Source organism: Acinetobacter sp. YH12041 (assembly GCF_013419975.1).
GTDB lineage: Bacteria > Pseudomonadota > Gammaproteobacteria > Pseudomonadales > Moraxellaceae > Acinetobacter.
In genome coordinates, this window is the sequence record NZ_VOZC01000013.1 from 1 (window position 1) to 57671 (window position 57671).

The following is a 57671-nucleotide window of genomic DNA, read 5'->3' on the forward strand; positions in this document are numbered from 1 at the left end:
GTACCAGCGTACGGCCCACAGAATGATGTCACGCTGAAAATGCCGGCCTTTGAATGGGTTCATGTGCAGCTCCATCAGCAAAAGGGGATGATAAGTTTATCACCACCGACTATTTGCAACAGTGCCGTTCAGGCAGTACTTCATCAACCAGCAAGGCGGCACTTTCGGCCATCCGCCGCGCCCCACAGCTCGGGCAGAAACCGCGACGCTTACAGCTGAAAGCGACCAGGTGCTCGGCGTGGCAAGACTCGCAGCGAACCCGTAGAAAGCCATGCTCCAGCCGCCCGCATTGGAGAAATTCTTCAAATTCCCGTTGCACATAGCCCGGCAATTCCTTTCCCTGCTCTGCCATAAGCGCAGCGAATGCCGGGTAATACTCGTCAACGATCTGATAGAGAAGGGTTTGCTCGGGTCGGTGGCTCTGGTAACGACCAGTATCCCGATCCCGGCTGGCCGTCCTGGCCGCCACATGAGGCATGTTCCGCGTCCTTGCAATACTGTGTTTACATACAGTCTATCGCTTAGCGGAAAGTTCTTTTACCCTCAGCCGAAATGCCTGCCGTTGCTAGACATTGCCAGCCAGTGCCCGTCACTCCCACTCTATTGATGTGTGCTTAAAAAACAGGAGGGTTTAACTTGGTAAACTATACATACTCATTAGGAGTTTACCATGAGCAAGAAACAGAAGACTTACACCGCAGAATTTAAAGCTGAAGCCATAAAAGCCATTGAAGAGAACCAAGGTAATGTATCGGAATCCGCTAGACAACTTGGCATTTCAATGCAAACCCTTTCGAACTGGAATAACAAAGCAAAGGCTGGAACTTTAGCAGGCACAAAACAGTATTCGCCCGATCTAAACGCCTTACTCGAAGAAAATAAGAAGCTTAAACAACAGCTCAAAACAGCTGAAATGGAACGTGAATTTTTAAAAAAGGCAGCAGCGTACTTTGCCAAAGAAAGTCAGTGAGGTACGCCTATATGAAATCGCAAAGCCACTTATTTCCGATTATTTTAATGGCTCGATTACTTCGTGTATCCGTTTCTCGCTTTTATGATTGGCTAAAGCGAGGCATGAGTAAAAGATCAATTCAGCGAAATCAGCAGACAATTTTGGTCAAAATAGCCCATGAAGAAACCAAACAAAGCTATGGCTATGTTCGATTAACCAAGCATTTACAAGCGCAAGGTATCAAAATAAGTACGTATGCTGTGCGCCAAATAAAAAAATCAAATCAGTTGTATTGTAAGCGCCATAAGCGTTTCAAAAGAACCACGAACAGTGATCACAACCGTTCTATTTATGACAATTTACTCAAGCAACAGTTTTCAATGACGAAGCCTAATCTTGCGTGGTCGAGTGACATTACCTACATTTGGACGGCTGAGGGCTGGTTGTACTTGGCAGCTGTCAAAGATCTTTACACGAAACAGGTTGTTGGCTATAGCTTAAATGAGCGCATGACAGCCAAGCTTGTTTGTGATGCATTGAATATGGCTATTCGCAATCAGAAACCTGCTAAAGATCTCATTGTACATTCAGATAGAGGCAGCCAATATTGCAGTAATGAATATCGAAACTTACTTGAGAAATTTGATTTTCAGGGTTCAATGAGCAAAAAAGGCGACTGCTTTGATAATGCACCGATAGAGAGTTTCTGGGGCATACTCAAAAATGAACTAGTCCATCATCGCAACTACAAAACAAGGGAAGAAGCCAAAGCGGATATTACAAAATATATAGAGTTATTTTATAATCAGCGAAGAATTCAAAAAGGCTTGGATTTTAAGACACCAAATCAAATGGCAGAAGACTTTTATCGGTTAGCTGCCTAGAATCTCCCAAGTGAAAGTCTCCTGCTAATTCAGCACACATCACTGTTGATAAATTTTCTAAACAAAAAGGATCAAACTAATCTATAAGCTTTGTGGGTTAGAAAAAAAATAACTCACTTTGCATTGATCATATTTAAATTCTTGTTTTATCCATAGCACTAACCTATTAATTTTAAAAAATAATAGGTACTGGCTAAATAGCAAATCGATACATATCTTTTTCATAGAGGAAATATGATTTTAGTAAGTTCTTGTCTGGCTGGCTTAAAGGTACGTTATAACGGGACGCATAGCTTAAACGAAAAAATCGAAAAATTAGTCAAAGATGGAAAAGCTACTATGGTATGTCCAGAGATTCTTGGCGGTTTATCAACACCACGCGAACCTGCCGAGATTTCGGGAGGTAATGGCGATGATGTCTTAGATGGAAAAGCCTGTGTAATTGAAAAATCAGGAAAGGATGTGACTTCAATCTATATTGAAGGGGCATATAGAACTTTAAAAAAAGTTCAATTATTAAAAGCTACTCTGGTAGTGCTTAAAGAAAATAGCCCTTCATGTGGTAGTTCAATGATTTACGATGGTCAATTTAATGGGAATAAGATCTATGGCAATGGAGTTACCTCCGCTTTGCTTAAACGTCATAATATAAAAGTCATTTCAGAAGAAACTTTTTGGCAACTTTTACCCTAGTTCCTCCGCTTTTATTTAAAATCTTCATGCAACTCCAACCACGCCCCCCTTTGCAATATCAAGTCTCTTCGGTATTTAGAGATATAGTGAGGTAATAATCTAAGAAGCATATCCATTACTTCCACATCAGTTAAAAAGTAGTGGTTCAATTTTATGCTGTAATTCTTTAACAATTTTAGCAAGCTGATCATGTAAAACTAACCAACATTGCTCATGACCTTGCCCAATATATTCATCTATTATGAGTTGCAAAATGTCTTGATCTATCTGACTTAAGAATTCTAAAAACCATGTCGCAGCAACATCCTTGGCAACTATTGTTTTATGATCTAATGTATAAGCTATACGGCATAGCGCTAAAATTTGATTACATTCATCCTGATCGTCTTTCCAATGAGCAATAATTTGTGGATAAGTTTTTTGCATGGCAAATATTAATTGTTCATAGCTAATTGGATTTAACCAATCGCAAATATCAGGTCCAAAGATAGTAATGTTATGTAATTGGGCAGTTTTAAGTAAAATACTAATATCTGGATCAGATTGACTATAAAGTAATTCACCTTTGAGTAATTCTTCTCTCAACCACTCGCCATATTGTAGCTGATATGTATATGGATGATTTTTATTGGTAATACTCCCTTTTTCTAATATCGTAATTTCTAAGGCACGCGCTGTAGCATGACCAATCGGAACAGATATATTTAGAAAATTCTGCGCTAATTGTTTTCTTTCCTGATCGGTAATTTCACGTTCAATAATAACTAAAATATCAAGATCACTTTTATGTTTTAAACCACCATCAACATACGAACCATATAAATAAATAGCATAAAGCTTATCTTTAAAATTTTTTTGTAAAAGCTGTTTTACACTTTCAACTTGGCGACACTCTTCATCATTTAAGCTTTGCATATGATTTTTAATTTAAAAAAATAAGTAATGAATTCATAGAGCATTATACAGAATAAGTGTAAATAATTTAATCAATTAGTAAATAACATACTATTTTTACAATATATTTACTTTCAATATAGAGTTTAATACATAAAACTCTATCAATCAAAAAAAGCTTGAAACAACATCTGAATAGTAAGAGTCATTTCCTCCTCACTTAGAGATGGATCCGGAAATTTGAACAACTCCTATAAGTGATACTCTGCTCCTCAAATGATGTTATAAACATCAATATATGGAGTATTTTATGGCACGTAGACCAAGAAGAAATCATTCAAACGACTTTAAGGCTAAGGTAGCACTTGCTGCGATCAAAGCAGAAAAAACACTTGCTGAATTGAGTTCTGAGTTTGATGTTCATCAAAACCAAATTATTGACTGGAAAAATCAATTGATCTCAGCTTCCTCACAAGCTTTCGATCAATCAAAAGCTCCATCAGAACCTCCCATTGATCTTAAAAAGTTACATGCAAAAATCGGTGAGCAGGCATTAGAAATTGATTTTTTAGAAGGTGTGTTGAAGAAACTGGGCCGCTTCAACCACAAAAGTTAATCGATCACTCACTTCAGATTTCAGTATCTAAACAAGCTAAGTTACTGAAAGTCTCTCGTGGTTGTTATTATTATCGCCCAAAACCTGTTAGCTCATCAGATCTGAAGCTGATGCGATGTATTGATGAATTACATATGCAATATCCTTTTGCAGGCAGTCGTATGATGCGTGATTTGTTGAATCGTCAAGGGCATCATATAGGACGACGTCATACACGTACTTTAATGAAGAAAATGGGTATTCAGGCGTTATATTGCAAACCAAATTTAAGCCAGGCTAATCAAGCTCACCGTAAATATCCATATCTGCTCAAAGGATTGGCTATTCAGCGCAGTAATCAAGTGTGGTCTACTGATATAACGTATATCCCTATGGCAAAAGGCTTTGTTTATTTATGTGCTGTGATTGATTGGCATAGCCGCAAGGTACTTGCGCATAGGGTATCGATTAGTATGGAGGTGGATTTTTGTATTTCGGCTTTAAATGAAGCGATTGAAAAATATGGATCACCTGAAATATTGAATACAGACCAAGGCAGTCAGTTCACCAGTGATGCATTTATTGATGTATTGAAATCAAATGGCATTCAAATCAGTATGGATGGTAAAGGTCGATGGGTAGATAATGTGATGGTTGAACGATTATGGCGGAGCGTTAAATATGAAGAGGTGTATCTCAAAGCTTATAGCAGTGTCACAGATGCGAAAAAGCAATTGAGTGCATATTTTGAGTTTTATAATCTGAAACGACCTCATTCGAGTCTAGACAAAATGACACCAAATGAGTTTTACTATGATCAGCTACCCCAACAAAACAAGGTGGCTTAACTAGAGCGGAATATCACTTATAAATACGCTTTTAGTTGTTCAAACAAGTGGAACCACCTCTGTTTGTAATGATATTTTATAAAATTCAATATTAGATCTGCAGAGAAAAACTTATCAAACTAAGTATTGGCTAGTCTTTTTCTTCGAAAAACTTATCAAACGAAGTATTAAGTTAATCTTTTTCTTCAACTTCTTCCTTAAACTCAAACAAATCATTCATCGTACAGTTAAAGTACTTACACAACTTATCGGCGACTGGTAATTCAATACGTACAGCACGGTCATAATACATACTTGTGAGCGTGTTGCGATTGATACCTGTTGCATGCACCACTTCACTTAATTTTAAAATTTTTCTATCGCCCATGAGGCTAGATAACTTACAAGTAATCATATTTAAATTAATTTACAAAAAATAACTTGCTGTGGGTTATTTGAAGTTGTTGACTGAGTAATACTTTGCTAAAATTAACCTACAGCAGGTTATTACAACTTATAGAAAGTATATTTTATCCATTTCAACTAAATTATAACTTTTTAAATATAAGGATTGAACCTGCATTAGATTATTTTGTGGAGATGACCGCCGTGTTACCAAATGAGTTATTGATCAGCCAGCAAGCTCGTGACTTAGGAAATCAATTAATTAAAGAAATGAACATCAATAGAAGTTATGGAATGGCTAATTTTCTTGGAGTAAATACTTGCTATGATAATCATCAGGCTGTACTTATTTGGACATTTCAACTGCTTGAAAGGGAACCTGCCTTAAATGAATTAGCAGAAATTAAAAAATATTTTCTTTTAATCTTTCCAGATAGTGTTTATCAATTAGCCTAAGTTGTTTTTAAAATTAATTTATTAAATAAAAAGCACTAAATCAAAGAAAGCTTTATTTAAAAATACCTATTAATTCAAAAACATACCATTTACTGAATATATGAAGCATAGGTTCCTGCTCTATCACTCACTCGTACTAAAATTACATCGCTCTTTTTACTGATACTAAACAATTTATGTCCACGCCACGTTCTGCGGCTTCGAGGGCTAGTTTTTGTTGAACCACTGAGAACAAGGACAACAAACTGCCTACTATATTTTCCCGGAGAGTGGTGTAGGAACTTTTTCATTATTGCTAATCATATCAGCGACAACATCAGCAACGAGCTCCTCTATTCCTGAGAATGCTTTAGACTGATCCGCATCAAGCCAAGACAATGATGGAAACTCAGCACATCATTCGTTTAAGACCTATTTTAATGACGGCACTGGTCGCAAGTTTAGGTTTTATTCCAATGGCGTTAAACACTGGAATTGGTGCAGAAGTACAACGACCACTAGCAACAGTTGTTATCGGCGGTATTGTATCTTCTACAATTTTAACTTTGTTTGTATTGCCTATTTTATATCAATGGGCGCATGGCTCTGAGAGTAGCAAACAGCAATCCGACGAAATTTAAAATCAAAAAAAGCAGCTTAATTACTAGGTTATGCCTAATTAAGCTGCTTTTAATATTGTATGCCCAACATTTTATTGATAAAGCTTACTGCGCTTCATCCCGACAATTTTCATTTAAAAACTCAAACTCTATCGTTGTATGCGATAAATGATAGGAAGATAATTTAGCTGCAACTTCTTGTTTAAGCCTAATTAATTCTTTAACGTCAAAGTTGTCACTCAGCTCAAGGTGCGCTGTTAAAACGTGACTTTCACCATCTAGTGACCAAAAGTGCATGTGGTGGATACCATTAACTTCAGGAAATTCCATTAGTGATAGTTTAATACGCTTTTGAGTCTCTTTATCGGGTGCAGCTTGAAGAAATAAAACGAGTGTTGATTTCAGGTTTTTGAAAACATTAAACAAGATGAACAGCGTGAACCCTATTGATAAAAGGGGATCTAATATCGGCAGTTCAGCGAACAACAGTACGATAGAGACTATAAGAACGGCAACCCATCCAAGTACATCTTCAAGAAGGTGCCATGTCAGCACTTTCTCATTTAATGTTTCACCCGCTTTTAATTTTAATACAGCATATCCGTTAACGGCAACGCCGAGTATCGCTAGCCCTAACATCCCCTCGACTACAGGCATTTCAGGATTGGACAGCTTTGGAATTGCTTCAAATAAAATCCAAATTGAGCCAATGATTAAAACAATACTGTTTATCAATGCGCCAAAGAGAGTAAGTCTACGATAACCATAACTAAACTTATCTGATGCTTCTTTATCTGAAAAACGACTTAAAATCCACGCAAAACCTATTGAAAGACTATCACCAAGATCGTGAACTGCATCTGCCATTATCGCCGTACTGTTAGTGAGCCAACCACCTATAAATTCGATAATAGTGAATGTCACATTAAGGAAAAATGCCCAACCAATACGGTCATCTTTACCATGTTGATGACTATGATTATGGTTGTGCATTTTGTACCTCTAGTACTTTTCTATTTCTTAGTTTTGATACATTCATATTAATCAAGTGACGTATCAAGCGTTGATATATCCAGCGTTTGAACCCCGACAAGTTAGTCCCTTTTTCGAGATAGAACTCATCAGGGGAATCATAAAGCCCAAAGTCATCATGAATACCTTCTTTTTGAATATAGGTATTTTCTCCACGCCAATCTGTATCTGGTGATGAAAAGCACTTTGTTGCAACACCATAACCACAAAAATCATCTTTTACTTGGTCAAATTTCTCCTGTAGAGAGCTTAAGTATTGCTCATCCAATATAAAGCCCTCTAAGTTTATCCAACGCCCTTCAAAGTAAACTTCTACCCAACTATGAATGATGTATTTAGGTGCTAACCAAAATACATAGCTTGGGATAGCACCTTTTTGTAGTTGCTGGTCTATGGTAAACCCATGAAATCGGCATTGAATGCCTAGTCCACGCAATAGTGCCATTAACAGATTACCCTTAGTATTACATTGTCCATAACCATCTGCTAGCACATCGCTTGCTGCAATATCATCGCTTTCATTATAACCAAAGAAAATCTCATCTTTTACAAACTGATAAGCGGCACCAATTTTGTTGAAGTTATCCAAGTTTTTCCACCTACGTTGATCGATCAAGGATTGGATATCTTTGTGTTCAAAATTAACGATATTCGTATTGTTTAAATATTTCTCAGTCATTTTTTATATATCCTTTTCGTTGCATACTTATACTATAGACTCTATAGTAACTATAGAGTCAAATGTCTGGGGGAAATTGATGAAAATAGGCGAATTGTCAAAAAAATCGGGCTGTTCAATACAAACGATTAGATATTATGAAAGAGAAGGATTTCTGTTAAATCCAAATCGTTCAGAAGGTAATTTCAGGCTGTATGATAGCAAAGCACTTAAACAATTGGAATTCGTAAAGCATTGTCGCAGCCTAGATATATCACTCAATGATATTAAACGTCTTATCGAATTAAAAAATAAGCCAGAAGAAAGCTGCTCTAGCGTTAATGCATTAATTGATCAGCAACTTGCACTAGTGAATAAACGCATGAAAGAATTAAGGGCGCTTAAAGCTGAATTACAACAAATGGCTAGTGCTTGTGGTTCGAACAACCCAACATACTCATTATATTCTGCTGACCATGTAACACGGCAAGTATATTGTTTACTATCCATTTGAAACCCCATAATGTTTTAAGTCTATGTATAAAAGTACGATTTTCACTTAGCAGTACTTAAATAATCACCCCACCACTGCATCATTTCAGTCCGCTGGGCTAAATAGTCAGCGTGATTATAGCTGGCACGGGTACGGTTCTTATCAATATGTGAAAGTTGTGCCTCAATCCAGTTATCCTGGAACAAACCTGAGTCATTCAAAATGGTACTAAAAGTGGAACGTAGTCCATGAGAGGATAATTGATGTTTTCCATAGCCCATCTTACGTATAGCCATATTTAATGTATTAAAATGAATCGGTTGATTATGTTTCCGTGGGCTAGCAAAAATGTACTTTTCACCGTATGACCATTGCATGACGTCTTTTAAAATATCTAAAGCCTGATCTGAAAGTGGAACTAAGAAGTCGGGAATCTCATGGCCTAATATGACTTTTCGTCGAAACTGTTTAATATGCAAGGCAGGTATTTTCCAGACTTTTTCATTTAAATCAAAATGATGAGGCTCAGCCAATAACAATTCAGCCCCTCGCACGCCAGTATGTAATTTGAACAGCAGTGCTTTTTTAATAATCGGATGGGCATCCAATTTTTGTAATTTATACTTAAAATCAGATATATCCTCCGCTTTCAAATACGGATAATTTTTCTTGATTTTACTGTTAATGGCGATTTTATTTAAACCATGCGCGATGTTGAATTCACAATAACCCATCGCTACAGCGTAGTCATAAATTTGGTTCAAATAACTACAAGCTTTCTTGACAGGTTCTTTTACTTGGCGTCCCTCTATTTTTTTGATTACTGAAACCAGGTCATAACGCTTGATGTTTTGAAAAGGTAGATCCTGAAGGTCTGGATAAATATCTTGCTGTAAGCATCTTTCTGCTAACTGTAGTACACCACAGCGGGGTAGATCGTTGAAGGCATTTTTCAGTTTGAACTGTAACCACTCCTCCCCGACCTTACCAAAGGTGATGACATTAGAGGCAGTATCTTGTTCAAAACAGAAATCATTGTCTTTAAAGTCATCTCTGACTTGTCGTGCCTTTTTCAGCGATAAATCAGGATAACGACCTAACTGAATGCGTCGACGTTTTTTAGTTTGTGGATCTGTATAGCGATAGCACCAAGATTTTCTTCCACTCGGCTCAATCTTCAGGCTAAGCCCATCTTCATCGGATAAAAAACTGGTTTTTTCCTTACAATGAGCTTGGCGAACTTTAATTTCAGTAAGACTCATGGAATTTAAATGAAACCTAACAATGGGTTGATTGGATCAATTATATCAAAATAGAACGCTTTATGTATGATGCGTACACTACGCATCATATAGATTTGTAAAGTATTGTTTTATAAATTTATTATTCAATATACTTTAATTTTAGTAACCAGTAGGAGTACCACTTCTTTTTTAGTTCTCAAATATCACGTTTTTTTTGACGCAATGATTCTATCTCGGACTTCGTCAGCTGTTTTACGAGAGATGAGGATATACTTTACCTCCCACTCTGTGAGCCTTTCAACGTCTCACGGCTCTATTTAATGTTATTGAATAATCAATGGATACCAGTAAAGCCTTTTAGGTCTGCTATTGTTTCTAATACAATAGTCTCCACGATCAAGGATTGGACTCAATGCATATTCCAGCATAAACCTACCACCTATTCCTATTCGCACCCTACCACTCATTCCTATTCCAAATCGGCCACTTAGGGTTTATTCAGTAATAGAATTTAAAGGCTTTATTGCCCAAACCTATATTCTTAAAAGCTTATTCAGCAATATAATTCTTAGATAAATTGCATATTCTTATCGTAAAGGACACTGATTCTTCTTTCATTTGGACAGTTACTATGAATTCACTTCCGTCCTAATAATCTGCCCCAAAAGCTTTTTGGCTTCCGATTCGGATCGGCTTTGTTGCACAAATACCTAAGAATATGATTTTATTAAATTTATTCTTAGGTTGAAATTTTCACAAACCTTTAAAAATCAGTGCCTTGCAAAATGTTTATGCAACAAAGCCTATTTAAATCGGCAACTTGAACATATTGATAAGTTAATAAATAATCACATAGATCAAGATCCAACATTGAAACAGGATTTGAAATTACTGCAAACTATTCCTTCAATCGGTGAACGATCAGGCTTATTACTGTTGGGGTTATTTCATTCGCACAAGTTTGAAAAAGCAAGTCAAGCTGCTGCATATGTAGGTTTGGTTCCAGTACATCAGTTGTCTGGCAGTTCAGTCAACAAGCAAAGTCACTTATCAAAAGCAGGTGACAGTAAAATACGCTCAGTATTGTATATGTCGGCATTAACAGCGATTAAATATAATCCACACATTGAAGCTTTATATCAACGATTATTAAGCCAGGGTAAAAATAAAATGTGTGCTTTAGGTGCTGCAATGCGCAAGCTTATACATCTGTGTTATGGCGTTTTAAAACATCAGACTGCCTATCGAAGAGATTATTTAGTGGTCGAATAATCTCAAAACCTGATTGACTACCAAGACGGTATCTCAGGTCCCGAATTTATCAGTCACGAATTTGTGCGCTGGGCTACTGAGCACGGTATTCGTATTGAATATATTCAACCGGGTAAGCCACAGCAGAATGCGTATATTGAACACTATAATCGGACCATACGTTATAGTTGGCTGAGCAAGCATTTATTTGATACTTTGGATGAAGTACAAGATTATGCAACAAACTGGTTGTGGCATTACAACCATGAAAGACCACATCAAGCTAACAAAGGAAAGCCACCTCTAATGGCTGCTTAACCTCTACTTTTAACTTCGGTTATTTATTGAAGGATTACCTTAAAAACTATTAATGTAGCTCCATTTTAAATAAAGAACCGCTTTTTTATTCAAAATAGGGTAGGAACGACTTTAACTAAATCAGTAAGGAATACTTAATGAAATATATCTAATCTCACCTATATTGTTATATGAAATATATATTGTAAATGGAATATCTTCAATTTTCCATTTTTGGCTTCTAACCACGCCATCATCATTCTTAATAAATAATGGCACTCCTAACATATTTTCAATTTCAGCTTTATTCATTGAAAATTTTAAATTAAATGGCAGTTCTTGTTTATATTGAGAAAAGCCTTCCACACCATCATTATAAAAAAATATAGTCGTTAAGTATATTTTTTCACCAGTTATGGGTTTGTCCTCCTGATTTAAATAAAAAGACTCATCAGTAAATATAAAACCCAATCCCTCATCATATTTACTAATATAAAAATTATACTCATCCAATAAATCACCATCTTCATCATAAATTGGTAATTTAATTTCCTCTTGACTTTTCACAAATTGATTTTTAACAAAAAAATCAACTAATTTTTCATCAATATTTGACTTACCCAACAGTGATATTAAATGATCAATAAACTTATTTGTCATTCTTTCTCGCCTCCTCATCCATAATATTTTTCAAAAATTTATCATAATCAGCATTATTTTTACAGCTCAATGTAGTACATGCTTCTTGCAACTTTGTAACGTACTCAGGCGTTAATTTTTTTGCATTATCTATCATTGCCTCAGAATCCCTAATTTGTGCTGCTTGTAAATCATTTGCATCATTTTCAATGAGTCCTTTATTATTTTTTCCTGCATAGGTTGGACCTGCGGCATGCACCTCATTTGGTACAGTTACACTCATTCCTTCATTAATAATACGATTTTTCTCTGCTTGAGTTAAGGGCGCTTCCTTTAAGTCTTCAGCTCTCTTTAATAATGCAGCTTTAGACGGCTGATGATCTCTAGCCACGGTTCCATCTCCAGTGACTTTCTTTTGATTTCCATAATTATCAACCCATCCCACATCAAGAGATTGCTTTTGATTTATTTCAATATCAGCATCTTTCCCCTTAGTGACACCTTTACCTACTCCAGCACCTACAACTCCAGCCACAGCATTAATTAAATATTCTGCACCTTGTTTATTTTTTTCAATTTCATTTGCAAATTTCAATTCATCTAATTTATTTTCAGATGTTGAGGCTTCAATTTCTTTAACTTTCTCTGAATTAGTCCAATTATTAATCGTATTTGAATTGGTAACATGAGCGGCGGCAGTTAATGATGTCGCCAGCGCATCAAATCCTTGAGCTATTTCAGCTCCTACCGCACTATCTAAAGCTAAAGATTTTCCTGTCTCAATTGCTAAACGGACTGGGCCTGAAATCATTAGTCCTACCGCAAGTTGAACAGTACCTAAATCAACTCCAGTATCTTCACTAATCTGCTTTATATTATTTCCTAAATCAGCAATATTGCTTAATATCGTCATACCAACTGTGGTTTGGGTCGTAACTTTTGTCTCAATGTCAGTTCCTTTCGCATAAATTACTTCTTGTTCATTTACGCCTATTTTAGGTTGTTTAAAAATCGTTTCTAAATCAACACCAGATTGAGCTAATGTATCTAGTTGACTCTGAATTTCACTAAACTCTTTTGCTGCATAGAAAAAATCTAATTTAGAAAATAAAGCTTCAACTTCTTTTGGCTCTATCCCTCGTTTGAGCAATTCACTTGCAACTTTGTCACCAACTACACCCGTTTCTTTATATTCACTTGGTAAATTGTAAAGCCTTGCCTGAATATTATTTAGTGTTTGTAAAGCCTTATCTTTATACTCACCCGCTGGTAAGGCTTGTGCTAAATTTTCTGCACTTTGACGGAAATTCTCTGGCAAATCCTTCTGTTCTTGAATAATCTCCTGTCGTCCAGCTTCTGTCAGTAATCGATGATCAATCGTTACTGAACCATCCAGCATACCTGTGGTCTGATCACGAGTAATTTCTTGGGTATTGTTGATATCACGGTTGGTGGTATGGTAATCCTCCCATAAATAACCGAAGTTAAAAGCAGAGGTTAAGCAGCCATTAGAGGTGGCTTTCCTTTGTTAGCTTGATGTGGTCTTTCATGGTTGTAATGCCACAACCAGTTTGTTGCATAATCTTGTACTTCATCCAAAGTATCAAATAAATGCTTGCTCAGCCAACTATAACGTATGGTCCGATTATAGCGTTCAATATACGCATTCTGCTGTGGCTTACCCGGTTGAATATATTCAATACGAATACCATGCTCAGTAGCCCAGCGCACAAATTCGTGACTGATAAATTCGGGACCATTATCGCATCGGATCACTAACGGTTTTTCTCTCCACTCCAGCAATTGATTCAACGTACGAATAACCCTGATTGTGGGCAATGAGAACCCTGCTTCAATGGCTAGGCCTTCGCGGCGGTAATCATCAATCACATTCAATAATCGAAACTTGCGACCATCGGAAAGCTGATCATGCATAAAATCTAATGACCAAACCTGATTTTCTCGGATTGGTTCTTTCAATGGTTCAGGCGCATGCCGTTTTAGTCTTCTTCTCGGTTTAATACGCAGATTCAGTGCCAACTCACAGTAAATGCGGTAAACCCGCTTGTGATTCCAGCAGCAACTCTCAACATGCCGTAAATACGAGAAGCACAAACCAAAGCCCCAATCGGAATTTTCCTCAGTGAGTTCAATGAGCTGTTCAGCAATGAGTGCATTGTCATCGCTGAGTTTGGCTTGATAGCGGTAGCAGGTTTCACTAATGCCAAATGCTTTACAAGCCAAACGAATACTAATGGCATGCTGGGCAACTGCCTGTTGTGCCATCTTACGCTGGCAAGATGGCTTTACCACTTTTTTGCCATCGCTTCCTGGATGATTTCGGCCTTTAATCGCTCTTCCGCATACATCTTTTTAAGTCTGGTATTTTCGGCTTCTAGCTCTTTCAGTCGAGCCATTAATGATGTATCCATACCACCATATTTGGCACGCCATTTATAAAAGGTAGCATTACTCATGCCGTGTACACGGCAAAGGGTCGCTACAGGTGTGCCAGATTCTGCCTGTTTCAAGATGGACATGATCTGACTATCAGTAAATTTAGATGTTTTCATGCAGAATCTCCTGCTCGTATCTTAAGAGAAAATTCTACTTTTAGATCCTATTATTTTTAGGGGGGATTACCGTATCTTTCACATTCGTCACAGTACCTTGACCTAAGGTTGCCTTGGTCAGTTGTTCTGTTTCTTGCCCGCTGCTATTGATACCAATGGTCGTTGAACCTTTTGGAGCTGTAGAAGCTTCTTTAGTTCCCTTTTGTGGAATACCAATACTGGTCGATACATTAATTTCAAAAATTAAAATCCTTTAACGTCTTTCCTTTTTCATCCAATAATTTATATACAAAATCAGGTTCAATTTTTAAAAATAACTCAATAACATCATGAATTTTCCAACCATGTATTTCTGGATGATCAATGATTGAAATTAAATGTTCTTTTAAAAATGGAATATATTCTTTGAAGTCCTCATCGATTATTAAACCAAATAAAGAATCTATTCCAAAAGGTTGAGTATTAGCAAGCTCTATTATTTTGACAATATATGGAAACAATTTTTTTCTTGTTAAGGTACCTAGACCATGGTCAGATTTATCAGCCCAATAACGAATAAATGCTCTAAGAACATGTTGCAATGTATCATCATAACCATTTAGCCTATGATCAATAAAACCATTTAATTTATTGTTTTCAAATAATGCAGTTAAAGCATTAAAACCATAATCATCTCCCCAAAATGTCAACAATTTAGCAGCTTGGAATACAATATAGTCATCCGAATTTGTTAATAATTCTCTTAACTGTTCTATACGGCTAACTGAAATATCTTCAGCATCTAAGTCCTCTGCTATATCTGTATAATTGACACTATCAGGAATCTCATTTAATAAGTCTATAATCTTCTGTTCCAACTCTATACTCCTTACAAACTATTTCTTTATGTATTCTGATGGAACACAACCTTTGATTAAGCATTCCCCATCTCTAATAGCATGATTCAAATCTTTATTTGCATCTCTTAATTTATCTCGATTTTTTTTACTAGGATTACGATCATATTTCGCCTGAGCTGCATCGACTTTAGATTGTAATTCCTTTCTAACTTCGGTATGTGTCACAATCTGACTACCAGAAATCTTACCTGCATCAATATCTTCCTGCAATCGCTTCGTATCAATCTTAATTTGCTCACCACCATAATTTTTAGAATCAATAGCTATTGCTGGATCACTTGTTGAAATGTATGGTGTATTCTCAGAATTACCACCTCTAATATGAGATTGAACAGATCCTGTTCCTTCAGGGTTTGCAGCAACCAAATCACCTTTGTCATTTATGTAAGCTTTTGGTTTACCTTTATAATTTTCTGTAGCAGAAAAATCATGATCATTACGAGTAACATAATCAGGAACAGTAGGTTTTACTGATATTTCATCACTATTTTTAGCTTTTCCTTTCCCTGAAATTAGTGTCTCAGCAGCTATACCAACAATAAAAGTAGCACCTAGCTTTGCATTTTGCAGTGATTCCGCATAATTAAGACTTCGTTGAAAATCATCATCGCTTAGTCCAAGCTGTTTCAACTCACTAATTTTTTCAGACCGACTCCAATCATCATATAGACCATCTGAAAGTCCGTAGAGTGATTTTACTAAATGATCTGATACCGCATTTGTAGCATAATCAATATATTCTCCACTAAATTGATTAACTATATATCCTGCTGTTGCTTTTACAGGCCCTCCTAACAACACGCTAGCAGCAAGTTGTATTTTTTCAATGTCAACACCACTATCTACAGAAATTTTTTCTATATTTTTACTAATTTCTGCTGCCGCATGTAAAAATTTAAAACCTAGTAAATCCGTTTCTTTTACAGCAAGAGAACTATCTGTATTTTCAGCTAATATACTAATTAAGGAGTTTGAGTTGACTATTGGTTGCTCTTTAGAGAGCTCAGAATTAAGAATCTGTTCAATGCCACTACCATTCTGACTCAAAATATCTAATTGTTCTTGGACAGCAGATAATTTTTGAATTGCATACCAATAATTATCTGTATCTATAATCTTTTCGACCTCTTTAATTTCAAGACCATTTTTCAATAGCTCCCCTGCAACTTGCTGCCCATATTCCTCTAAACCCTCAAAATCTGCTGGTAAACTATAAAGTTTTGCTTGTATATTATTTAAACTTTGTAAAGCCTTCTCTTTATATTCTCCCTCAGGCATTTGCTTCACAATATTTTCAGCACTTTGACGGAAATTTTCAGGTAATTCCTTCTGCTCTTGAATAATCTCCGCCCGTCCACTCTTACTCAGTAAACGCTGATCAACCGTCACAGAACCATCCAGCATGCCCGTCACTTGGTCACGAGTAATTTCTTGCGTATTATTAATGTCCCGATTGGTGCTGTCTGAGGCATTTGCAACAGTCCCTTGACCCATCGTTGCCTTAGTCAATTGTTCTGTTTCTTGTCCACTGCTGTTAAGGCCAATGGTGGTTGAACCGTTTGGATATTTGGATTTTTCTCCATCTTTGTTGTTCGTGGTTTTGCCTATCGTCGTTGATACATTAAAACCACTGCTACTGTTGTAGTTATGATCTTCTATGTCTTTCAGCGCAAGTTCGCCTGAATAGTTCAGCTTACCGTGATCCGTTAATGTGCCGTCTTCATTCTTCGTCGCATTGGCAATCACACCACCAATACTGGTAATATTTTTAACACCCATCGCATCTAGATCAGCATCGTTCTGCGCATTGCCAATCAGCAGCTTACTAGTGTCATTTACCCATGCACTGTCAATGCTGCCCTTACTTTGGTTATAGCCAGCGCTGATATTGCTGGCTTTACCGTTAGAACCAAAACCTAAGCCAATATTTCCGCCTTTGCTGCTATTACTGCTAGTCTCTGTATCCTGCAAGCTTTCTACATGGATCTGATTTACTTGTAGATTACCTCGGTCAGCGATAGAAACCTCACCGCCCTGAATATTCAGTTTGTCTATTGCACCTTCAGTACGATTCAGCACAACTTCACTATTTACGTGGGTGAGGCTTTCGTTTTGTGATTGGCTGGTTTGCTTGCCTATTGAAGCACTGCCGCCACCGCCATAGGTATAGCTCACACTTTGGCTATTGGTTTTACTATTGCTGTCCTGTTTACTATGCTCGACGCCTGCAGTCACATTGAGGTCTTTGCTGCCATCAAAGGTCGTGGTGCCTGTTGCATTCACTCGGCTGCCTTGGATATTGATGTCTTGGCCTTCTGATTTAAGCTGAAGGTTATTTAAATCTAAGTTGCTACCTTGCCATTGGCTTTGTTCTGTATTCGTGGTCGTCGTAGTTTCAATCCTTTCACCATTGGCACCAATAGTAAAGCCATAGGTTGCACTGCTTGCAGCCGCAGATGCGGCTGCTGCCCCTACAGCAATCTGTGCACTTGCCACATTGGCCGTTGCCATTGCGACATTGGCTTTGCTGTCATCTAAGGCTCCTTTGGTAATTCGACCCGCTGCATAGTCACGTTGTGCTTGGCTATAATCATCTTTAGCTTTAGATAAGGCTTTAGTTGCATCTGCAACAGCTTCTACCGCTAAGATTGCATCTAAATAGGCATTGCGAATGCCGACTTCTGTACTGATGGTTTCAGTATGAGTCTTTTCTTCTGTGGTGGTTTTATTTTCATAACCGCCTATGTTAAGATTTCCTCGACCATGATCAATGATCGTATCACCTGTCGCTGTGATATTTTGGCCGAGGATATCTACACCTTCTGCACCTTGAATTGTTAAATTTTCAGTATTGATATTGCCTGACTTATGCGTTGTGGCTGTAGTTTTAACGGTATTCTCTGCGTCTTCAAGTACAAAGCCGCCCACTCGAATGCTGTCTTTATTCAGCTTAACCCCAAGACCTTGTACCGTTTCTTTGCTGTTTGACGTAACAGTTTTGTGTTGTTCTTCTGCTGCATCGAGCGTGACTTTTTTGCCCGCTAAGACCGTGTTCTGTGCATCAATGTTGCTACTGGTCAGTGTCGTTTGACCTGCTGAACCCACATAGACATTATTGGCACCAAGATCGGTCCCTGTTTGTGTTCTTTGCTCAGTCCGTGTGCTCGATGATTCTCCGATCGTGATCTTCGGTGCTTTTAATCCCGGAGCTAAAGCCTCAATACCCGCTAAGCCAACAGCAGTCACTTTCATTAAGTCTTTGGCAATGCCACGATAACCTTTTTGGGTTTCATCCCATTGCTGATCATTGGTTTCTAATGTCGTCAGACTGACATTTTCGGGCAGGGCATTACCATCTTTGGATTTTAAACTGCCATCCGCTTGGCGTTCGAATTGTTTATTGCCAATATAAATATTGTCTTGAGCTTGTATATCATTGGCTTGCAGCTCGATATTTTTACCGGCATTGATATCAACATTTTTGCCAGCTTTGAGCTGTGTTTGTGCAACATCTTCGTCGATATATCCTGATTGACGGTTTTTAAATTGAATTGTATTTTTCTTGGCTGTTTCCGTGCTCTTTATATCAGTATCAATATCTGACAAAAGTTTTACATTGCCTTGGTTTGCCGTAATTTGAATGCTGTCTTTCGCACCAGCTTGCAGGTGCGTGGCTTGAATATCTCCTGTTTGGCTATTGATCAGGATATTGCCACCCGATTGGATGTCGGTTGCAATCGATTGACTGGTCGAAGATTGGATTTTTTTATCTGTTGTAGAGAAGCCACCTTTTTCATGGGCTGCAAGCTGAGAACTGCGTTCATCTCGTCCATTTTCGATCAAGACATTTTGTCCAGCATCAATCACTACATTGCCCGACGTACTGTTCAAGGTGCTGGCTTTAATCTGAGTATTGGCACCACTTTGCAGGGAAATATTTCCTTTCGCCTGAATCTGCGTCCCTACATCTCGACTCGAAGCATTCAGAATCTGATCCTTGTCACCTGCTGAGCTTAAATCACTGCGACTGACATTCACCGTAGAAAGATTCAGGTCTTGTCCCGCTTGGATCGCAATGCTACCTTGGCTTTGTAGATCTGATGCAGTCAGATTGATATTATTCTTGGCATTGGCAACCAGCTGACCATCCGCATCTTGTACATACAGCCCAGCAACACGGCCAATGTTTTCAGCGCTAAATTCACTTAAACCGTGCTTATTTTCAGTTTTAATCGTCGTGGTGATGTTGTTAATGTCTCGGCCCGCATCAAGGGCAAGGATTTGATTGGCGGTCATTGTCCCACCAATATTATTGATATCGGTGTGTGCTGTCGCAAAGACATCTCGACCTTGTATTAAGCCACCCACGTTATTAATGTTATTGGCTTCAAGACTCACCAATTGGCGTCCAGCAATACTGCCTTGGTTGTTTAAATCCCCACTCAGTTTTAAATTGACCGTCTCGCCTGCAATCAAGGCACCTTTGTTGTTTAAGTCCCCCGACTGTACCGCAACATACACTTTCGGTACCAAGACTTGGATTTTTTCGCCATCAACGGTAATGGTTTCTGTCACCAGCCACACCATATCACTGGTCAATCGAGCAATCTGTGCTTCTGAGAGCTTCACTCCAACACTTAAATTAAGATCTTTGGCAGCACTTACCCCAGAATCCATCAAGGCTTTGAATTGATCCTCGAAGTTCGTATAACCATCTAAATAAACTTGACCCGTCAGTTGTGCAATTTGGTCATTGACCAGTTTTTGCTCGTAATAACCATCCCCTAAACGTTTTTGCATATTTTGTGGGTTGGTCGCGAACATTTGCAGCATGTAATCACTGCCTAACCAATTTTTATAATTGGTAAAGGCATCGCTGCTTTCAATCAAAGGGCGGTTATTATTTTCTTTATTAACGCTGTATAAGGATTGCAGCGGTAAGCTGAGTTCTGAGGTATCACCATTTAATGTGCCTTGGTGAGCACCATCATATTTCACCACATCAAGTTTTATTGGCGTTACGATATCAGCTGGATTATAGGGTTTAACACTGTTCCACTTACTTCGTTTACTTGTACCTAATGTATTCCAACCTACATAGTGATACTGTGATGTCCCCGTTTTAATCACACGATGCTCACCCTCAGCATCAATATTATTCACTTCATTTTGTTCAATATTAATGCCTTTCGTCGCTAGAATTTGGCTCTTGTCATTGGTCAGGCTTTGGCCTTTTAGCGTCAGTGTGCCACCTGAAATAATCTCCGCTGGTGCACTGGAATCCACATAGTGTTGGGTTTCGTACTGGTTGTAGATATATCGGGTATAGTCTTCATATTTTTGACCATCCAGATAAATGCTGTCATAACTGCCACGACCTGTAATATGCGATGAATCAAGAATTTCAGCGCTTCCAGCACCTTGATAAGCGGTCACATCTTTGCGGGTTTCTGGTATTTCTTTGACACTTGAACTGAAATGCAAATTTCGGTTGGTCAAAATATCCACGCCTAAGTACATATCACCCACGGATTGAATACGTGCACTGGCATTGTCTAATAATGCGGCAGAGCCTTCTGCCATATGGTTTGCATTGAGTTGTCCACCAACAGTCAGCGCACCTTCGCTGGCAATTAAGGCTTGTTCTCGGTTTTCAATTTTTCCGCCTGCAATATCTAAGCGTTGACGTGCCGCAATCGTGCCTGCTTTGACATCGCCATTGGTTTGCTGTTCTGCATTGAGAAGATGCGCGGCTTGCAGGGCAATATGGTCACCATAGATTTGACCTGTACCCACGTTTTGGATGCCTTGACTGGCATCAATACGAGTTAAACCTTGGCTATTAATGAGGCCGGTATTGTTGACGTTTTCAGCCTGAATGCGTTGATCGCCTAGACTTAATATCTTGCCATTATTGTTTAAATCTTTTGCTTGAAGATTTAAACTCGCTGGGGTGCTATCGACTTTATTTTCTGCAACTACTGCACCGCTATTTTGCAGCTCGCCATTGGCACTGATTTTAATATGCCCGGCTGAAGCAAACACTTGCCCTGCATTGTTAATCCCAACCCCTTGTTCGGTACTGATTAAACTGATTTTGCCCGCATACATTCCGCCTAAGTGACTGGTATCAATGGCAAACTGTGGCACAGTGCCTGCCAACCCCGAAGCCGCCTGTATCGCACCAGCCTGCGGATTAACTTCAATATCATTTTGTCCAGCAACCACCGTCAATTCTTTAGCCCAAATCCCCGCATTGATCTGTGCAGCACGGCTGAGTAACTGGGTATAGTCGGCTTTACTGGCATCCAAGCCCTGACCTGTGATGTTAATCACCCCGTCACGGACTTGATAACCTGTCACTTGTCCATTTTGAATATTCGGATTGGCGGTACTTAAAGTCACCCCACCTGCATTGATAAAACCGCCACCATCGACATTAATCCCAGCTTGGTTGGCAATGATCACATCTGCTTTACGTCCACCGACCTCTACATAGCCATTTAAGTGACTTGGATTGCTGCCGTTCACCTGATTAACAATGACTTTGGCTTCACCGCCTGCAAGCCACGGATTGGCTTGGATATAACCCCCAAGCTGCGTTTGAGTATTTTGGCGGCTGTTATTTAAAATGACACCGTTCTGATTCACATCAAATTGCTGGTAGTGATTCACCGATACCCCAGCTTTGCTTGGGGTTTGAATATTCACCTGCGTTGTGCCATTGGCACTGTTCAATATCGTTGGACGCTGATTGCCTGCCGCATTCGAGTCTGCAACAACATTGCTGTGCGATACACCAATAGATGCATTGATCAGGGCAGTGCCTGTAATCAGCATCAATGAAAATGAAAGAACTTTTAAAGCTAAACTTTTTTCAGAAGCAACGACTGGTGTTTCAAGATCAACCGCTTTATTATTCTGTGTTGAGGCTTGTCCTGCAGCTGCGACATTTTCTGCAACAGCAATCATTTCACCACGGGTTTGACTAAAAATCGTTTTATAGCAGTTCTTATTCATTTTTCAATTACCAATGTGTCTTTATTTGGGAGATTTTTTCGCTTTAATACTACGAGCTCATTTTTTAGTTTGTACTTTTCTTTAGATCAGAATGAATAACTGGCACTAAAACCATAATTCAAATCATAATTTTGGAAATATTCAGGCTTCTTGATTGGTTTACCGATAAATATATCGTAGTAAAAAGTGCCACCCACCTTAAATTGACCACGTAGCCCCATCGCACCACCCACAAGGGTTTTACCTAAAAGCCATTGGGCAGATTGACCATCAACATGCCCAGCATCCAAGGCCATATAGAATTGATGTGCGGGAAAAATAGACATGGCTAAATCATTGCGCCAGTAGAAGCCACGGTCTGCTGCTAGGGTTAGGTCACCATCAAAACCGCGTACTGTATACCTTCCACCAATGGAAAGCCGGTCTTGGATGGTCAGCGGGGTGTCATTGTATTGCGCTCTAAAGGCACTTGAGTAGCTATATTGCTGGTTCTCAAATTGGAACGGAACATTCAGATTGGCATCTAGCGTCCAGATCTTCATCCGTGATGTACCTTCGTTCAGCGCTTCCTCAACTGCTGGTAATGAATCGAATGCACCTGTGCCTCGCTTATACCCTAGACTCAAATCCAGCACTGCAAATTGAATATATTCACGATGATCAAGGTTTAACTGCCAACCCGCAACATCTCTGCGCTGTATGGTCAGTTCGGCATCATCAATATAGCTTTTAGATTCTCGATGCCAGCCTTTCAAGGTCGCTGAGGTTTTACGCTTGGCATCCCGATAAAGCAATCGGGTCAAGCCTAAGTCTTGAGTCTGACTTTCTCCATTATAGTTATAGACATTATTGGTGCCTGCAACAGCTTGGTCATAATTGTATCGACTCGCATTGGCGCTGATCAGCCAGTTTTTATAAGGGACTGAATAATGAAGGGCATAGTTATGGGTTCCGCTCTTCACAGTGGTTCCATTTTGATCCGTAATCTCTTGCTGATCTGCTAAGTTACGGCCCATGGTGACGTAAAATAAGTCACTTCTAAATAAAGGGTTATCGACTGAAACGGTGATGTTACCTTGGTATTTACCGGTTTGACGACTACCGGCATCATCAGCACTTAAGGTCACGCGAATTGGAATTTTTCGCTGTTTCCATTTGACGATAACATCACTTTGATTGGGCGCATCTGCAGGAATAATTTGAATATCAGCTTCCGCTGTAGGCAGTCTTTTTAAGTTTTCTAAGCCTTGCTCTAAGTCACGTAAATTGAGAATATCGCCACTCTTCATTGGAAAGATATTTTTGGCATATTGAATTCGGCCTGCTCGGGTATTTTCCTCATCACTTAAATCGAGTTTGATTTCTCGAACTAATCCCGGAATGACGGTGAGTTTTAATACGCCTGTACTTAAGTTTTGAGGTGCAGCCAATATTCGTGTCGTAGTAAAGCCTCGGCCAATGATGATGTTCTGCGTTTGCGTCATCAACAGATTAATTCGCTGCTCACCCATGCATAAACCTGGAGTAAAACTTAAATCTTTTAACGCTTGTTGCACATATTGATCAAAATGCTTACTCATTTCGCCATCAAGTTCAACTGTCTTGATTTCAAAACAATTCTGATCTTCAAGGTCGGTAAGTTGTACAGCTTCTTTTTTTTGGATGACATCTAAATTAACATCACGTTCTGGTTGTATAATTTTTTCTAGTTCTGCTTGGCGCTGCTGGTTTCGAATCAAACCATCTATCGCTGGATCAAATGTTTCTGCAAATGCAAAAGGAGTAACAACAAAACCACCCAAAGTAAGCAAAATACTTTTTAATACTATATTTTTTTTGAACATAAATTTATTGCATGTTAAATTTTGCGCAGAAATTAACAAATAATGACCAAATATTCAATGGTATTTTATTTTTCAATTTCTCCCATTAGATTGTACCCCTCAATAGACACTTAACTTTCATTCTGCAGGACACCTTCACTTGCCACATGTGTCGTTGATAGCCAATCTGACCATTGTTCTTGATATAACTGTACCATATGAGCACTTGGCTGTTTTTTCGTAAGCGTCCGCTGAACACACCTTATGAATTCATCCTATAAGCCTTAATTTAGTCCCCACTTAAAAACAAGTGGGGACTTAAATTTATGACGACAAATAATCAGACATCCATCGCATCTCTAGCGAAAAAACGAAGAACATACAGTGCTGAATTTAAACAGCAGATCGTTCAGGCTTGTAAAGCACCTGACGTTTCAATTGCTTCGGTCGCTTTGCAACATGGATTGAATGCAAATCTTGTATCCAAATGGATTCGCTTATTTGATGGTAAACCAAAGAATGATCGCTCACCACCACCGAATAAACCTGCATTTATTGCCTTATCCTGCTCTGCACCATTAGATCCTATTTCTACTAATATGTTAACGGTTCAAATTGCTTTACCTCACTCAAAAGCAGAAATTGGCTTTGTGATACGGGTCTGATTTTTCTTGATAAGCTGTGGCTCAAATTTACCCTCACGATCTCTAGGGGTATCTAGTTCAAACTCACCATCATCAGTCAGTAGACGCTTCGTTGTGTAACCATTGCGAGCATTTTTACCTGTTCGTGGACTATTCTTTTCGTAACCTAAATGGTCGGTGAGTTCCGCATTAAGGGCAGTTTCAACAGTCAATTTCTTTAAAGCCCGACTAAAATTATTGAGATCGAGTTCGGTTTTTAGGTTCTTGGCTAACTCTTTAGCGAGTGCCAACATTGCTTCATCTTTCATGGTAAACACCTTTTGTTTGACCCCAACAACGTTGGGGGAGTTTAAGCGTTTACATAGTTTTATTTACAGTCTCAACAAATCCGAAAACAAGGCATCACCATTGCTCATCTAAGGAGTAGACCCAGATACGATATTAGGCATATTTAGGTTTTTTGTCGTGTACAGAGTCAAAAAAGATAGAATCTGGATTTTTATTACATTTACTATCCGTATACTTCAACAGCAGCTTTGAATGTTTCACTTAACCTTAAACTTTTTTTAAAATTAAATATATTTACATATACGTTCTAAAATTTGATATAATTTATTAAAACTTTAGATTCCAAGTGTAAATAATGAGAAGCGCTAATATTCGACGTGATGGCTACTTAAAATTTCTGAATACATGGCAAGACCGTGATGTCATTAAAGTACTTTCAGGTGTGCGTCGCTCTGGAAAATCCACCTTATTGGCAATGTTTCAACAAATCCTAAAAGCACAGGGTGTACAAGCCGAAAACATCATTGCCATCAACTTCGAATTTATGGAATTTGAAGAACTCACCGATTACCGTAAACTACATGATTATGTATTGTCCAAAGTTGATAAAAGTAAAAAAAACTATGTTTTCTTAGATGAAATACAACATGTTACAAATTTTGAGAAAGTAGTCGACTCTTTATATGTTCGGGATTATATCGATTTATATATTACAGGCTCAAATGCATTCTTTCTAAGTGGAGAACTTGCGACTTTACTTACAGGACGCTATATCGAGCAACATGTTCTACCTCTGTCATTCCAAGAATTTAAACAGTGGCATATTGAAAATAATCCGATCATCCAACAATTATCAAATCGTGATTTGTATGCCATGTATACGCGCAGTAGTTTCCCTTATACGCTTGCCATGACTAGCCAGCAGGAAACTTATGATTACTTGCAAGCAGTCTATGCCAGTGTAATGTTTAAAGATGTTATTCCCCGTTTGAATACTGCCGATATTAACTCTCTCGAGCGTGTCGCAAGATATTTGGCAAGCGTGACAGGCTCACCTATTTCCATCAATAAAATTAAAAATACCTTTGTTTCAAGTGGGGTTAAAATTTCATTTGAAACAGTAAAACGCTATATTCAGGGCTTACAGGACAGTTTGTTATTTTATAGTGCCGCACAATTTAAAGTACGCGGGCGTGAGTTATTACAATCCTCTGAAAAATACTATTTAGTTGATGTCGGATTGCGCCGGATTATGTTGCCTGATGCTAATGCTGATCAAGGTCATATCTTAGAAAATGTGATTTATCTTGAGCTTGTCAGACGAGGTTATACGGTCTATGTAGGGCGGGTTGATGAATATGAAATTGATTTTGTTGCTGTCGATACTTTACAGAATTTAACTTATTATCAGGTGGCATTAGAAACGCTCAATGAGGAGACACTCAGCCGAGAGTTACGTCCATTACAGAAAATTTCTGATTCGTATCCCAAGTATTTGCTTACCTTAGACACGATAGGGACTGAAGCGAATTATAATGGTATTGTAAAAATGAGTGCTCTCGATTGGTTGCTATCTGAAAATAAGTAAAGTTGAGGGTAGACATGGATACACTTATTTATTAATTAAAACTCAAAGACTTTTCAGCATTAACCAAGAGTGTGATCAAGCATAATTTCTGCTCCATTTGTGATGGATTGATTTACCTCGACTCGATTTCTATCTGATTAAGATGTATGGTCCGCTTGCATCATGTGAGGACAGGAAAAGGCGAAACGGCTACTTTTTGCATGTGATTAGATAGTTACGGCTGTTATAATCCGTTACTTAACGGGGGATTAATATGTTTAAAAATTTATTACTGAGTTTATTTGTGGCTGTTCCACGGCTTTGTTGCATAAAGATTTTGTAAGCTTCTGATTTAAATAGGTTTGTATGAATTTCAACCTAAAAATTAATGAACAAAATCAGTTGGTTATGTATTTATGCAACAAAGCCTATGTTAGAATATTTTTTTATCGATAGTCCAACATTAAAATTTCGTCTATCTGCGGGCTCAAAGAAACGATTATTACTATCATTGACAATCACGGAACCCACATAGTTTCGATCTAATAAATTATCTAGTCGTGCATAAGTATTTACTTTCCAGTCTTTATTGACCCACAAATAGCCAACATTTGCCGCAACGACCGTATAACTTGGTGCAGTATCAGAGTTGATATCATCGACATAAATCTTGTCCATATAACGTGCTTCTAAGCCTGCCTGAAATCCCTGCTCAGGTTGCCATGCCAAGCCTACAAAAGCTTGATTCTTGGCAATACCTGGAATATATGTTCCTTTTTGTATCAGCGGTTTGGTTGTGGTCGCTGGAATATCAGCATCAAAAGTCGCATCTAAATAACTATAACTGGTTCGAATATTGAGTGCTTGCCAGAGCTGTTTTTGCCACGATAACTCTAAGCCTTCACGTAAGGTTTTTTCTGCATTACGAAATGTGCTTCGCCCGCCATTGGCATCGTCAGGCACAATGTCATTTTTAGTTTCAGTATGAAATACAGCAAAAGTAAATAACCCTAAGGTATTCTGCGATTTTAAGCCAAGTTCTACGGTATCACTGGTCGCAGGTTTTAAATTAAAGTTAATGCCTGAAGTCCCTACTGTAAGATAGGCCATCTCGGTAAAGGTTGGTGTTTCGAAGCCTTTGCCATAGCTAGCATAAGTATAAAGCTCAGGTAATATATCCCAGCCTAAAGCGACAGTTGGAAGTAACTTTTGATAATCTGTTGAACCACTGTCATCACCATTGCCTGTGGTTTAGTCATGGTGCTGAAGCTATTTCTGATGTCTTAATTCTATTACCTGCAACACAGTACATTTAAGTTGATGATGCTACTAGCAATGTTTTAACTATTGGAAAATATTACAGTAATTTAAATTATTTGGGGGAATTTTCAATAAACATAAATTTCGACACGTCACATTGTGTCGTTAGTAAGTAGGATGATTCAATCACTTCAAACTTAGCATTGGTATAACCCTGCCCTATGAGACAGCTTCATAATAAGGCTGCTTATATCTAGAATACTGTGGCAGTTTAAAGTTTTATTTTAATTTTACCTCAAACCACATTTGATAAATAATGAAGAAAACCTAGATATAACCCCCACAAACTACTGATATTTTTAATTTGCTAAAATTTTACATTGATCATATTTCATTCATGTAATTGTCATTTTTGCTTCTTATGATGAAGCTTTTTAAACATGATGCTTCAAAAAAATGAAAAAAAAACCACTAACCTTAGCTTTATTAGCTTCGACAATTTTATTAACCGCATGTACTGATGATGGGGACAATGGTCAAAATGGATTGAATAGTTTGATTCAACAGACGCCTTTAGTACTTGGAAATGATGATTGCTGGAGTGCTGGAACACGTATTGAAAGTGGTTTGGATAAAAATCAAAATGGTGAGTTGGATGCGAATGAAATCCAGCAAAGCTCCATCCAGTGTGGTCCAAACTTATTTGCCCAAGGGGTTGCATTGCCTTACCAAAACTTAACAAGCTTTAAGGCGAATGGAACAACTATTGCGAGTGCATTTACACTTCGACAGGGTGGCTTTGGCTCTGATGTTGCTGCCCATCCTACGAACAATAAACAATTTTACGCAATCACAGATCGTGGCCCAAATGCTGACTATAATGATGGCGTGAATGGTGCTGGTAAGATTTTTCCAATGCCAGACTATATACCTAAAATTGGGTTGTTTGAGGTACAAGATGATGGCTCAATCAAACTCATCAAAACGATTTTATTAAAAGATCGTGATGGAAATAATATTAGTGGATTACCGAATACTGCTGCACTAGGTGGTACAGGCGAAACACCTTACGATATTCATGGCAAGGTCATCGCTAAAGATCCATCAAAGCCTTATGACCCAATAACGAACCCTATCAAACTTGATGATTACGGTCTCGATTCTGAAGGTTTGGCAGCATTGAATGATGGTACATTCTGGGTGAGTGATGAATATGGTCCTCACATTGTGCACTATGATGCCAATGGAAAAGAAATTGGTCGTATTAATCCTTTTGTAAATGATGTGCGCAATACCTTCACTTTACCGCAAGAATTTAGTTATCGTCGTGCCAACCGTGGTATGGAAGGTTTAACTATTACACCTGACCAAAAAACATTGGTTGGGATTATGCAATCGACAATGGACTTACCGACTAAAGCTGTTAATAAATCAACCTTAACACGTATTGTGACGATCAATCTTGAAACAGGAAAAGTTGCTCAGTATCTCTATCGTCAAGAAATTGATGCTAACTCAAACTCAGCTATTATTGCGATTAATGATCATGAGTTTTTAGTACTGGAACGTGATGGCAAATTCCTTAAAGACGATCCGAATATCATGAAACATGTTTATCGTATTGATCTGAAGGATGCTACCAATTTGGAGGATATCGCAACTCAGGGCGATCTAGTGCAAGATCCTAAACTTGGTTTAACGATTGCAGGTAAAACCCTCGAGCAATATTTCATCAATAACGATAAAAAATGGGAAGCATTACAAGCACTAAATATTCAGCCAGTAAGTAAAACATTGGTATTGGATATGGGTAAACGTGTAAGTTATGCGCATGACAAAATGGAAGGTCTATGGTTGATTAACCGACAAACTCTTGGCATTGTGAATGATGATGACATGGGTCTTTGGACAACCAATGGTTTAGAGCAAAAGTATTTGGATAATGTGGGCATGCGTGTCGATACACCTACCTTATATATTGCCGATAAGTTAAATCTTTTCAACCCATAACAATGAATGAAGCCCAAAAGCTAAAACTTTTGGGCTTTTTAAATTCAACTTTTGTCTAGAGAGAAAAATGAGAATAACTCAATCGGCTTTGATAACTTTCTTGGCAATTACAGTGCTACCATCGCTGAGCTATGCATCTCCCAAAGCCACATCTCGCGAATACAAAGTACTATTAGATCCCATAAATTTTAATTATGGAAATGAAGCAAGCAGCATAAATAGCTATTTTTCAGCGGTGAAAAATGCGATTGAAAATAAAATCAGTCGTGACGTAACTGGTGCTATGATCTTTGATACACAAAGAGAAATCCGCTTTTACGATACTCAAGGAAGCTGTACTTTAAAAAATATGGGATACAGCTTCAGAGAGCGTAATGAAAATGGTACAAAAGAAGTAACTTTAAAGTATCGTGGATATGACCATTATATTGCTGACTTCAAAGATTTGACTAGCAATGTATCAGGCGCAAAAACTAAGCTAGAAGATGACATTACTCGTAAAGATAACTTGAGTTTCCTTGTAGTTGCAAGCAAGTCAACAACCGTACCAACCTCGCGAACCATTAACGATTTTGAGGATATCAATATTCTATTTACTGGCTTCAAAAATGACTATAATTTTAATAATAGTCTAGCCCTGAATCAAGTTGGTGGTCTAACTATCTATGAACGAAAATATAGTGGTGCAACGATTGATTTAGGTGAATTCGATGCAGATTTAGAGTTAAGTTTATGGTATACCCTATTGCCTTACGGTAGTCTAAAACCTGTTTTAGCAGAAATTTCGTTTAAATATTCAGATCCCAATGCGAATTTCACAAGAAAAGTAGTTGATCGTGCTGCTTTAAGCTTCAGTGCTTTAAAAGGTTTAACCCAATATAATGCACCAACTTCGACAGCAACAAAGACTCAGTTTGTGTACCAATATCAATCAAATTTCTGCAATTAGCCTTCATACACATCTAGAAAATTTAACCTGATAGAAACAATAAAAAATGGGTAACTGTCAGATCAGGTTTGAGATACAAGTTATCCTTCTCTGCCCCAATTTCAAGCCCAATATTTAAAGCTTGGGCTGTTCTAAACACATTAATCACACAGCCTAAACCGAGTGAATAAATCGGCTGTCTTAATAGAACAACAACAGCACCTAGAATATGCTCAACTTCAGCCACAGTTTCAGGCTCGTATAGGTATTTTCCGTTCGCTTCTACGTGATTGTCAGTTTAGGACGCAAACTGGGGCTCATCCCGCCTGCACGTCCAACGCACAGCTTGGGGTATGAAGAATCACTCTATTGGTTCAGAGTATTGGCCTTCTTCGATGGCAAACGCAGCCGCATGTCGAAAAGGCCCATCAGGCGAAAATAGCAAGCCCCCCATTTGATCACTTACCGTGGCAGTTGGGACAATGGGGCAACACTTGATATGCCGAGCTTAAGAGGGTGAATAAGAGGGATGTGAACCGCCCCAAGGAATGGGGCAATTGGGGATGCGGTAACAACTCCTAACCGCATCAAGAATACCAAACTTGCAAAAGTCCCAAATTGGGACTAATATCTATTTATGAGAATTATCGCACTATCAACCTTAAAAACATTTTGGGAAGACAGCTCAGAATACATTGACGCTAAAGAGCCAACGTTAGCTTGGTATAGGCATGCATTAAACGCTGATTGGGGAGCACCGGCGGATGTGAAACAGGACTTTAGAAATGCCAGCATCCTCAAAGATGGGCGTGTCGTGTTTAACATTGCCGGTAATAAATACCGGTTAGTTGCTTGGATCAATTATGCGTACAAAGTGGTTTACATACGGTTTATCGGCAGCCATGCGCAATACGATAAAATTGATGTACAAACGATTTGAAGCCAAAAGGTAGTAACAAGAGGTAAATATAATGGACATCAGACCTATTAAAACAGATGCCGACTACCGCGCGGCATTAAACGACATCGAAAACCTAATGATGGCGGAGCCTGATACCGTCGAAGGCGAAAAGCTGGACATTTTGGTTACGTTAGTCGAGGCCTACGAAGCAAAGCATTTTCCAATGGATTTGCCAGACCCTGTTGAGGCAATAAAGTTTGAGATGGAGCGCAAAGGCTTAACCGTTAAAGATCTTGAACCCATGATAGGTAAAAGCAATCGTGTTTATGAAATCCTAAACCATAAGCGATCACTCACGCTAAAAATGATTTGGAAACTTCATGAAGGGTTAGGTATTCCAGCAGAGTCGCTGATCAAGCCACCGCAAGTTCGCGCTTTATAGTGCTGCGAATCAAAATTAGTTTGTTATGAATGACGCTCGCTACCCAAACATTTCTGCTATTGATAACAGGCTAGCTGAGCTTGAAAATGAAAAGCAGCAGCTTCTCGCATTAAGAGAGGCTTTGCGTAGCGCTCAAATCGAGCGTTCAGTACAGACATTCACGCCAGAACAAAAGGTCGCCTTATTCAGACAACGATTTCGTGGAAGAGAGGATATCTTTGCCAATCGTTGGCAAAATCAACAGGGGCGCAGTGGCTATTCCGTAGCCTGTGATAATGAGTGGGTAAGCGGGCTATGCAACAAACCCCGCATTAAATGCCAAGACTGTTCACACCGAAAGTTTAGCGAATTAAACGAGCACATTATTTACAGGCACCTTGCCGGTCATCAAGTGGTAGGTCTGTATCCACTACTTAAAGATAATTCGTGCTATTTGTTGGCAGCCGATTTTGACAAAGGCTGTTGGCAAGAAGAAGTCAAAGCAATGTCTAAAGTGTGCCAAGCGTTTGATATTCCGCACGCGATAGAAATCTCGCGTTCTGGCAACGGGGCTCACTTATGGATATTTTTTGAAACCAATATCCCAGCGAACCATGCTCGGGCACTGGGTTTCGCTTTGCTTGATAAAGCCATGGAAATATTTCCAAATCTATCGTTTGACTCCTATGACAGGCTCTTTCCTAACCAAGATGTACTTCCTGAAGGCGGGTTTGGCAATCTCATTGCGTTACCACTTCAAAAGGAGGCTCGCCTTTCAGGTCGTAGTTGCTTTGTTGACAGTGACCTGAATGCCATCGATGATCAATGGCGGTACCTTGCTGAGCTTAAAACGCTCACTCAGTCGAGTATTGACCAACTCATAACAACTATTTCACCCAACACCCTATTACTGTCCGAGCAAGGGCTAACAGACAACCGCCCTCCTTGGGAAATCACAGCCAAAGCCGCACCAATAAAATTAGAGTCTTTGCCGAAAAACGTGACCATTACCTTGGCCAACCATATCTACTTTTTGATGAGCGAGTTACCTGGGCCATTACTGGCCGGACTAAAGCGATTAGCTAGTTTTTCTAATCCTGTGTTTTTTAAAACACAAGCGTTGCGCTTTTCAACCCATGGCATTCCGAGGTTTATTTCCTGTGCTCGTATTGAAAACGGTTATCTAGCACTACCGCGAGGCTGCCTCGATGATGCGATTGCTTTGCTACAAGAGCAAAACATTTCGCCACTATTTGACGATAAGCGTGAAATTGGTAAACCATTATTAAAGCTTACCCCTGAGTTCACTTTGCGAAAGAACCAGCGTGACGCAGTGGCCGCAATATCTAAACATGACTTCGGTATTTTGCATGCGCCAACTGCATTTGGAAAAACGGTTACTGCCATTGCTATGATCGTAAAACGCAAAGTAAATACCCTCATACTGGTTCATAGCCGACAACTGCTCGAACAATGGCAAGAGCGCTTACGCACGTTCCTACCCGAAGTAACCATTGGCAGTATAGGCGGAGGTAAAAGAAAGCCGAGTGGCATTATCGACATAGCCACCTACCAAAGTTTGGTTAATAAAAAAGACAATTCCATCACTCCTCTCATTCAAGACTACGGCCATATTATTGTTGACGAATGCCACCACCTATCTGCACCAAGGTTTGAAATGGTACTCAACGAGGTAAGAGCAAAATATGTATTGGGCCTTACAGCAACACCAGAGCGACAAGATGGTCATCAAAAGATCATTTTTATGGCGGCAGGGCCTATTCGCTACAAAGTGAAACAAAGCCCTGATGAGCAATTTACTCAAACCGTGATGATTCATCAGCTCTACGATGTACCAGCAGCAGAGCTTATAAAAACAGATGAGCGCCCCAAAATAAGCGATGCCTACCGCTGGCTCGTCAATAATGAGCAGCGCACTTCAAAAATCGTCTCAGACGCCTACGAGTGTGTTCAAAATGGCGGACACCCGTTAGTCCTTACAGAGCGTAGAGAGCACGCAGAATCCATACACTCACGACTTACCGAAATGGGTATAAGCACTGTCGTACTTAAAGGCGCCATGAAAGCTGCGGAACGCAAGAACGCTGACAATCATCTGCAATCGGCTCAAGTCGTCGTCGCAACAGGAAAATATGTAGGCGAAGGGTTTGACCTACCAAGACTGGATACGTTGTTTTTGGCCATGCCCATCTCATGGAAAGGAACATTGGCTCAATATGCCGGTCGTATTCATCGTGAATCGGAAGGCAAAACACAAGTCACTATTCACGACTATGTGGACTGCACTCTCCCTATGCTGCAACGCATGTTTAAAAAACGCGAGAAAAGCTACAAGGCTATGAGGTACGCCCTTGAGTACATTGATGACAACAGTAACAAGCAACCTTCATTGAAATTAGAAAACATCCCTTCACCAAATACCAAGCCAAAATAAACAGCAGCACTTCATTAAACACTTCCCCATGCCTTTACCCCCATACGCCAAAACTGAGCTAAATCAGCTGTGGTTTGTGCTCCACAATTGGAAATAAATTCAGCAATCTCTAAGTAGCTGGCACCTTGAGATTGTTCACCATCATAGTATTGAAGCTGTGTCATGGCCGACGAAAAATGCAGCCGCTTGTCACCGTCGCGGTCAAACCGTTTTGTTAAGAAGGTATGGTGCTGTGACGAAAATTGCCTCATCTCACTTGGAAACATGTCAACACCTGCCGCTAACGCCAATTCATAACAGACCATCTCCCACGCGCCCACATCATGGGTATCGTTTAAATTGGGAAACTTAGCAATCCACAAGTGGTCTTGTTCATCTGTGACACAAGCTTTGGGCCTTGCACCACCTAATGATGAGCCTGGAGAAATCAGCATTTTCAACCAGCGGTAATACTCGTCACTGTCGATGTTATCGTCTTTTTCAATCTGCATTGCTGCATGCTCTAGCTCTCGCAAAGAAGCCATTGGCGGCGCAGCAAATTCAGAATTGTCGTCCAAAAAAGCATTCGAGCCTGTTCGCTTAAATCGAATACCACCCATCCGGTAAGAGTCATTTACGCCCAGCAGGTAATCCAATTCGTTTAATCGACTTGTTGCTCGAATGCCTTTGCGCGCCTCAATCGCCGCACGCCGCTGCATTAAAATACGCCCCCATCTATCAGGCGATGAATCAAGAAATGCGCGGAAGCTTTTATCGACTTCATCGTTTTAGAGTACACCGGAGTGGAGGGTCAGGATGGGATCAATTTGCAAGCGATAGGCTGAGGTTAAAAATGCTTTATCGTAGGCAAAACTAAACACGCCACCTCGGCTTGAATCGCTGTAAGAAAGCAGCCCTATTAGCAAAGGTGCTTCAATTGGCTGCCAGTCGGCATAGACTTCAACGATTTCACGGCTCATCTTGAACCTTCCAGCAATTTTATGTTTTGCAGCTTGATACCCACTTCATCATGGGCGGCCATTTCTGCAAAGTTGCTTTCCATGCCAAGAACGGCCATCACCTTTAAGTAAGTGCCTATGGCAACGCCCGGATCACCGGCTAAGACTTAATTCACGGTTTTATGATCAAAACCAGTACGTTCACACAGTAGCTTTTTGGTAAAACCACGTCTTTTCATCGCCAACAGCAAGTCTTCACCAAACTGCGTCAGGATTTTACGCTGCTTTGGAAACAATATATTGTGTAAGTCACGCTTAGCCATATCACCAACCAAAGGGACTATATTCCCACTTTACTCAATATAATTGGATTTATATCCTACTTTTAGGTTTAGCTTGCGCGTTGGCCAAGGCGATGATGTGAATCCCTGAATGCCAAAGGTCATCAAATTACACTTTTATGCGCATAAAAATGTAAAATTCCGCACTTTTCTGCGCGTAAAAGTGTAGGCTGAGTTATACTACAGGCAGTTAACAGTCTTAATTGGCGGGAAATGACAATGCAGCGCAACTTACTAAACGCCCTAATAACATGGAAAAATCAACCGGTGCGCAAGCCATTATTGATCGATGGTGCAAGACAAACAGGTAAAACCTATCTGCTACAAGAGTTATTTGGGAATACCTTTGCCAACATCCTTCGTATCGACTTCCTTGAAAACCCTGCCTACAAAGAAGCGTTCGATGGCTCTCTGTCACCTGACGAGCTAGTAATGAATATTGAGTTGTTAACCAACCAAGCGTTCAACCCAGAAACCGATCTGCTGATATTAGATGAAATTGGCGAATGTGAACGTGCCGTTACCTCACTAAAGTACTTTGCTGAAAAAGCACCGTCCTATTTTGTCGCTGCCAGCGGCTCGAATATTGGTTTGCTCAACACCTTCCCTGTGGGCAAGGTAGAACAATACAATTTACGACCACTGACCTTCCAAGAATTTATTTACGCATCCAACGAGCAAGCGCTGATCAAAGCGTTTGATAGTCAAGCAAGCACACCGGCAGTACACACCAAATTGATGGACAAACTCACTGACTACTTTTTTACTGGTGGTATGCCGGAAGCCGTTTCTGCTTGGTATCAGTATAAGGATTCAAGCATTCTAGAGCGTGTTGAAAAAGTCACAAAAATTCATGCCGATTTAGTGGAAGGTTATCGCCGCGATTTTGGTAAGTACGCGGGCAAGGTCGACACCACACTGATTGAATCGGTATTTAATAGCATTCCAGCCCAGCTATCACTTGTCAGCGATGAGTCGGTTAAACGCTTTAAATTTAAGCATGTGCATGAGCGTAAATCTCGTTATAGCGATTTTGAAACCGCGATCCATTGGCTTAACTGCTGCCGCCTAGCTTTGCCAAACTACCCTATTGAAGGATTGCCGAAATCTCCGTTAGCGGCCTATAAAAAAGAAAATATGGTGAAACTGTTTTTGTTTGATGTGGGTCTGCTTAATCATATGCTCGGCAGCAGTTATAAAGAAATTAAGCAACAAAACTATGAATACAAAGGTTATGTGGCTGAAAACTTTGTGCAACAAGAGCTCACTGCCATTGGCGTTGACCCAAGCTATTCATGGAATGACGCCCGTGCCGAAATCGAATTTATTTTGGCGACCGATGAAGGCGATATCGTCCCTGTGGAGGTCAAAAGTGGTAAACGTACAAGAGCAAAATCGTTGGCATCCTACGTTGAAAAATGTACTCCAAGTAAAACCTTTAAGTTAACGGGTACACAAGGCTCATCCGCATTAGAGCAAACCAATATCGTGATGCCTTTGTATTTCACGCAGTATTTACCACAGAGATGGTAAAAGCGCGTTACTTAGACCCCGAGGTCTACACAAAGTGACTTCATAGGTAACAATTTGTAGACCTTTGGTGGGCTTACAACCTTTCAACCAACCCTCAATCGGTTTTTTGCTAACGTCATTTGGCCAGCCTATCGCCTCATCGTTTAAAGCAAATCACTCAAGCGATTTAACAGTGCTTTACGGCTATTATTCGCCACAACAAAGCGCTTAAAACGTTGTTCAAACGCCGCTTCATCAGCTTTGAACTGATAGGCCTCAAACAGCTGATGCAGATAGCGTGATGCCGCATCGTAACCACTGGCGCAAGTTCGATCCGCTTGCTCTTGTGATTGCTGCCAGTAGTGCTCACGTTGATTGTAGATATACGTCAACGCTTTTTCTTTTTCCGCTTTTTCGATAGCTAATTTTTTTGCGAGTGCTGCGGCTTGCTCTTGCTGTAATTGACTTTGCGCTTGCTCAATGAAAGGAGAAATGACGGCGGAAGTTAACCAGTATTGATAGATCTCGTCTGTGTTGACAGGTTCTTTTCGCGTCAGCGCTAAGGCTTGGTGACGGGTTAGCTGGCCTTGCTCAAACAACGTGCGTAATAGCGTGTCTTTCTCTGCTTGCGAGAGATTATGGATCCACGCATCAAGCGTAAGCTGAGTTTGTTTGGCTTGGTGACTGGGTTGTTCGCTCAGCACCATGGCGAGCGCCTTAACCAATGCTAAGGGAATATCATACAGCGCAGCAAACGACTGCTCCTCTTCCCTGAGGTGCTCAAAATCGAATTGAATTAACGGCACTCGCTCAACGCCATCATTAAAATCAAACGCTTTGAGCCACATTAAGTACACAAGGCGCCAATCCCCTTGCATTAACCCGCCGCGTAAAGCGGCTAAATGCTGGAAAAAGTCGTCAGCATGCTCATCGTCAAAATACTCATCACACTCCTCAAGGGAAAAAATCAGCAACTGCCACTCATCGTTTTCGTGAACATGAAGTCCATCACTTGAAAAGCCAAGTAACGCATCTGGAAGCGTTCCTGCTGGTAGCTTGATGTATACATCGATTGAGCCCCAATCGGCATAGTAAAAACCGATATCAAAGTATTTTAACATCAGCTCAAAAGGCTCGGCCTTTAGATCACTGTAGGTGTAATACACCTGAAAGGCCGTAGCGCTGATCTCGGCACGGCTTGAAATGGCTCTGAGTGCTTGACGTGCTTTAGCATCTAAATACCCATCCAGACGCTCAAATTTATAGTATTGAAATTCGCTCACGGTGACCTTGCTATTTATTTATTGTGAATTGAAAAGTTTGTTTTAACAAAGGCTGTACCTGAATCACTCTGGCGACTTGTTCAGCGTTTATATAACGTCTTGGGTCAATCGTTACAAATCCCCAAAACTGCAAAAATCGCTCAATAAATCGTGATTCGATGAGCATACTTAAGTTTCTTTCTGGCGAGAAGTAATCATCCGTAGGGAATACCAGCAATAGATTAGGGAAAGCTGTCATCACCTCTTTCACAAGCTGCTCCACACTGTTGTGGCTTTGAATACGCCACAGCATAAACAACCAAAAAGTGCGCAAGTCGACATCGTATTCGAAACTGTCCAAATAACCCCAGTTATATTTGCTGATAGCGGCCTCTAACATAGGTTTGAAAAAGGCCTGTATGCCTAGCGCTTGATACTGCTTTTGCGCTGATTTTTTTACATGGTAGCGGCCACTGCGCCGATAAATAATACCGCTAATTTCGGCAAGCACTCGGGTGTAGTGCAAGGCATTAAATTTGTCTTCATTGCTGCCCGAAAACTCGCTGATGCTTATACTACGTTCTAATTGAGCAACGGCAAACTCAGGCAATAACTCACTGGCCTGTTTAACCAACTTAGCCGGTAAGTTGCCTTTACTCGTGGCTTTGAAGGAGCCTTCTTGCGCCATGGCCTCATCAAGAATGAGGGCTAGATAACGCATTATTGGGCTGGCAGAAAGAGAGTCGGGAGTGCAAATTGTCACCCACTTTAATTCATCAAAAGGCGCATAAAGCCAATTGGCCATTTGCGTTGGCGTTACGCCACAAAAATCGGGATGAGGTTGATGATTGCGTTCTTGCACTTTGTGCTGCAAAGCGGCATTGAGTTCATCAAGACTCAAATTTGGGTTCATTGCCAGCATGGTTTCAACATCATCGAAGACTTGGGCATGTTGCTTGGAAACGCTGCTCATACAACAACGTTTAAATTTTTTACCACTGCCACAATGGCAAGGATCGTTTCGGCCGAGCTTCATTACTGTCCCTTCTTATTGTTATAGAAAAAGCGCTGCATTTTCTTGTTTACGCTGCTCCAATGTCTTAGCAATCACGGACATTGTTGTTTTACTGATCCCTTGTTGCTTGGCAAGATACGTAAATTGGCTGATGGCTTCTGCGACTTCTTCAATAACTTGCTTTGCATCATTCCAATTCGCAAAGCCAGCACTAGTAGCAAGTTTTTGCATCACCTTAAGCGATGGCACTTTGCCATAACCGCCGAAAGCAGTGGCGTGTTCGTTGAATGGATGTGGGCTGTAGGTAACATCGTAAAAAGGTGCAGGGTTCCATTGACCGTCATCCGCTTGCAAAAACGCCCAGTTTTTACTGTGGTCGTCTTGGTTAGACGACAGCAGGTTAAAAACGGCACGGCGAAATTGCAGCTGCCCAGCAGCAGGAGATTTACACAACTGACGGCTGGCTTTGATCAAGTCAATATAATCTAAACTTGGCGTTCGAAAGTCTGCATCCAGCAGCCCGCAAGCGCTGTGCATATGCAAGCGACCTGAACTGCGATTACCGCTTAAACGGGCCTGCTCCGTGACATAATCAAAACGCTTAAGCGCCAACCAGGCAGACGCACCGCTTGTAGTTGGTGCTTCAATGAGTTGCCAGACTGGTGGTTGGCACTTGGCAAGCTCGGCCATTTGCAAATAAACCGCTTCACACAACCCTTCTTCATGCCCGAGCGCGAGATTTTTCGAGGTAAACTTAATCAGCCAAGCCTCATCTCCAGGCTGAGCAAAGGTTCGACAATGCTGAGTTTCCCCTGCAGGCATATAAATCTGCGCCTTAGGCCTTGCTCCACCCGAACTACCACCGGCGACTAATGCGGCCAACACCTGTTGCGTATGCCCATCTAACTCATCGTGATTATCATCCATATAATCTGACATTGAAGCATCGAACAGCGTTTGTGCTTCTAAGCCCAAGGTTGCTAAATCAATGTCCGCGTATGTCGTGGCTGAAAACTCAGACACCGGAGCAAAAGACAGCGCTCCCATGCCTTTATCACCGACAAAGGCCAGTCTATCCATCGCCGTTAATTGATTAGGTAGGATGCCCTTTTGCCGGAAAATACGATCTTGTAACAACATGCCCCAGCCATCGGGCAAACAATCCCCAAATACGCCATGTACACCTTGGTGCGGCGCTTTAGGTGCGGCTTGAACTAGCGTATTCGCTTGCAAGGTAAACGGTGATAAATTGCCAAACTGCTGCAAATAGTCGTCAGTATACTGAAAAAAAACGCCTTGCCGATTCTGCGCCAAGACTCCAACAGATATCTGCTCACCTGAGCTTAGCGTACGAGTAACATTAAGCTTCTGAATCGGTTTAAAACTCATCTTTTAGCACCTCATCAATACTCATGGGTATAGCAGCGCGTTCTTTGCTAAGTTGCGTGAGCTGATAAAGCCTATCTAGCGAATCAAGTGTCTGCCATAGCAACAGCAATTGACGAAATGAAATTTGCCCGGTCAGCTCAAATTTCTTAATGGTGGCCGCAGGTACGCAGCTTCGCTCAGCCAATGCAGCGCGCGACAGCTTTGCCTGCTTGCGTAACTCACGTAAATAAGCCGCATAAGCTTGGCTTACATCGGTATCATCAAGTAAGGTAAAATTCATCCGCAAAGACCAAATGGATACAGTTATATCCATTATAGCGAAATAAAACATAAAGTGGATACTATGATATCCATAATTGCGTAGAGTGTTGAAAAAATCACTCGATAAAGCCCTTCAAAACTGCTATTTTTAGACCCTAACAGCAGCATAAGATTAACCCGTTAGGTCAGGTGGCCTAACTTAAATAAAAAAGTCTCCGACAAACCCGGTACGGTTCAGCCATATATAACTCCATCAACCTGATTTTTTACCATTCGGTTTACCTAATTAATCATCACAAAATTATGTTGGTGATTATTTGGTAAATTTTTAAAAACTTATGTGACCAAAATTAAACGATCTTAATAAACATTAATTCCAATAAAAATATTTTAAAACGTAAGTTATTGATGTTATTGTACTTATATACACAGCAATTTATACAATTTAATGTAAATTATGTTGGTGACTATTGCCAAGGTTGGGGTATTTTTATGATCTAACTTTTACTACTTTGTAGCAGGAATCACAGCCATACAATCAATCAATCCCAACCTCGGTAATAGCTTAAAAATATTACTAATAAAAATAGAACCAAATTAAATTATGCACACCAAAACTATAAATTGTGTCTACTTTTCTACACTTACACAATAAATACCGTTAGATTACTTGAAAAGTAAACAGTTAAATAGTAGAAATGTATCATAGTTATATTTTAATAATCTAAATATGTGCCGTGGAACGCGTAAACAAGTAACTTCTGAATGTTCATTTAATTTTGATAACCCCAAAATTATCTTCAAGCGAGATCTTTCTAAACTCGCATTAAACACTCATCCAGATTTTGCTGGCATTCATCACTGCTATCACATGGCCTTTCGAGCTCTACGATTAACTTCTCATTTTCGTTTAGCATCAAACAAACTCAATGTTTGGTCTATAGCAGGAATATCCAATTTCTGGATCGCTGATAATTTTGATTTGTACCTGCATCACATGAAGCTTCCGCCTTCACCTCAGGAATTACATGTATATACGTTCCCACCTGATGCCAACTTACAACAACAACTCAAACACTATGCAAGCTTTGAATTCTTAAGTTTTTTGCAAGCAAATACTTTTGATATACACAATTTAAATCCGCAGCATCTTCAGCAAGCGATCAACCGATATATTTCGACTGAAGTTTTACTCGACTTTAATCGCTTACATTCATTCAAAGCACATAAAACGCTCAGTCTTGAGGGGCTTGGTAAGTTACTCAATTTTAGCCATACACAACTCCACAATAGAAACAGAAAAATCCATGCACGTCGCCAGCATCTACTTGACGAAGTCAGCAAGCAATCAAAAGTCGTCGATCATTATTTAAATCAAAATGATTTTTCACCAAATCCAACAGATTTTTGGAATTGTTCATATGCACGAAAGTGAAACTAAGCCCCTTCCTCAACCCAAAATTTTATTATCAGACTTATTAAAAAAGCTTTTTAATGCTGAGGATTTGTGTCTTCATGCACATATTAACTTTATCGCAGATCTATTGGTTTACCATGACTGCTCAGATTATCTTAAGGGGCTTGTTCTCAGTGAGATTGAATCTGATATTTCTACAAGTTCACCACCTCGCATTCCCGCTACTCTCCAAGCGTCTAGAAAATCTAAAATTGGTGATTCCCCAATCACGTATTACATCAACAGTATTGCCAGCATTTATCATGCGCACACGGAACTACTCACCTGGAATGTGCTCGTCCTTAAAGCAGCACTATATTTATTAGCATTGCCGCAGATCAAACCAGATTTATTTGAAAAACAACATACAGAGCATCTCAATACGATTAAGCGCTTATTTCAGCGTTTCCGCGTTGCAAACAAGTCTTTTTTTGCAAAAAAAAAAGATGCTCACGCATTAGATTATCAAGCATTCTTAACTCTTAAATTCCCTGCTTTATTTCTATCATTAGAGCAATTTGTAGAGTCTGCTCTTCAACCTGAAGCAGATCAAGAACTAAATGATTTTCAGAAAAATTTCTGTGATGAATTACGTATTGCATTCAATTATGTACTAAAAAGCCGTCCAAAAATTGCCAAATCAAGTGTAGATAGTAAACTGCAATATCGTACATGGGATACCGATGGAACTATTAACGAAATCATTGAGACTAAAAAAAGTAATAGAGGTTTAGCTAATGAGCAAGCCCTTGACGAGCAAGAAGACCCCTCTGTTATTGTTCAAGCAGATCAGATTACACCACTTGCCAGACATTCTAAAAATGCCCAACGTATGGCACTTTCGTTAATTCCAAAACATATGCAACGACAAGATCATTTGCTCACTGCAAGTTGTTTACTCCCAAGTGTTTATACTATTTCTGACCTAATTACATACCTGTATCATGATGATAAAAAACATAATGATAAAAGCGTGCTCGTTGTATTACTTTGCTTAATCACAGGCGTTGGCTTTAAAGACTGGTTAAATTTTCAAAAAAGGCGTGTAAAAAGATTAAATCATCGCCAAGTCATTAAATTGCAAAGTGACCAATACTATCTCTCAACCAAATTCAGCATTTTTGAAGATGCAACGTTTGAATATCCGGAGTCACTGATCAATAACACCGTTCATTTAGATATCCCTATCCCAAATCACTTTATTGATCGTATCAAAGCAGAACCAATCATCACTGAAGATGAGCTAAAGAAAAAAATTAGAATAATAAAAGATGAAGTCAAAATTCCTCAGCTGAACTTATCAAAAACTAGCTCATTACTGCATCATGTTATTTTGCAAAAAACAGGCAATAGGCAACTTGCTGACATCATCACTGGTGTAGATGCAAGTCACTCTTCTTCAAGCTCTTACTGCCATTACAATGTAAATAAATTACAAAAAAATTATGTCAAAGTTTTATCTGAACTATGTACACAGCTCGCTGAAAATGACTACGGTGATATTGTCTATAGTGATCAGTCCATCTGCTTTGGTAGCCAAAAAGCACCAAGTAAAAATGTCATAAAGGACATCCTTTTCTATCTTTACACCAAAATTTATACGACTTCAGATAACGACTGGGTAGAAAGTTTTAATGCTTATAGCATTTGGATGTGGCATATCCTACTTTTGTTTACCGCTGCACGACCTGTTCGGGACTTTCCAGGTTTTTTGAATAATATAAGTTTTCAGCAACAGACAATTATGCTGTCTGACAAAGAGGTCGGTGGTAGACGTGGCTTTGGACGCTTGATTCCACTTTGTGCATTTCTCATCGGTGAATTAAAGAAATATCTTCGTTTCCTCGAACATATCCAACAACATTACATGGCGATTAACCGCGAAATCTCAGCCCAAATTGATGCCATATTTAATAATGAACAGCCTCTGTTAAATCTTTTACAAAATGGCACACTCACTCCGCTTACACCTTCCAATGTGCGTGACTTTCATCCTGAAGTTGGGTTAGCACATCCCAACTGGCACCGCCATACAACACGTGCCTTTCTCACCAACAAACAAATCCCCGAGCCTTTAATACTTGCACTTTTTGGACATGAAGCCTTCCAACAGGAAGCCGCACATCCATTTTCTAGTTTGTCTCTGAACCAATATCGCGCGCTCGCAACACATTTAAATGAAATGCAGGAATATTTTGAAATTATTGGAGTGAATTTAAATGTCCTCATCGCTTAAAAAAGCAGATCAACTGTTTGCCGAAAAGAAACGAGAACTTACTCGACAATTAAATGAACAAAAAATTCAAAATGAAGTTCATGCTTCACTCCGCAAATATTTTTCAGAACAGCAGTTTGATCAGAATCCACATTTGCTAGGTGATTACGGCGAGGTTTATAGCCACATCAAGAAAAACTCTACGAGTAAAAAGTGGATCAAGTTTGCATATGATTTTTTTGAAGATTACATCAAAGAGTTAAATGCTCAGCATCGCTTGGATTTAGAGCTGCCTCATGCTGTTTTAGATATTAAAAGAGATAAGCCTATCGTGACCATGAGCTGGAATGCCGATGGTCATGAAATAAATGACCTCGTACAACAGCTTTATAATTATTGGGAATTGGCTGAAAGCTGTGACTCATTCTCAAATGAGGAAATCGTGGGCAATATTATATTGTCTGCCATTCTATTTGGTGGCTTAAATGAAAAAGCTGAACTTAATGCCTTGCTTGAACACCTCAGAAATCCAGTAAAAGTACGCCATTATAAAGACCTTAATATTCTTTTTTTAGAATCCCATTCTAATCATTATGGCGATATTTTTATTGATGAATATACTGTTCGAAAATCTAGAAATTTTATTCCAGACCCCGTCACACGTCTGTGGCTAATACATTTTAATCTGAGAGATATTCGACATGTTCATCTTCCCGTAGAGGGCTATCTTGAGTATATCTTTCGAAAAATAAAGAAAAAGTTTAAAAAAAATAGCTTATCGCATTTACTTCAGCATGCTCGCTACAACTGGTTACAGCTTCCCAACGTAGATATAGATCCGGCGCTCTCTGAATGCCTCATCGGGAATTTACTCAGTTGTGGTTTACCCGAACAAGAGTTTGAGCGTTTTGTGCAACCAAAATTTAAATATAAGCATGAGCTCACTACTGAAGTCATTCATCAGTCTAAGAATTTACCTCCACAAACTGTTTATTTGCATCATGAGCAAGATGCACTAAAAGATGTACTAAAAATTCATAAAGACTTATTAAAAATTATTCGTCTTCGCCAAACAGATGCCCCAATCTATCAACTCATGATCGATTATTGTATGGAGAATGCAAAACTCTTTAATGAATACAGTAAACGAATCACCCTGTGGTTAATTAGTCTCTTTAAACCACCTCAAGAAGATATAGATCTGCTAGCTCAGAGATTTGATTTTTGCGCTACAATTTTTGCTAAAATCATTTCCAACAATAGCCAGTTAGCCAAAAGCTCAATTTACACATACTACACTCGAATTGGTGAGCCTTGGCTAATCTATTCTTTACAATATCAATTTTCTGAGGACGATGAAGAAACACGCCTGCAAAAAATATATGCACAGATTTATCAAAATAACTGTATTGCTGAAAGTCTGCTCGAAGATACTGTTAAAAAATCGGCTGCTCAAATTGTAAAAACACTCAAACGTTTTCATCAATTTCAAGAACAACTATTCGATGCCCCAGCATTCACTTTAGAGACGCTGGATCAACAAACCAGACCACGCACACGTATTATCAGCCCAGTCACATTTCAACTGTTAATCAAAAAACTTCAACAAGCACATCTACAAAATATCATCTCTCAACATGACTATGAAAATCTTAGTCTTATTTATACGCTTGCTTACAGAACTGGGATGCGAATTAATGAAATGATTGGTTTACGTATCAAAGATACTGAAGGATTAAACAGAATATCATTATTGGTCAAGCCATATGGGTCAGAAAAAATAGGCAATGAACACAGATTAAAGACTGACAGCGCGCAACGTAGCGTGCCCGTGTATTGCTTACTCAAAGCATCTGAGTATCAACAATTTCATCAATATGTTGTCAAACAGCGGTTAACAAAAAAACCGAATGATTATTTATTCAGTCAGTTCAATGAGAATAAGAAACTCAGCCAGCACATGCTGACTGCACCCTTTAAAAATTTTATGGATCAGTTATTCAAGCAACATCACTATACATTTCATTCATTTAGACATTCTGCAGCAAATCATTTAGCATTAATTTTTAAATGTGATTATCATTTTTTGTCTGATAGCCTCACAGACTATACGGAAGTTGAATATAATCAGCTCAGGGCTGAGTTATTACGTAATTCAATTGATCAAAATCATTGGATTATCATCGCACATCTTTTGGGGCATCTCGAACCCATCGAGACCTTTAAAAGTTATATTCATGTAGCTTACTTTATTGCAGGTTATCAATTTTCCAAATATCGCCCATTACTAAGCAATGGTTTGGTTAAGAAAATGCTGGGGATAAGCAATTCAACACAAGAGTTACATTTTCTAAAATCGCTCAATGATCAGTCTGAATTCAATTTTGAAATGCATGCTACAACGCTCTGTAAACTCCTTCTAAACAATCAAGAAAAATGGATAGCGAGCAATGCTCACACACTACATGCAGAATTAGAGGTAAATCAAACGCAAGAACATTGTATTTTTGACTATTTTGTCGCGACTCCAGAATCTAAAATCGATCTTGATCTATTTTATAAGGCACTCTGCTTATTAGAGTTATACAAATATGATACGGAGCGCGTAGCACAAGAACTTTGCCTATCTCATGAGCTCATCAAGTATTGGTATGACAATGCAATCCAACTCAAACAACTTAAATCTAGAAAAAACAATCCAAGACTTTTTCATATAACCGAACTGCAATACATCAAACCGTCAATGATTGATACTAATGAGGACCTTTTATTGGTCACACATTTTTTTAACTATCTACAAGCCTGCTATCAAAAGTCACCTGAAAATATTAGGTATGTCTTAGAATTCTTTATTAATCACGTAACTGCTTCACATACAGGTTTACATTCAACGCGGAAAAATATTCAGAATCTGGAAAAATTCTACTATGCGGCCAAAGATCTGTTTCCTGCCAACATGTGGCATTTACTTGGAATAGATATGGTTAATTTTTTAAACAAAGAAATTACGCCGAATCTACTCAAACTTGCCAAGGCAAATCAGAAACTAGAAGGTTACCCAACAACAAAAGAAAATAATGCACGCTTACAGCTATATTCCTTAAAACAAGGCAAAGCACTACCGGCTTTTAAATTTTGTTTACATCTGGCTTGCATTGGTAGGCCTGCTCAATTGCAGTTAGAAATAAAATGACTTCAATAAATCATCGTAACGGATACTGCTTAACTCTCGTGCTACACCTAAGTTTTAATGGTGAGTGTCTGTTTTAATTTTTTTTGGGGGTTATACAGTTAATTAATGCTGATAAAAGCCTAGGCTGGCCATATATAATTCCATCAACCTGATTTTTTACCATTCGGTTTACCTAATTAATCATCACAAAATTATGTTGGTGATAATTTGGTAAATTTTTAAAAACTTATGTGACCACAATTAAACGATCTTAATAAAAATTAATTCCAATAAAAAATATTTGAAAACGTAAGTTGTTTATTTCATTGTACTTATATACACAGCAATTTATACAATTTAATGTATATTATGTTGGTGACTATTGCCAATATCGGGCTTTGGATTTTGATGCTGTATTGATTGAATTTAATGGGGAGGATGATCATGTTCATTTATTAATTAATTACCCACCAAAAGTTGCTATTTCAAATTTAGTGAATAGCTTAAAAGGTCTATCTAGTCGCCACCTTAGAAAAGACTTTCCTGAAATTAAAAACAAACTTTGGGGTGATTCTTTATGGTCGCCAAGTTACTTTGCTTCAAGTTGCGGTGGTGCGCCATTAGAAATTATTAAACAATACATCGAGCAACAACAATCACCTCATTAGAATTAAAAATCGAGCCTTATATCACCTCCATAAATGAGGGTGTTTTACGGCTCATTGGATAAATAAACATAAACGTCGACTACTCCCAGATCATTTAGCAACCGTACGTATTGAGCATGAATCTGCATCAACGCAATACATCTGTGGGTGCACACTGCGTCGTATCGGCGAATATCAGTGAAAAATTGAATTTCAGACCAGCGCAGTTCTATAAAGAACAGCATGTGCGTGGTAAATGGGTTTGTGATCAATGTGACACCCTGACTCAGCAAACGATGCCTGCCTATGTGATCGATAAATGTATTGCGACACTTGAGTTACTTAGCCATGTGCTGGTATCCAAATATGCTGATCACTTACCGCTGTATCGTCAGCGACAGATCTTTCTGCGCGCAGGTGTAGATCTATCTAGATCCACCCTGTCAGATTGGATTGGTCGCTGTGGTGTAGACACTTGAACCTCTGGTCAATGCCTTAAAACAGGTGGTGCTGCAGCAAGGGGGTGATCTATGACTTTCAAGAAACCGTTCAGGTCTGCATGCAGAAGAATTCCTGAATGGCTGGCAGGGACATCTGGTCTGTGATGATTACAGTGGTTATAAAGCACATTTCAAATCAGGTCAGATCATTGAAGTAGGTTGCATGGCACATGCATGTCGTAAATTCCATGAACTGCATATCACTGGGAAAAGTCAGATTGCTGAACAGGCACTGGTGCTGATTCAGAAATTGTATGCGATAGAAGCAGAGTTAAGGCACAAGACCGACGGTACAGCGCAACAACGCTGCGAATACCGGCAACGGCATAGTCAACCAGTGATGCAACAACTATATGAATTGCTCAACCAACATCATCTGATGGTGCCATCAAGTTCTACCACCGCTAAGGCAATCAATTACACTCTAAAGCGCTGGCAAGCCTTAAGCCGCTATTCAGATGATGGTAATCTATCTATTTACAATGATTTGGTGGAGAACCAAATGCACCCTTGGGCTTTAAGTCGTAAGAACTGGTTGTATGTTGGATCACTGCGCAGTGGTCAGCGAGTTGCTAACATCATGACATTGATCCAGTCAGCAAAGTTGAATGGTCTAGATCTGTATGCCTATTTAAATGGTGTACTGCAAAAGTTGCCGACATACAAAGTGATCCAAATTAAAAGATTGGCATAGAGTTTAGAGGATACTTACAAATCAATGGTATCGCCAAGTTGATCGTCATCATCTTTAGCTAAAACGGTCTTTAGCTTATCATTTGTGGCTAGACGCAACAGCATCAAATATCTAGCTTAAGAAGCATCTCAGAGTAAATTTTTACAACAAAGCTAATAAGCTTAGGCTATTTTAATAGTTTTCATGATCCGCTGCTTTATACAAAGGCTATAAAAATATTTAGTAATTTTTTATCTAAATTACTCTATATACTTAAAACTTGGTTGATCTCCCTATCTTAACCACACCATTTTTTGAGCACTGAAAAACTTTTTTCTGCAAAAATATATGAGGAACAACAAAAGTGTAAAATCTAAAAATAATATCTATTCTTTTAACTATTTTTCATTCAGCTATACACACAGATATTTTGTATCCAATTTTCTTAGTACTTGAATTCTTCAGTGATACATTAAAAAATGTGTAGCAAGTTGCTACACTTTTCCTTAGACAAGCTCTTTACCAAAAATATCATTCAGCCTATCACGAATACTTTGTACAAATTCCGGATTATTTTTTAGTTTATGCTTCATATTACGTTTAAAGTCATTCAAGCTCATACCAACTTCAGCAAAATCCATTTGGAATAAAGTGTCATTAATAACAATATTTGCTTGAGAGTCAGTGAGACAACCAATTTTTTTAAACCACTTCTTGAACTGCGAATACTTTTCATCATTATTAAAAATGTACCAGGAACGTACATTCGTATCGAATTTTGCCCCCAATTCTTTTACTAATGCATTCTCTTCAAATGGAACATCAAGATAAATTTTTTCAATTACAGCAGTTTCATTTAGTGTTTTATCAGTAATACGCTGATGCAGTTTAAAATTCACCCCCACAATTGGGCGCCCTTTTTTTATGGTTTCATACTCTAGTTGTAGATCTGTATTTTCGTTAATTTCTGCAACTATTTTATCTAATACATAGCGTCTAAAATCTACCCAGCGATCATATTTAGTTTCATTAATATCAATCAGAGCTTTCAAGTTTTCTAAAAGCATTGGGACTTCATAACTCTTTTGGCTTGCGTACTTGAATTCATTTTTAATGAAATACGTATAAAGACTCATACTAGCAACAGAATCCAAGGCAAACAGATGTTTCAATTGATAGGTGGTGAAATTCCCCCCAGCCAACTGCGTGAAATACGGTAACACCTCACTGGTAAAACGAATCTGAATGGCATTTTTAGAATCATCTTCCCATCTTAACTCACGGATAATAGGAACGACAGAATGTACTTTTTTAGTCTTTCTCTTACCATCATCAGTAGGTTCCTCAATAATAAAATGAGCCACCCTAGATGAAAGTTCTTTATAAATCCGGTCTATTGCAACATTAATCGAATTGCGTTTATTCAATCCTAGTAAATCTGCCAAATCATCCTTATACAGATAAATATAGGTTTGTTCTGTGATTTCACCATTTACCCTATTTTTCTCACTATAATTTGCAACAGCCATTGCATATAGGAGCGCCTTATATTCATTGGCTGATAACTCAATTGGGCGAATTAAGCGGTTACTAGTGCTAACAACGCCATTATGACGAATATTGCCTATACAGTAAGGAATATGATTCAATTCTTCTTGCAATGATTCTGATTCTGTCATAACCGTGATATTTATATATTTAATTCTATTTTTATATACAAAAGTGGAAAAACTTTCAAGACTTTCACCACAAGAATCTAAGAGTGGAAGGCTTGTCATCAGAAATATGCATTTTTGACGATTTATTGTCCTTAAAGTGGAATGAAATATATTATTTCCACCATATAGTGACAGACCTTCCACCTTTAGCTCTAAACTAACAGTTCAAAATACCCATTTTCACTTATTTCTTCCAAATTTAGGTATGCTATGTCAGATAGAAACCTAGATGTGACAAGGCTTCCACCTTTCATTAGATTTGAAAGGTATAAATGAATAGATAATCATCAGGAAATATCCAATAAAAAAAATTTATCCACAGGGTGCTAACACATAGTGACAAACCTTCCACCCTTAAAGATTGTTTAGCCAACTTTATCAACAAATTAAGTATTTATTTTTGCAAGAGTTTTTTAAAAAATATAACCTTTTTAAAAATAGTAGTGACAAACCTTCCACTCTTGTGACAAACTTTCCACTTTACGGTGACAGACCTTCCACCTTTGAGTGACAGACCTTCCACCTTTGAGTGACAGACCTTCCACCTTTGAGTGACAAACCTTCCACTTTACGGTGACAAGCCCTCCACTTTTAAACTTATAAGCATTTGTTTTATATAGCAAAAAAACAGTCTTAATTATTAATTAGCTAAATAAATAATTATACTAATTATTAATTAAGCTAGCTTATTTAAAAATTAGTTTTTTAAGTTGTTTTACACCTAAATAAATAAGATTTATAAATTTAAAAACTATAGTATGATGAGTGAAAGTTATTTATATTGTTAAACATTCAAATACGGAAGCATCTGACACGTATGTCTGCAAAAATTATTACGGTTGCTAACCACAAAGGTGGATGTGGCAAAACAACGACCGTTGTACATCTAGCCTCTGAACTTGCAAATCTTGGCAATAAAGTTTTAGTCATTGATTTAGATCCTCAAGCAAACGCAAGTTTACACATTGGGATCCAACATCCAAGCGAAATTGTTGTTACTTCAGCAGAATTACTCGTTGGTGATATTTCATTATTAGCTGATGCATTACAAGAAGAAACAAACTTTGAAAAAGTATCATTAATTTATGGCTCATTAAATTTAGGAAAAACTGAAGACCAGCTTAAAGAAGAAGCTCCTCGTCCTTCAGAAGAATTAAGCATCAAGCTAGAACTGTTAAAAGATCTTTACGACTTCATATTAATTGATTGCCCACCTAGTCTTAAACTATTAACCAGTAATGCCTTAGCATCATCAACACATGTCATTATCCCTATCGAATCTGGATCACAATATGGACTGTATGGGGTAACAGATCTTTTAAACCATCTTGAAAAGATAAAACGTATTAATCCAGATTTAGAGCTTTTAGGCGCTTTACTGATTAAACATGATGAACGTCAGAATGTTTGTAAATTGATTCGGGATGAAGCTTTAAAACAGGTTGGAAAAATTTTACAAACTACCATTCCTCAAAGTACTAAAGTTAATCAAGCAGCAATTCTGCAACAGCCACTTTTGAAAGTAGAAAAAAATTCAAAAGTACGTAAGGCTTTTGAAAGCCTTGCTTATGAAATTGTAGCGAAAGTTTAAACCTGAGAGTATTATGGCAAGCACTAAAGAGCTTTTAGCTCAAAAATTGAAACAAAATACAGAAAAACATCAGCAAGCACAGAAAGACAATATTAAAGAGCTAAAAGAATTTAGACGTAATGTTCCTATTGAGGATATCAGTCGCAGTCCCAACCAACCGCGTAAAGTATTTGAAGATTCTCAATTAAAAGAACTGGCGGATTCTATTAATGAAATCGGCCTTTTGCAGCCCATTACAGTGCGTAAACTTGATAATCTGAAATATGAACTGATTGCAGGCGAGCGACGCTTACGGGCGCATCAATTACTCGGCAAGTCGGTGATTGAAGCCATTATCATTGATGCTAATGATGAAGAAGCATCTTTGTTAACCCTAGCTGAAAATTTAAAGCGTCAAGATCTGACAGATTATGAAATTTTTATTGGTTTGAACTCACTTGATGAAAAGTTGAAGAAGAACAAGCAACGTTTAGCTAATTCATTGGGTTTAAATCGCGAAGATATGTACAAATATCTATCGTATGAAAAGCTGCCTAAAGCAATGTTGAATGACCTGGATTTGGAGCCAGGTCTAGTCGGTCGTACTGCTGCAACAGCGTTCAAGAAATTTTTATCGGATCATATAGAGCAACTTTCGGAGGCGGAAACAGCTTTACTCGGTGCTTGGGAGAAATTAAAAGAAAAAAAACTGGAGCAAAGCAAAGTTACTTCTTATGCTGAAAAACTATTGAGTCAAGATCCAGAAAAAGTAACCACGACATCAGTGGTAAGAAAAATCGAATATGATGGTAAGGTTGCTGGAAATATCAAACTGAATCAAAAACAGCTCAATATCTCTCTTAAAATTTCAGAAATTGATGAAGCTAGTCTTTTACAACTAGAAGATTTTTTAAAACAGCTTATTCAGAAAAGTGAAAAAGTGTAGCAACTTGCTACACTTTTCAGTTTGCTCATAAAACTCTCACACTTACGTGAGAATTTTTTATAATTATCACATGCGAAAAATTATACCACCCAAACTGAAATTGATATGGTTACGCTAGAAGAGTTTATTCCTAAAAATTATCTTATACGTAAAATAGACAAAGCGATTGATCTCAATATCATTCATGAACGTGTCGCGCATCTATATTGTCCCGATAAGGAGACTGTTGAACGAATTTTGCCGTTGCAAAATAATTACAGGGTCTCTGTTATGCAAGTAACGCAGCAATGTTTACTGTCAGTTACAGCACAAAACTTGAAGAAAATCGCCTTGCACTTATCGAAGTTAATTTTTATTGTATTTTTTAGCCATCAATACGCTTAAAAATAAATCACTATGAATAAGCGATAGAAGTTTAGAAAATACCCCCACTTTAACGATCGCTAAAGTGGGGTTTGTGATTAGTCTGAAAAGTGTAGCAACTTGCTACACTTTTTTAATACTTAAATTGTACGACAAGAAATGACGTATCAATACTTACACACGAGCGTATTATTGGGTACTATTGGTTTAACTAAAACTAGATAACCTATTCATTGCAGGACAATTCCATGGCACGTACTCCAAAGCAAACCAAACAAGAACCCATTGAGGTCATTCTTTGGAAAGCTGCAGACAAACTTCGTAAGAACATTGATGCTGCTGAGTACAAGCATGTAGTCCTTGGTTTGATCTTCCTCAAGTACATCTCTGACTCATTTGAAGCTCACTACAACCTATTGGTTGAAGGTGAGGGAGAGTTTGCAGGAGCTGATCCTGAAGATCGTGATGAATACACTGCATACAACGTCTTCTTCGTTCCTGAGATCGCACGTTGGTCATACCTGTTAAACCAAGCAAAGCAAGTCACCATTGGTAAGATTGTAGACGATGCAATGGAAGCCATTGAGAATGAGAACCCTCAGCTCAAAGGTGTACTACCTAAAGTCTATGCACGTCAAAATCTCGATCCTACGAGCCTAGGTGAGCTGATAGACCTCATTGGTAACATTGCCCTAGGTGATGCAAAAGATCGCTCTGCCGACGTTTTAGGACACGTATTCGAGTACTTCCTAGGTGAGTTCGCTTTAGCTGAAGGTAAGCAAGGTGGGCAGTTCTACACGCCTAAATCCATCGTGAGCTTATTGGTTGAAATGCTAGAGCCATACAAAGGACGTGTATTCGATCCTTGCTGTGGTTCAGGTGGTATGTTCGTACAGTCTGAGAAATTCGTAGAATCGCATCAGGGTTTAGTGGACGACATCTCCATCTATGGTCAAGAAAGTAACCAGACAACTTGGCGTTTGGCCAAGATGAACTTAGCCATTCGTGGCATTAACTCAGAGCATGTGAAATGGAACTCTGAGGGTTCATTCCTGAATGATGCACACAAAGACCTGAAAGCGGATTACATCATTGCTAATCCACCATTCAACGTCTCTGATTGGAGCGGTGAGCAGTTAGTGGGTGATGCTCGTTGGTCTCTAGGTACACCACCTGCAGGCAATGCGAACTTCGCATGGATGCAACACTTCTTGTATCACATGAGTCCTAAAGGTCAGGCAGGCGTTGTGCTTGCTAAAGGTGCATTAACCTCTAAGACCAGTGGTGAAGGTGAGATTCGTAAAGCCTTGGTTTCAGAAGCCAATGTCATCGACTGTATTGTGAACCTACCTGCCAAGCTGTTCCTGAACACACAGATTCCTGCTGCTTTATGGTTTATGCGTCGTGACCGTGTTAACTCAAGCCAATACCAAGATCGTAGCAATGAGATTCTGTTCATTGATGCTCGTAACCTAGGTCATCTGATTAACCGCAGAACCAAAGTCTTGTCTGATGAAGATATTAAGCTCATCACAGACACTTACCACAATTGGCGTAACAAGGGTGGTGAGTATGAGGATGTTGCAGGCTTCTGTGCATCTGTACCACTTGAGAAAGTCGCTGAGCTTGATTATGTACTGACGCCAGGTCGTTATGTTGGTTTAGCTGATGATGAAGATGAGTTCGACTTCAAGGTACGCTTTACAAGCTTAAAGGCAGAGTTTGAAGCACAGCTTGCTGAGGAAGCCAAGCTAAACCAAGCCATTGCTGAGAACTTAGCAAAGGTGGTTGTATGAGTGAGTGGCAGGTTGGGCGATTAGATAGCTTCTTTACCCTAAAACGTGGTTATGACTTACCAAAGCAATCTCGTGTTTCTGGTAGTGTTCCCATCATTGCTTCTTCAGGTTTTGCTGATTTTCATAATGAAGCCAAAGTAAATGAATCAGGTGTTGTGACGGGCCGATATGGAACCATTGGTTCAGTTTTTTTCAGTGATGTACCATTTTGGCCATTAAACACATCTCTTTATGTAAACGACTTTAAGGGGAATGACAAAAAGTTCATCTACTACTTTTTGCAAACATTGGATTGGGAAAAATTTAGTGACAAAAGTGCGGTGCCTGGAGTTAACCGTAATGATGTTCATCAAGAAGAGATATGCTTTCCGTCTCTCCCTGAACAAAAAGCCATAGCCTCAATCCTTTCATCATTAGATGACAAGATCGACTTACTGCACTGTCAGAACAAGACTTTGGAAGCCATGGCTGAAACACTGTTTCGTCAATGGTTTATTGAGGAAGCGAAAGAGGATTGGGATGATTTACTAGTAAGTGATATAGCTACTCATATCAAAGACAATGTGAACCCATCAAAAGATCCTCTTAAGACATACTATCATTTTAGTTTGCCTGCTTTTGATTCAGGAGAAAAGCCTACTATTGAATTGGGTGCGGAAATTCTGAGTAATAAGTACAGAGTATGTGAGAACTCAATTTTAGTCTCAAAGCTGAATCCAAGAGTGCCTCGTATATGGTTATTAACTGATGTCAAAGATAATTATGTATGTTCAACAGAGTTTCAGAATTTGAAGCCTAAAGTAGGATCTCATTTAATGTTCTTGTATAGCTTATTCAATTCAAGAGATGTTATTGATGAATTAGCAATGAGTGCTTCGGGAACCAGTGGCAGTCATCAAAGGGTTAAGCCAGAAGATATGTTAAATATCTCTTTTAAGACTCCAAGTTTAGACTACCTTGAAGAGTATTCGCTGTTGATTACTCCTTCGATGCAAAAGGTTTCATCTAACAAGAAGCAAATCCAAACACTTGAACAACTACGAGATACCTTGCTTCCTAAGCTGATGAGCGGCGAAGTCAGAGTCCAATACCAAACAGAAGAAGTTGCATAACATTTGAGGTGAAGTCATTTGATGGCTTCACCTTTTTTACATTCAGGGGGCTGAATTGAATAAAAAAATTATAGGGG

40 protein-coding genes and 12 pseudogenes (1 of these 52 running past the window's edge) are annotated in these 57671 nt (G+C 38.9%); 28 read left to right on the forward strand and 24 right to left on the reverse strand.

All coding sequences use genetic code 11. The features are described from left to right. Window positions 1-124 precede the first annotated feature (124 nt). Window positions 125-478 (reverse strand): annotated as a pseudogene (locus FTU00_RS10820) (transposase zinc-binding domain-containing protein); the annotation flags it as partial. Window positions 479-670: 192 nt separating this feature from the next. Here FTU00_RS10820 and FTU00_RS10825 point away from each other — a divergent pair. Then, window positions 671-1836 (forward strand): IS3 family transposase gene (locus FTU00_RS10825; protein ID WP_119285041.1). Its coding sequence is split into 2 segments (ribosomal slippage): window positions 671-929 and window positions 929-1836, totalling 1167 coding nucleotides; the frame shifts between segments, so codons are not numbered across the junction. Window positions 1837-2070: 234 nt separating this feature from the next. Next, complete coding sequence (locus FTU00_RS10830) at window positions 2071-2529, forward strand: DUF523 domain-containing protein (RefSeq protein ID WP_077170035.1); 459 nt, start codon at window positions 2071-2073, stop codon at window positions 2527-2529. A gap of 126 nt (window positions 2530-2655) precedes the next feature. Here the strand turns inward: FTU00_RS10830 and FTU00_RS10835 are convergent, their stop codons facing one another. Beyond that, the gene (locus FTU00_RS10835; protein WP_038350081.1) at window positions 2656-3444 is read right to left on the reverse strand and encodes an aminoglycoside adenylyltransferase domain-containing protein; all 789 of its coding nucleotides are present in this window, start codon (window positions 3442-3444) and stop codon (window positions 2656-2658) included. A gap of 277 nt (window positions 3445-3721) precedes the next feature. Between FTU00_RS10835 and FTU00_RS10840 the strand changes: the two genes are divergently transcribed. Further along, window positions 3722-4866 (forward strand): IS3-like element ISAba14 family transposase gene (locus tag FTU00_RS10840; RefSeq protein ID WP_099046175.1). Its coding sequence is split into 2 segments (ribosomal slippage): window positions 3722-3986 and window positions 3986-4866, totalling 1146 coding nucleotides; the frame shifts between segments, so codons are not numbered across the junction. A gap of 172 nt (window positions 4867-5038) precedes the next feature. Here the strand turns inward: FTU00_RS10840 and FTU00_RS10845 are convergent. Beyond that, window positions 5039-5260, reverse strand: a complete 222-nt coding sequence (locus tag FTU00_RS10845) for a helix-turn-helix transcriptional regulator (RefSeq protein WP_004658364.1) — start codon at window positions 5258-5260, stop codon at window positions 5039-5041. A 194-nt stretch (window positions 5261-5454) separates the two neighbouring features. Between FTU00_RS10845 and FTU00_RS10850 the strand changes: the two genes are divergently transcribed. Next, complete coding sequence (locus FTU00_RS10850; protein WP_004658363.1) at window positions 5455-5706, forward strand: hypothetical protein; 252 nt, start codon at window positions 5455-5457, stop codon at window positions 5704-5706. A gap of 252 nt (window positions 5707-5958) precedes the next feature. Here the strand turns inward: FTU00_RS10850 and FTU00_RS10855 are convergent. After that, window positions 5959-6102: pseudogene (locus tag FTU00_RS10855) on the reverse strand (antitoxin HicB); the annotation flags it as partial. Between FTU00_RS10855 and FTU00_RS10860 the strand changes: the two are divergent. Further along, window positions 6102-6326, forward strand: a pseudogene (locus tag FTU00_RS10860) (efflux RND transporter permease subunit); the annotation flags it as partial. The pseudogenes FTU00_RS10855 and FTU00_RS10860 sit on opposite strands and share 1 nt — an antisense overlap. A gap of 84 nt (window positions 6327-6410) precedes the next feature. Here the strand turns inward: FTU00_RS10860 and FTU00_RS10865 are convergent. Then, window positions 6411-7298 (reverse strand): cation diffusion facilitator family transporter, encoded by an 888-nt coding sequence (locus tag FTU00_RS10865; protein WP_127800877.1) that lies wholly within the window; start codon window positions 7296-7298, stop codon window positions 6411-6413. Next, the gene (locus FTU00_RS10870) at window positions 7285-8016 is read right to left on the reverse strand and encodes a transglutaminase family protein (RefSeq protein ID WP_005245162.1); all 732 of its coding nucleotides are present in this window, start codon (window positions 8014-8016) and stop codon (window positions 7285-7287) included. The genes FTU00_RS10865 and FTU00_RS10870 overlap by 14 nt, the downstream gene beginning before the upstream one ends. Before the next feature lie 79 nt (window positions 8017-8095). Between FTU00_RS10870 and FTU00_RS10875 the strand changes: the two genes are divergently transcribed. Further along, complete coding sequence (locus FTU00_RS10875; RefSeq protein WP_179989169.1) at window positions 8096-8509, forward strand: Cd(II)/Pb(II)-responsive transcriptional regulator; 414 nt, start codon at window positions 8096-8098, stop codon at window positions 8507-8509. 41 nt (window positions 8510-8550) lie between these two features. Here the strand turns inward: FTU00_RS10875 and FTU00_RS10880 are convergent, their stop codons facing one another. Together FTU00_RS10880 and FTU00_RS15660 are read right to left on the reverse strand one after the other, a co-directional pair. Continuing rightward, on the reverse strand, window positions 8551-9750 hold the full coding sequence (locus FTU00_RS10880; protein WP_005245164.1) for an integrase arm-type DNA-binding domain-containing protein: 1200 nt from the start codon (window positions 9748-9750) through the stop codon (window positions 8551-8553). Window positions 9751-9935: 185 nt separating this feature from the next. After that, window positions 9936-10037, reverse strand: a pseudogene (locus tag FTU00_RS15660) (recombinase); the annotation flags it as partial. Window positions 10038-10527: 490 nt separating this feature from the next. Between FTU00_RS15660 and FTU00_RS10885 the strand changes: the two are divergent. Both FTU00_RS10885 and FTU00_RS10890 read left to right on the forward strand, forming a co-directional pair. Continuing rightward, window positions 10528-11004, forward strand: a pseudogene (locus FTU00_RS10885) (transposase); the annotation flags it as partial. Window positions 11005-11037: 33 nt separating this feature from the next. Beyond that, a pseudogene (locus tag FTU00_RS10890) lies at window positions 11038-11301 on the forward strand (integrase core domain-containing protein); the annotation flags it as partial. Between the two features lie 120 nt (window positions 11302-11421). Here FTU00_RS10890 and FTU00_RS10895 read toward each other — a convergent pair. The 6 genes from FTU00_RS10895 to FTU00_RS10920 all read right to left on the reverse strand — a co-directional run bounded on the left by FTU00_RS10895 (window position 11422) and on the right by FTU00_RS10920 (window position 24255). Beyond that, complete coding sequence (locus FTU00_RS10895) at window positions 11422-11940, reverse strand: hypothetical protein (protein WP_179989170.1); 519 nt, start codon at window positions 11938-11940, stop codon at window positions 11422-11424. Continuing rightward, a complete protein-coding gene (locus tag FTU00_RS10900; protein ID WP_179991388.1) occupies window positions 11930-13318 on the reverse strand; it encodes a hypothetical protein in 1389 nt (462 codons plus the stop codon). The genes FTU00_RS10895 and FTU00_RS10900 overlap by 11 nt, the downstream gene beginning before the upstream one ends. Window positions 13319-13416: 98 nt before the next feature. Beyond that, window positions 13417-14492 (reverse strand): IS3 family transposase gene (locus FTU00_RS10905; protein ID WP_179991387.1). Its coding sequence is split into 2 segments (ribosomal slippage): window positions 13417-14240 and window positions 14240-14492, totalling 1077 coding nucleotides; the frame shifts between segments, so codons are not numbered across the junction. Window positions 14493-14728: 236 nt separating this feature from the next. Next, a complete protein-coding gene (locus FTU00_RS10910) occupies window positions 14729-15349 on the reverse strand; it encodes a hypothetical protein (RefSeq protein ID WP_154320123.1) in 621 nt (206 codons plus the stop codon). 18 nt (window positions 15350-15367) lie between these two features. Continuing rightward, window positions 15368-22411, reverse strand: coding sequence for a hemagglutinin repeat-containing protein (locus tag FTU00_RS10915; protein ID WP_179994266.1), 7044 nt, complete (start codon window positions 22409-22411; stop codon window positions 15368-15370). A gap of 86 nt (window positions 22412-22497) precedes the next feature. Next, window positions 22498-24255, reverse strand: a complete 1758-nt coding sequence (locus FTU00_RS10920; protein WP_154320126.1) for a ShlB/FhaC/HecB family hemolysin secretion/activation protein — start codon at window positions 24253-24255, stop codon at window positions 22498-22500. A gap of 305 nt (window positions 24256-24560) precedes the next feature. On the opposite strand from FTU00_RS10920, the gene FTU00_RS10925 reads away from it, so the two are divergent. Next, window positions 24561-24899: a transposase gene (locus tag FTU00_RS10925; protein WP_154320127.1), complete on the forward strand. Its 339-nt coding sequence runs from the start codon at window positions 24561-24563 to the stop codon at window positions 24897-24899. Here FTU00_RS10925 and FTU00_RS10930 read toward each other — a convergent pair. Beyond that, window positions 24884-25186, reverse strand: a pseudogene (locus tag FTU00_RS10930) (transposase); the annotation flags it as partial. The gene FTU00_RS10925 and the pseudogene FTU00_RS10930 overlap by 16 nt on opposite strands. A 335-nt stretch (window positions 25187-25521) precedes the next feature. Between FTU00_RS10930 and FTU00_RS10935 the strand changes: the two are divergent. Together FTU00_RS10935 and FTU00_RS15665 are read left to right on the forward strand one after the other, a co-directional pair. Next, on the forward strand, window positions 25522-26754 hold the full coding sequence (locus tag FTU00_RS10935; RefSeq protein WP_094069408.1) for an ATP-binding protein: 1233 nt from the start codon (window positions 25522-25524) through the stop codon (window positions 26752-26754). A 38-nt stretch (window positions 26755-26792) separates the two neighbouring features. Further along, window positions 26793-26879, forward strand: a pseudogene (locus tag FTU00_RS15665) (HNH endonuclease); the annotation flags it as partial. Window positions 26880-27147: 268 nt separating this feature from the next. Here the strand turns inward: FTU00_RS15665 and FTU00_RS10940 are convergent. Next, window positions 27148-27975: pseudogene (locus tag FTU00_RS10940) on the reverse strand (TonB-dependent receptor domain-containing protein); the annotation flags it as partial. 474 nt (window positions 27976-28449) lie between these two features. Here FTU00_RS10940 and FTU00_RS10945 point away from each other — a divergent pair. Beyond that, window positions 28450-30003, forward strand: a complete 1554-nt coding sequence (locus tag FTU00_RS10945; protein WP_167846514.1) for an esterase-like activity of phytase family protein — start codon at window positions 28450-28452, stop codon at window positions 30001-30003. 67 nt (window positions 30004-30070) lie between these two features. Beyond that, a complete protein-coding gene (locus tag FTU00_RS10950; RefSeq protein ID WP_179989051.1) occupies window positions 30071-30952 on the forward strand; it encodes a hypothetical protein in 882 nt (293 codons plus the stop codon). A 22-nt stretch (window positions 30953-30974) separates the two neighbouring features. On the opposite strand, the gene FTU00_RS10955 is transcribed toward FTU00_RS10950, so the two are convergent. Further along, on the reverse strand, window positions 30975-31178 hold the full coding sequence (locus tag FTU00_RS10955) for a hypothetical protein (protein ID WP_094069354.1): 204 nt from the start codon (window positions 31176-31178) through the stop codon (window positions 30975-30977). A 390-nt stretch (window positions 31179-31568) separates the two neighbouring features. On the opposite strand from FTU00_RS10955, the gene FTU00_RS10960 reads away from it, so the two are divergent. From FTU00_RS10960 to FTU00_RS10970, 3 genes are read left to right on the forward strand one after another with little or no spacing between them, the layout of a single operon-like run. Further along, window positions 31569-31871: a type II toxin-antitoxin system HigB family toxin gene (locus FTU00_RS10960; protein WP_154320130.1), complete on the forward strand. Its 303-nt coding sequence runs from the start codon at window positions 31569-31571 to the stop codon at window positions 31869-31871. Window positions 31872-31902: 31 nt separating this feature from the next. Further along, window positions 31903-32274 carry a type II toxin-antitoxin system HigA family antitoxin gene (locus tag FTU00_RS10965; protein WP_000354814.1) on the forward strand — a complete coding sequence of 124 codons (372 nt, stop codon included), beginning with the start codon at window positions 31903-31905 and terminating at the stop codon, window positions 32272-32274. 25 nt (window positions 32275-32299) lie between these two features. Further along, window positions 32300-34708, forward strand: a complete 2409-nt coding sequence (locus FTU00_RS10970; protein WP_094069352.1) for a DEAD/DEAH box helicase family protein — start codon at window positions 32300-32302, stop codon at window positions 34706-34708. Between the two features lie 44 nt (window positions 34709-34752). On the opposite strand, the pseudogene FTU00_RS10975 reads toward FTU00_RS10970, so the two are convergent. Continuing rightward, window positions 34753-35667 (reverse strand): annotated as a pseudogene (locus FTU00_RS10975) (type II toxin-antitoxin system HipA family toxin); the annotation flags it as partial. Next, window positions 35664-35969, reverse strand: a pseudogene (locus FTU00_RS15670) (transcriptional regulator). The pseudogenes FTU00_RS10975 and FTU00_RS15670, both read right to left, overlap by 4 nt. A gap of 237 nt (window positions 35970-36206) precedes the next feature. On the opposite strand from FTU00_RS15670, the gene FTU00_RS10985 reads away from it, so the two are divergent. Continuing rightward, window positions 36207-37520 carry an ATP-binding protein gene (locus FTU00_RS10985; RefSeq protein WP_070153175.1) on the forward strand — a complete coding sequence of 438 codons (1314 nt, stop codon included), beginning with the start codon at window positions 36207-36209 and terminating at the stop codon, window positions 37518-37520. 143 nt (window positions 37521-37663) lie between these two features. On the opposite strand, the gene FTU00_RS10990 is transcribed toward FTU00_RS10985, so the two are convergent. Genes FTU00_RS10990 through FTU00_RS11005 form a run of 4 tightly spaced genes read right to left on the reverse strand, consistent with a single transcriptional unit; the run spans window position 37664 to window position 41445 of the window. Then, a complete protein-coding gene (locus tag FTU00_RS10990) occupies window positions 37664-38782 on the reverse strand; it encodes a hypothetical protein (protein ID WP_179989052.1) in 1119 nt (372 codons plus the stop codon). Window positions 38783-38792: 10 nt separating this feature from the next. Continuing rightward, window positions 38793-39797 (reverse strand): YecA family protein, encoded by a 1005-nt coding sequence (locus FTU00_RS10995; RefSeq protein ID WP_070153169.1) that lies wholly within the window; start codon window positions 39795-39797, stop codon window positions 38793-38795. An 18-nt stretch (window positions 39798-39815) separates the two neighbouring features. Beyond that, complete coding sequence (locus tag FTU00_RS11000) at window positions 39816-41165, reverse strand: type II toxin-antitoxin system HipA family toxin (protein WP_179994267.1); 1350 nt, start codon at window positions 41163-41165, stop codon at window positions 39816-39818. Next, a complete protein-coding gene (locus FTU00_RS11005) occupies window positions 41155-41445 on the reverse strand; it encodes a helix-turn-helix transcriptional regulator (RefSeq protein ID WP_070153163.1) in 291 nt (96 codons plus the stop codon). The genes FTU00_RS11000 and FTU00_RS11005 overlap by 11 nt, the downstream gene beginning before the upstream one ends. A gap of 711 nt (window positions 41446-42156) precedes the next feature. Here FTU00_RS11005 and FTU00_RS11010 point away from each other — a divergent pair. The 5 genes and pseudogenes from FTU00_RS11010 to FTU00_RS11030 form a co-directional block, all read left to right on the forward strand. Next, entirely contained in the window at window positions 42157-42861 is a 705-nt protein-coding gene (locus tag FTU00_RS11010) for a hypothetical protein (protein WP_094069346.1), read from the forward strand. Next, entirely contained in the window at window positions 42848-45118 is a 2271-nt protein-coding gene (locus FTU00_RS11015) for a hypothetical protein (protein WP_070153152.1), read from the forward strand. Before FTU00_RS11010 ends, FTU00_RS11015 begins: the two co-directional genes overlap by 14 nt. Beyond that, window positions 45102-48290 (forward strand): tyrosine-type recombinase/integrase, encoded by a 3189-nt coding sequence (locus FTU00_RS11020; RefSeq protein ID WP_154320135.1) that lies wholly within the window; start codon window positions 45102-45104, stop codon window positions 48288-48290. The genes FTU00_RS11015 and FTU00_RS11020 overlap by 17 nt, the downstream gene beginning before the upstream one ends. Before the next feature lie 329 nt (window positions 48291-48619). Continuing rightward, window positions 48620-48937 (forward strand): IS200/IS605 family transposase, encoded by a 318-nt coding sequence (tnpA, locus tag FTU00_RS11025; RefSeq protein WP_257229519.1) that lies wholly within the window; start codon window positions 48620-48622, stop codon window positions 48935-48937. A gap of 61 nt (window positions 48938-48998) precedes the next feature. Then, window positions 48999-50110, forward strand: a pseudogene (locus FTU00_RS11030) (IS66 family transposase); the annotation flags it as partial. 485 nt (window positions 50111-50595) lie between these two features. Here the strand turns inward: FTU00_RS11030 and FTU00_RS11035 are convergent. After that, complete coding sequence (locus FTU00_RS11035; RefSeq protein ID WP_094069347.1) at window positions 50596-51768, reverse strand: replication initiation protein; 1173 nt, start codon at window positions 51766-51768, stop codon at window positions 50596-50598. An 856-nt stretch (window positions 51769-52624) separates the two neighbouring features. Here FTU00_RS11035 and FTU00_RS11040 point away from each other — a divergent pair. The 6 genes from FTU00_RS11040 to FTU00_RS11065 all read left to right on the forward strand — a co-directional run. Further along, window positions 52625-53398, forward strand: a complete 774-nt coding sequence (locus FTU00_RS11040) for a ParA family protein (protein WP_094069344.1) — start codon at window positions 52625-52627, stop codon at window positions 53396-53398. Between the two features lie 13 nt (window positions 53399-53411). Continuing rightward, window positions 53412-54323, forward strand: a complete 912-nt coding sequence (locus FTU00_RS11045; RefSeq protein WP_070153141.1) for a ParB/RepB/Spo0J family partition protein — start codon at window positions 53412-53414, stop codon at window positions 54321-54323. A gap of 105 nt (window positions 54324-54428) precedes the next feature. Continuing rightward, window positions 54429-54707 (forward strand): hypothetical protein, encoded by a 279-nt coding sequence (locus FTU00_RS11050; protein ID WP_070153138.1) that lies wholly within the window; start codon window positions 54429-54431, stop codon window positions 54705-54707. A 227-nt stretch (window positions 54708-54934) separates the two neighbouring features. Then, window positions 54935-56482 (forward strand): class I SAM-dependent DNA methyltransferase, encoded by a 1548-nt coding sequence (locus tag FTU00_RS11055; RefSeq protein WP_154320136.1) that lies wholly within the window; start codon window positions 54935-54937, stop codon window positions 56480-56482. Continuing rightward, a complete protein-coding gene (locus FTU00_RS11060) occupies window positions 56479-57594 on the forward strand; it encodes a restriction endonuclease subunit S (protein WP_104915058.1) in 1116 nt (371 codons plus the stop codon). The genes FTU00_RS11055 and FTU00_RS11060 overlap by 4 nt, the downstream gene beginning before the upstream one ends. Before the next feature lie 55 nt (window positions 57595-57649). Beyond that, window positions 57650-57671, forward strand: the 5' portion of a protein-coding gene (locus FTU00_RS11065) for a DUF2939 domain-containing protein (protein ID WP_167846516.1). 512 nt of this gene lie beyond the right edge of the window; only the first 22 of its 534 coding nucleotides appear in the window; it begins with the start codon at window positions 57650-57652; its stop codon lies off the right edge, out of view.

Bases quoted from the DNA above. Each gene is read 5' to 3' on its own strand.
- FTU00_RS10830 (WP_077170035.1), top strand. From the start codon at position 2,071: ATGATTTTAGTAAGTTCTTGTCTGGCTGGCTTAAAGGTACGTTATAAC.
- FTU00_RS10835 (WP_038350081.1), bottom strand. From the start codon at position 3,444: ATGCAAAGCTTAAATGATGAAGAGTGTCGCCAAGTTGAAAGTGTAAAA.
- FTU00_RS10845 (WP_004658364.1), bottom strand. From the start codon at position 5,260: ATGATTACTTGTAAGTTATCTAGCCTCATGGGCGATAGAAAAATTTTA.
- FTU00_RS10865 (WP_127800877.1), bottom strand. From the start codon at position 7,298: ATGCACAACCATAATCATAGTCATCAACATGGTAAAGATGACCGTATT.
- FTU00_RS10870 (WP_005245162.1), bottom strand. From the start codon at position 8,016: ATGACTGAGAAATATTTAAACAATACGAATATCGTTAATTTTGAACAC.
- FTU00_RS10875 (WP_179989169.1), top strand. From the start codon at position 8,096: ATGAAAATAGGCGAATTGTCAAAAAAATCGGGCTGTTCAATACAAACG.
- FTU00_RS10880 (WP_005245164.1), bottom strand. From the start codon at position 9,750: ATGAGTCTTACTGAAATTAAAGTTCGCCAAGCTCATTGTAAGGAAAAA.
- FTU00_RS10895 (WP_179989170.1), bottom strand. From the start codon at position 11,940: ATGACAAATAAGTTTATTGATCATTTAATATCACTGTTGGGTAAGTCA.
- FTU00_RS10900 (WP_179991388.1), bottom strand. From the start codon at position 13,318: ATGCTGGATGGTTCAGTAACGATTGATCATCGATTACTGACAGAAGCT.
- FTU00_RS10915 (WP_179994266.1), bottom strand. From the start codon at position 22,411: ATGAATAAGAACTGCTATAAAACGATTTTTAGTCAAACCCGTGGTGAA.
- FTU00_RS10920 (WP_154320126.1), bottom strand. From the start codon at position 24,255: ATGTTCAAAAAAAATATAGTATTAAAAAGTATTTTGCTTACTTTGGGT.
- FTU00_RS10925 (WP_154320127.1), top strand. From the start codon at position 24,561: ATGACGACAAATAATCAGACATCCATCGCATCTCTAGCGAAAAAACGA.
- FTU00_RS10935 (WP_094069408.1), top strand. From the start codon at position 25,522: ATGAGAAGCGCTAATATTCGACGTGATGGCTACTTAAAATTTCTGAAT.
- FTU00_RS10945 (WP_167846514.1), top strand. From the start codon at position 28,450: ATGAAAAAAAAACCACTAACCTTAGCTTTATTAGCTTCGACAATTTTA.
- FTU00_RS10950 (WP_179989051.1), top strand. From the start codon at position 30,071: ATGAGAATAACTCAATCGGCTTTGATAACTTTCTTGGCAATTACAGTG.
- FTU00_RS10960 (WP_154320130.1), top strand. From the start codon at position 31,569: ATGAGAATTATCGCACTATCAACCTTAAAAACATTTTGGGAAGACAGC.
- FTU00_RS10965 (WP_000354814.1), top strand. From the start codon at position 31,903: ATGGACATCAGACCTATTAAAACAGATGCCGACTACCGCGCGGCATTA.
- FTU00_RS10970 (WP_094069352.1), top strand. From the start codon at position 32,300: ATGAATGACGCTCGCTACCCAAACATTTCTGCTATTGATAACAGGCTA.
- FTU00_RS10985 (WP_070153175.1), top strand. From the start codon at position 36,207: ATGCAGCGCAACTTACTAAACGCCCTAATAACATGGAAAAATCAACCG.
- FTU00_RS10995 (WP_070153169.1), bottom strand. From the start codon at position 39,797: ATGAAGCTCGGCCGAAACGATCCTTGCCATTGTGGCAGTGGTAAAAAA.
- FTU00_RS11000 (WP_179994267.1), bottom strand. From the start codon at position 41,165: ATGAGTTTTAAACCGATTCAGAAGCTTAATGTTACTCGTACGCTAAGC.
- FTU00_RS11005 (WP_070153163.1), bottom strand. From the start codon at position 41,445: ATGAATTTTACCTTACTTGATGATACCGATGTAAGCCAAGCTTATGCG.
- FTU00_RS11010 (WP_094069346.1), top strand. From the start codon at position 42,157: ATGTGCCGTGGAACGCGTAAACAAGTAACTTCTGAATGTTCATTTAAT.
- FTU00_RS11015 (WP_070153152.1), top strand. From the start codon at position 42,848: ATGCACGAAAGTGAAACTAAGCCCCTTCCTCAACCCAAAATTTTATTA.
- FTU00_RS11020 (WP_154320135.1), top strand. From the start codon at position 45,102: ATGTCCTCATCGCTTAAAAAAGCAGATCAACTGTTTGCCGAAAAGAAA.
- FTU00_RS11035 (WP_094069347.1), bottom strand. From the start codon at position 51,768: ATGACAGAATCAGAATCATTGCAAGAAGAATTGAATCATATTCCTTAC.
- FTU00_RS11040 (WP_094069344.1), top strand. From the start codon at position 52,625: ATGTCTGCAAAAATTATTACGGTTGCTAACCACAAAGGTGGATGTGGC.
- FTU00_RS11045 (WP_070153141.1), top strand. From the start codon at position 53,412: ATGGCAAGCACTAAAGAGCTTTTAGCTCAAAAATTGAAACAAAATACA.
- FTU00_RS11050 (WP_070153138.1), top strand. From the start codon at position 54,429: ATGGTTACGCTAGAAGAGTTTATTCCTAAAAATTATCTTATACGTAAA.
- FTU00_RS11055 (WP_154320136.1), top strand. From the start codon at position 54,935: ATGGCACGTACTCCAAAGCAAACCAAACAAGAACCCATTGAGGTCATT.
- FTU00_RS11060 (WP_104915058.1), top strand. From the start codon at position 56,479: ATGAGTGAGTGGCAGGTTGGGCGATTAGATAGCTTCTTTACCCTAAAA.